Source organism: Pantoea sp. JZ2, from assembly GCF_035191405.1.
Taxonomy (GTDB): Bacteria; Pseudomonadota; Gammaproteobacteria; order Enterobacterales; family Enterobacteriaceae; genus Pantoea; species Pantoea stewartii.
The window spans coordinates 800,785-858,455 of sequence record NZ_CP045247.1 but is presented as its reverse complement, the minus strand read 5'-3'; the positions used below and the strand labels follow the sequence as shown (position 1 = coordinate 858,455).

The following is a 57,671-nucleotide window of genomic DNA, read 5'->3' as shown; positions in this document are numbered from 1 at the left end:
CCAGCATCGGGCGCATTGGGGGGGAAGAGTTCACGATTATGCTGCCGGATACGTTCCTTGGGGAAGCGGTGATTGTCGCCGGGGCGATTCTCGCCTCACTGAACGCGTCTCCCCTGGATGCGTTGCCCGAGCGGCTGGTCACCGCCAGCCTGGGCGTGAGTTGGGGCGCGGCGGGCTACCACTTCGAAGCGCTTTATACGCATGCCGACGCCGCACTCTATGATGCTAAAAAGCACGGACGTAACCGGGTATTTTTCCGCTAGCGGGCCGGACGCTGGGCAACCTCAACGGGCGGCGGCGTGGTGGGCGGCAGGAAAATATGATCGAGAAGCTGCCGCATTACCGGCGCGGCCAGCACGCCTTCGCTGCCCCCATTTTCCAGGATCAACGCCACAGCCACCTTAGGATCGTTAAAGGGGGCGAAGGCGGTATAAAACGTATGATCGCGCAGCCGCACCGGGATCATTTTGGCATTGTAGGTCTGATTTTGTTTCAGGCTGAATACCTGCGACGTTCCACTCTTGGCCGCAATGCCATAAGGCGCGGTGTGGAAATACTTGTAGCCTGTGCCGTTCGGCGCGTTAGCCATGCCAAACATCGCGTGACGCACCAGCGACCAGTAAGGGGAATGCGGATCGCCAATCTGCGCCTGCGGCAGTTTCGGCTGGTAAAGCTGCACGTGGTTGCCAAGCTGCGATTTCTCCAGCAGGTGCGGGGCAATGACTCTGCCATTGTTAATCAGCGCCACCAGCGCCTTTACCATCTGAATCGGCGTGGCAATCCAGTAGCCCTGACCAATGCCGACTGACACCGTATCGCCCTGATACCAGGGTTTCTTATGCACTTTCATCTTCCAGTCACGGCTGGGCAGCAGTCCGTTGTACTCTTCATTCAGATCGATGCCGGTGGACTGACCGTAGCCAAATTTACTGAGCATGGTGTGAATACGATCGATGCCCATCATAAACGCCACCTGATAGAAGAAGGTATCCGCCGACTCTTCGATCGCTTTAGTGACATCCAGCGTACCGTGACCGCTTTTTTTCCAGTCGCGATAGCGGCGGTCAGTACCGGGTAATGTCCAGGTGGGCCCGCCAAAAAAGGTGGTCTGTGGCGTAATGACGTGCGTGAGCAGCGCCGACATCGCCATATAGGGTTTTACCGTTGAGGCCGGCGGATACAGGCCCTGCGTGACACGGTTGATCAGCGGTAAATTTTTATCCTGCAGCAGCTTTTTGTACGCCTGATAGCTGATGCCCTTTACGAACGGATTGGGATCGTAGCTGGGGCTGGAAACCATCGCCAGCACCGAGCCGTCATGGGGATCTTCGACCAGCAACGCGGCGCGCTGCCCGACCAGCAGGCTTTCCGCGTACTGTTGCAGATGCAGATCCAGCGTCAGCGTAATGTTCTTTCCCGCCACCGGCGGCACTTCTTTCAGCACCCGGACAATGCGCCCGTGGTTATCCACTTCCACTTCCTGATAGCCGGGTTTGCCGTGCAGCAGGGATTCGTAATAGCCCTCAATCCCCTGCTTACCGATGTTATGGTCGGCAGCATAGTTTTCAGCGATGCCCTCTGCGTTCAGCCGCTTGTAGTCATTATCGTTGATTTTGGAAACATAGCCGATCACATGCGCGAGATCGGCCCCATAGGGATATTCCCGGTCCTGATAGGTATCGATGCTGACGCCGGTAAAACGGAACTGGTTAACCGAAAAACGCGCCACCTCTTCGTCTGTGAGTTCCTCTTTGAGAATGACGGGCTTATAGCGGCTGGTCTGATGCAGATCGTGCTGAAAGCGCTCGATATCTTCCGGGGTCAGATCAACCAGTGGCGTCAGTTCTTGCAACAGCGCCTTCATGTCCTCCACTTTGTACGGGGTAACCGTGATGTCATACCAGGTCACGTTGCGCACCAGCGGGATCCCGTTGCGGTCAAAGATCAGTCCGCGCGTGGGCGCAATGGGGATCATTTTGATGTCATTCTCGTTCGAGCGCGTCTGATAATAGCTGTGGTCGCGGACCTGCAGGCGATACAGGTTAAAACCCAGGATGCTAAAGCACAGGCAAACCAGTACAAACGCCATAGCGGCACGGCGGACAAACAACTTCTCTTCAGCGTCGAAATCACGGAAATTCATCAGGCAGGTATTTTCTGTATGGCGTGTTGTTATTAATTGTTCGGCTTCATGATAGTGACATCAGCCCGTCGTGCCAGCGCGAAGATGCACAAGCCTGATGAAAAGTGTGTCATTTAGTGAGAATGTTGCGAAATGGAAAACGGGAGAGGATCATCCGGCCGCAGATGCGCAGCCGGATAAAGGGGCCGATCAGCCACCGTGGGGATTAATCACCCAGCAGCACCGACTCCAGCGCGATTTTAATCATGTCATTAAAGGTGGTCTGGCGTTCTGCGGCCGTGGTCTGCTCGTGGGTACGGATATGGTCAGACACGGTACAGATGGTCAGCGCTTTCGCGCCAAATTCAGCGGCTACGCCGTAGATGCCTGCGGCTTCCATTTCCACACCCAGAATGCCGTACTTCTCCATCACGTCGAACATCTGCGGATCGGGCGTATAGAACAGATCGGCCGAGAAGATGTTACCGACGCGCGCCTCGACGCCCAGGTTTTTGGCCGCATCCACCGCGTTGCGCACCATGTCGAAGTCCGCGATAGCGGCAAAGTCATGGTCTTTGAAGCGCGTACGGTTCACTTTGGAATCGGTGGATGCCCCCATGCCGATCACGATGTCACGCAGTTTCACATCGGGACGCACCGCACCGCAGGAGCCCACGCGGATGATTTTCTTCACACCGAACTCGGTGATCAGTTCTTTCGCATAGATGGAGCAGGACGGAATGCCCATGCCGTGGCCCATAACAGAGATTTTGCGGCCTTTATAGGTGCCGGTGTAACCCAGCATGCCGCGCACGTTGTTGACCTCAACGGCATCGTCCAGAAAGGTTTCTGCGATGTGTTTCGCACGCAGCGGATCGCCCGGCATCAGTACGACGTCAGCGAAATCACCCATTTCTGCGTTAATGTGAGGAGTTGCCATGATTCTCTATCCTTTTTAAAAATTTCGCTGTTTTTACAGCATGTTCTTGCCGTAGTCCATGGGGGACAGGTCAAAATAGTGTGCAATCGTCTGGCCGATATCCGCGAAGGTATCGCGGTAACCCAGCGATCCCGGCTCGACTTTCGGGCCGTAAATTAAGATCGGAATATGCTCGCGCGTATGTTCCGTGCCTTGCCAGGTCGGATCGCAACCGTGGTCGGCGGTGAGGATCAAAATATCATCCTCTTTGACCAGCTCCATCAACTCTGGCAAGCGGCGATCGAACAGCTCCAGCCCGCCTGCATAACCTGCCACATCGCGACGATGGCCCCAGGTAGAGTCGAAGTCTACGAAGTTGGTAAACACAATCGCCTGATCCGGCGCGGTTTTCATTTCCTGGATGGTGGCATCAAACAGCGCATCCAGTCCGGTGGCTTTGACTTTTTTGGTGATGCCCTGCTCCGCATAGATGTCGGCAATTTTACCTACCGAAATCACATGACCGCCCTTCTCATCCACCAGCTTCTTCAGCATGGTAGGCGATGGCGGCTCCACGGCCAGATCGTGACGGTTACCGGTGCGCTCAAAGCTGCCGGCTTTGTCACCCACGAACGGGCGGGCAATCACGCGGCCAATGTTATAACCGCCTTCCGTCAGCTCCTCGCGCGCAATTTCACACAGTGCATACAGGCGATCTAAGCCGAAGGTTTCTTCATGGCAGGCAATCTGAAACACGGAATCCGCCGAGGTGTAAAAAATCGGCTTGCCCGAAGCCATGTGTTCTTCACCCAACTGGTCGAGAATGACCGTACCGGATGAGTGACAGTTACCGAGATAACCCGGCAACTCGGCCTGCTCAACCAGTTTATCCAGCAGCTCCTGCGGAAAGCTGTTCTCTTTATTGCTGAAGTAGCCCCAGTCGAACAGAACAGGCACACCGGCGATTTCCCAGTGGCCTGACGGCGTATCTTTACCGGATGAGCGTTCGCTGGCGTAAGCGTAAGCGCCTTTTATCTCAGCGTCAGGGTCCAGTCCCGGCGGGAAACGCCCAGTAGAAAGCTCGGCCGCTTTGCCCAGACCTAACGCGGTCATATTCGGTAAGTGCAGCGGTCCTTTACGGCCCTGGTCCGCTTTACCGTTAAAACAGGCTTCTGCGATATGACCTAACGTATCGGAACCTGCATCGCCGAATTTGTCGGCATCTTTGCTGGCGCCGATTCCAAAGGAATCCAGCACCATAATAAAAGCACGTTTCATGCCAGTCTCCTGCGCTAACGCGCGCGACAAGTCAAAAAAAAGCGATCAGATCAGTATACCCGAATCGTCTCCGGTATACAGTCTGTTATCCGCGTTATCCCGCTTCAGTCACACGGCGATAAACCACCGGTGTGGTCGCCGGGGCGCTGTCCCCCAGAGTGATGGCCGCTTTGACAGCGGCGGCGGCCTGCTGCCAGTGCGCTTCGCTGCTGGCATGAATAACCGCCAGCGGGCGTGAAGCGTCCACCCGCTCGCCCAGCGTGATCATGTCGCTTAAGCCCACGCTGTAATCAATGGCGTCGCTGGCGCGCTGACGTCCACCGCCCATCGCAACCACCGCCATGCCTAACGCGCGGGTATCCATCTGCGTGACGTAACCTGCGCCATCGGCATAAACCGCTTTGCTCATCACAGGGGCTGTGAGGTAGCTGTCGTAGCGCTCAACGAAATCGGTTGGGCCACGTTGTGCTGCCACCATGCGGGCAAATACCTCTGCGGCTTTGCCGTTATCCAGCACGGCGAGAAGTTGTTCACGGGCGTCGGTTTCGTTAGCCGCCAGTTTGCCGGAAATCAGCATTTCGCTGCACAGGGCCAGCGTCACGTCCAGCAGGCGCGGATTGCGCTGCTCACCCGTCAGGAAGCGCACGGCTTCGCGCACTTCCAGGGCATTGCCCGCCGAAGAAGCCAGGACCTGATTCATATCTGTTAGCAGCGCCGTGGTACGGCAGCCCGCGCCATTCGCCACGCCCACAATGGCCTGCGCCAGACTCTCAGAGGCTTCCCAGGTCGGCATAAAGGCGCCGGATCCGACTTTGACATCCATCACCAGCGCATCCAGGCCTTCGGCCAGTTTTTTCGCCAGGATCGAAGCGGTAATCAGCGGAATGGAATCCACGGTGGCGGTGATATCGCGGGTCGCGTAAAAACGTTTATCCGCCGGTGCCAGCGAGTTAGTTTGCCCGATGATGGCCACACCAACCTGCTTGATGGTCTGGCGGAAATGGTCATCGCTGGGGAAAATGTCAAAACCGGGAATCGCCTCCAGCTTATCCAGCGTACCGCCGGTATGGCCCAGTCCGCGTCCGGAGATCATCGGGATATAGCCGCCACAGGCCGCCACCATGGGTCCGAGCATCAGCGAGGTCACATCGCCCACGCCGCCCGTGGAGTGCTTGTCGACCACCGGCCCGTTCAGATTCAGTGAAGCCCAGTTCAGGACGGTGCCGGAATCCCGCATCGCCATGGTCAGCGCAACGCGCTCCGGCAGTGACATATCGTGGAAATAGATGGTCATTGCCAGTGCGGCAATTTGCCCTTCGGACACGCTGTTATCGCGCACCCCGTTGATGAAGAAACGAATTTCGTCTTCAGTCAGCGCCTGGCCGTCACGTTTTTTTCGAATGATTTCTTGTGCGAGGTACAATGTCGCCCCCTTACGTCAGGGAAAGAGGAGAAGAGGCGGCCGTGAGCCGCCCGGATGAATCAGTAACCCGACTTGCTGGTGTCGCTGCTGTGCCCAAGCGTGTTGAGCAGATTTGCCAGCAGGCTGGAGGCACCAAAACGGAAATGGCGGGCATCGGCCCAGTCGGCACCCAGCGTGTCATCCGCCAGTTGCAGATAGACAGCGGCATCTTCAGCGGTGCGAACGCCGCCTGCCGGTTTGAAGCCAACCTGCATTTTCACACCTTTGTCGCGGATGACGCTCATCATGATCTGCGCCACTTCCGGCGTGGCGTTGACCGGCACTTTACCGGTTGAGGTTTTGATAAAGTCAGCCCCGGCATCAATCGCAATTTCAGAGGCCTGACGAATCAGCGCTTCCTGCTTCAGTTCGCCGGTTTCGATAATAACCTTCAGTAAAACGCCGGCTTCCGCACAGGCGGTTTTGCAGGCCTTGACCAGATCAAAGCCGACCTGCGCATTGCCTGCCATCAGCGCGCGATAAGGGAAAACCACATCCACTTCATCAGCGCCGTAAGCGATGGCGGCACGGGTTTCGGCCAGCGCAATCTCAATATCGTCATTGCCATGAGGGAAGTTGGTTACGGTGGCAATGCGCACGTCAGGCGTGCCCTGCTCACGCAGCGTTTTACGCGCAACGGGAATGAAACGCGGATAAATACAGATGGCAGCGGTGTTACCCACCGGAGATTTCGCCTGATGACAGAGCGCGATCACTTTCTCGTCGGTGTCATCCTCGTTCAGCGTGGTTAAATCCATCAGTTTCAGGGCGCGCAGGGCCTGCTGTTTAATATCGGTCATGGTGATCTCCAGAACATCGGGTAAACGTTCGCCCACCCTTGAATGTGATAATATTAACAATGATAACGACCATTTTGTGTGCACCAAATCACATAAAAGTATGAAACGGCTGCAAACACTCAGCGAAAATTTAGATTATATGCAAGGTATGGCGCAAGGAAGCCAGTATAATTCAGCCACAGGGATGTTACTATTATAACATTTCACCAGGACACGATGTGACGGCGGGGATTATGCAAGCGAAAACAGCGCATGACTGTTGTGCCATAACGCGTCGGCGATTTCGGCGGGCGGCTCGTCACGCAGTTCACACAACACCTGCCAGACTAAAACGGCGCGCTCGGGTCGGTTTGGCTGGCCCTGGTAGCCGTTCAGCGGCATATCAGGCGCATCGGTTTCCAGCAGCAGCGACGAGAGCGGTAAACGGGCAATCGTCTGCCGGGTTTTACTGGCGCGGGGATACGTAATCGTGCCGCCTACGCCAATCGCATAGCCGAGCTTAATAAACGCCTGCGCCTGCTGCAGGCTACCGGCAAAACCGTGTACGACGCCGCGCCGTGGCACAGCCTGCCGACGCAGATGCAGTGCCAGCTGATCGTGCGTGCGGCGCGAATGCAGGATCACCGGCAGATCGTAACGTTTCGCCAGCTTCAGTTGCGCATCCAGGAAACAGGTTTGCTTATCAAACTGCGGATCGTCCCGATACAGATCCAGGCCGATCTCACCGAGGGCCACCAGCTTTGGGGGCCGCTGTTGTAACAGGCTTTCAAGCTGAGCGAGGTGCTGCTCCTCGTGCTGCTCCGTCACAATCGGATGCAGGCCGAGTGCGGCATATAATGCGCGGTGCTGCCGGGCTAACTGACAAACAAGGTCAAAGCGCCCTGCCTCGACCGACGGCACAATAATTTTTTCTACGCCCGCGTCCGCAGCCTGGCGCAGACTGACGTCGGCCGCGTCCACAAACGGCGGAAAATCAAAGTGACAGTGGGTATCAACGAACCTCATGTCAGCGGACCCTCGCCATAAGTGCCATCGTTGCCGGTCAGCGGGATGACCGGAGCGATATCCCCCGGCTCATTTGCCACCGGCGCAGAAGGGACCACAATATCCAGCCCTGTGTGGGGCTCGGCATCGCTCAGCCATTGCCCCAGCGTGGCAATAAAGTAGCGACCACAGCGGCGCCCCAGATGGTAATCCTGATTCAACGCGGCAATACGACTGCCCAGTGCGTTACTGGCTAACACGCGCGGCGGGAAGATTTCGATGATACGTAAATCACCCGGCGGCTTTTCAATAAACTGCTGGGTTTCGCGATAGGTCTGCTCGTGATGGTGCAGAATCTTGATCATTGGCTGCAGCGCCCCGCCGCTGAACCAGCGTTCCATACGGGTCACCCAACGGGGCACATCGAACATCTGCGACGGCACGGTACGGATGACCACAATGGTATCGGCCCCGCGTTTTGCCGCTTCGCGCACGGGAATCGCATCGCTGACGCCGCCATCCAGATAGCTTATGCCCTCCAGATCCACGCCCAAACGGTAAAAGCCCGGAATGGCGCTGGAAGCCTTAATAATATCCAGCCAGTTACTGGCTGTGGGGGCAAAGTAACTGGGGGCATAATCATCACTGCGACAGGCGCACATGTAAAATTGCCGCCCCGAAGCAAACAAGGTTTCTGCGCTGGTCATGGCCAGTGGAAATTCGCTGCGGGTGATATCAATTAACCAGTCGAGATCGATAAGATTACCGCCGCGCAGGAAACGCACGGGGTCAAAGAACAGCTTACTGGTGGTATAGCGGGTAATCACCCGACGTGCATAGCCCGGCTGGCCGCAGATATAAGCGGAAAGGTTCTGCGCACCAGCAGAAGAGCCTAACAGCAACTGAAAGGGATTGAATTTTGCCCGCTGGAACTCATCCAGAACGCCTGCTGTGAAAATGCCGCGCTGGCCGCCGCCCTCGCACACTAAGGCAATTTTGTTGGCTTTAAACGGTGTGAGTGCAAGGGGTTCAATGGCCCCGAGCGTCACGGGAATACGTATACCCAATGTACCGACCTCAGAGTGGGATCCCGAAATACGAATGAAGAGAATGCAGGGAGTTAATTGTGGGTCGATACTAGCACGGAGAACCAGCCAGAGTGTCCATTAATTGTGCTATTAGCGTTGCGCTTTTTAACACTTCGTTGCGAATATGAAGCATCCTTTGCTTCACACTACCTTTCGCGACAAATAACTGGTCTCCGTTTAACGCTGACTATGCCAGCGTTAACCTGTCTGGGTCATCGCTATAGCTTTTTACGGCCAGTAAACAAGCTGATGAGGAACAGAATAATACCCACCACGAACACGACTTTCGCTGCCCATGCTGCGGTACCGGCCAGGCCACCAAAACCTAATGCAGCGGCGATCAGTGCAATCACCAGAAAAATAATGCCCCAACGAAACATAAGCCTCTCCTTAACCATTTTTAATATTGAACTGCTTGTTTCATCCCAGGATGGGTATTCTTATTTGTGCGGCCCGGACAGAGGCCGCACGGAGTCATGTTAAGACTTGACCTTCAGGTCGTTTTTAACACTTTTTACGCCTTCGATAGCTTTCGCGATGCTCTCGGCACGATCGGACTGCGCCTGGTTCGCCACTTCACCTGAGAGCTGTACCACACCGTCGGTGGTTTCAACTTTCACGTTACGTGAAGGAACCTTGTCATCTGCTAATAGCTTAGCTTTAATTTCGCTGGTTGTGGCAGCGTCACCGGCATAACCTTTCATGGACTGCTTTTTCACGTCTTTTACGTGCAGCTTGTCACTAACGGATTTCACGCCTTCCACTTTCTTCACCACGGCCACGGCTTTTTCCGCCTGGTCTTGTGAAGTCACGAAACCGCTCAGCGTCACAACGCCGTTGTGGGTTTTGACCGAAATATCGGTGCTCTTAATCGAGTCGTCATCCACCAGCGCCGCTTTCGCTTTCGCGGTCACCGCGCTGTCGTCCATAAAGCCACCGACTTTCTTCATTGAGCTGTCGATTTTCGCGCCCGCGCTGTCAGCGGTTTGTGACGCTTTCTGAGACGCGGACTCTTCTGCAAAGACGTTTCCGCTTAACAGTGCGGTACCTACCATTGCAGCCATTAATGTTTTAGTAAGCTTAGTTGTGTGCATCGATATCATCCTTCTATCTGTTAATTCGCCCCAGACTGTGGGCGCAAGAGCAGCAAACAACGCTACTGCGGCACAGGACGCATGGAGAAATAAGTCTCTTTAACCGTCCGATGAAATAAGGATAGTCGGGATTTGGCACTTTGCTCGGGTAACTGGTTGATCGTGCGTCAAAAGCGAGGAAAAAGCGTGTTTTAGGAGGGTTCTGTATCGTGGGAAACCGGGCCATTCCCAGGGAGAATGGCCCGGAAAACGCGATTAGTGCTCGCGGGTTTTGCGGAAAATGACGTCAGGATAGCGCTCCTGAGTGATGTTCAGGTTCACCATTGTTGGGGCGATATAGGTCAGATTATCGCCGCCATCCAGCGCGAGGTTGACCTCGTTTTTACGCTGGAAATCTTCAAATTTTTTGGCGTCTTTGCATTCAACCCAGCGCGCCGTCGACACGTTAATCGCCTCATAGATGGCTTCGACGTTGTATTCGCTCTTCAGGCGCGCCACCACCACGTCAAACTGCAGCACACCGACCGCACCGACAATCAGGTCGTTGTTATGCACCGGGCGGAACACCTGCACTGCCCCCTCTTCCGACAGCTGGACTAATCCTTTCAGCAGCTGTTTCTGCTTAAGCGGATCGCGCAGGCGGATACGGCGAAACAGTTCGGGGGCGAAGTTCGGAATCCCGGTAAACTTCATGTTTTCACCCTGCGTAAAGGTGTCGCCGATCTGAATGGTGCCGTGGTTATGCAGGCCGATAATGTCGCCCGGATAGGCTTCTTCCACATGCGAACGGTCGCCCGCCATAAAGGTCAACGCATCCGAAATCACTACATCTTTGCCGGTACGGACCTGACGCAGCTTCATGCCTTTTTCATAACGCCCCGACACGACGCGCATAAAGGCCACGCGGTCACGGTGTTTCGGGTCCATGTTGGCCTGAATTTTAAACACAAAGCCCGTGAATTTCTCTTCTTTGGCTTCAACGGTGCGGGTATCGGTCTGGCGCGGCATAGGGCGCGGCGCCCACGCCACCAGGCCATCCAGCATATGATCTACGCCGAAGTTACCCAGTGCGGTTCCGAAGAACACCGGCGACAGCTGACCGCTGAGAAACGCGTCCAGTTCAAACTCGTGTGATGCGCCCTGCACCAGCTCCAGCTCGTCACGCAGTTGCGAGGCCAGCTCTTCCCCGACAGCCGCATCGAGGTCAGGGTTGTTCAGGCCCTTAACGATGCGGACTTCCTGAATCGTGTGACCTTTACCGGTCTGATACAGGTAGGTTTCGTCCTTGTAGAGATGGTAAACGCCTTTAAACAGCTTGCCGCAGCCAATCGGCCAGGTGATGGGCGCGCAGGCAATTTTTAGCTCACTTTCCACTTCATCCAGCAACTCCATCGGATCGCGGATATCACGGTCAAGTTTGTTCATAAAGGTCAGGATCGGCGTATCGCGCAGACGGGTTACTTCCATCAGCTTACGGGTACGATCCTCGACGCCTTTCGCCGCATCGATCACCATCAGGCAGCAGTCGACCGCCGTCAGCGTACGATAGGTATCCTCGGAGAAGTCTTCGTGCCCCGGTGTATCCAGCAGGTTTACCAGGCTGTCACGATAGGGAAACTGCATAACGGAGGTAGTAATCGAAATACCACGCTGCTTTTCCATCTCCATCCAGTCGGATTTTGCGTGCTGGTTAGAGCCACGGCCTTTTACCGTACCGGCGGTCTGGATAGCCTGTCCGAACAGCAGAACTTTTTCGGTGATGGTGGTTTTACCGGCATCCGGGTGCGAGATAATCGCGAAGGTGCGGCGGCGTGCCACCTCTTCTAAAAAGGGATTAGACATGAGTGAATTCTTCTCAACGTAGCCACGCACTCTCAGGCGCGGCAGATAAATCACGGTGGCCGGCAGAATTTTACCGGCGAGTAAACGGTGCCAGATGCGACTTTCTGTCGTCGCGGGATGAGCGCAAAGTTACATTGGCGTGATTCCGGTTACCTGGTCAACTTTAAGGCGGCATAGCATACAATATTTTGCGCTATTGGCCTACAGCGGACGGAAGAGAAAGTCGCGCCACCGGCAAACAGCGGGTCACTGTGCAGCAGATGGCTACTGGTGAAGTCAACGCGGGGGAAATGACACCGGGTTTTCTCCCGTCTTTACGGTATTCATCCCGCCGCCTCGCCAGCGGGTTAATCCACCAGCTCAATGCCCAGACTTTCCAGCAGGCAAACCGCCTCCAGCCGCGAAAAGCGGGCTTTTTCGACTGTGTTGTTAAAGATGTTGATGGCGTAATGCCAGGATTCCGTCAGATCGGCCCCGCGCAGCACGGTGTGATGAAACAGGCTGCTCGTCATGTCACACTCGGTCAGCGCGGCACCCGTTAAATCGCACTCTCTGAAATCCACCTCGATCAGTTTGCATCCTTCCATTTTCACGCCGTGTAGCCGCAGACCAAAAAACGATCCGCTGGTCAGGATACACGTTGAAAAGTGCAATTCATGGTCCAGGTAAAAATCAGGCCACCAGGCTTTCGTCCAGTCCATGCCGGTCAGCTTGCAGTCGTTAAAGTGAACGCCAAAGAAGCGGGTGCCGGACGGATCGACCAGACTGAGGTTACAGTGCGTAAAGACGCAGTTAATGAATTTACAGGCTGAAAAGCGCGCCGAGGTAAAGTTAACGTGCGTAAATTCACAGTCTTCAAAATGCGCCTGCGTGAGCACCCGTTCGCTGAGATCGCAGGTGGTAAAACACGCATCATAGTATTCAGTGTTGCTTTCCAAAGATTGCATTTTTACGCCATCCTCTTTCGTGCGAAGACACAGGCCCCGCTCCGCATAGTAAACCCCGGCCAGGCACACCAGTGTAATGCTGCTCATGCTTCCTGACGCGATTATGGCCTTACCTTATCACCGGGACGGGAAAAAGCGGTTTCCGGACAGTAGCAGAACGCCGCAGAACGCGGTCCACTGACGGATCCGGGCCGACTGGATAAACCGCCTTCACGCCCGCGCGTCCGGCACAACCTGGCTCAGACACAGGCAGAAAAGCAGACCACAATGATAATCGCTCGCATTCAAGAGTTGAAATAATTCTTTTTAAATCAATCAGATAAAATGGTGTTTTTTTAACAAAACGCTTCACATTTCTTATTAGCCTGATGCATAATTCATCACTTATCACCTGTCTATTTACAATGAAATAAGGACGCGGCCATGCTGACTGCTGAAATGACTGGGCGTTTAAACGACCAGCTGAACCTGGAATTTTTCTCCGCGAATCTCTATTTACAGATGAGTGCGTGGTGCAGCGATAAAGGCTATGAGGGCGCAGCGTCCTTCCTGAAAATGCACTCACGTGAAGAAATGGAACACATGCAGCGCCTGTTTAACTACCTGAGCGATACCGGTGCGATGCCGGTGCTGGGTACCATCGCAGCCCCGCCTGTTGCCTACAATTCACTGAACGAAGTGCTGATTCAGGCGCTGGATCATGAAAAGCTGATCACCAGTAAGATTAACGAGCTGGCCCATGCGGCAATGACCACCCAGGACTATTCGACCTTCAACTTCCTGCAATGGTACGTTGCGGAACAGCATGAAGAAGAAAAGCTGTTTAAAACCGTACTGGACAAACTGGCGATGGTCGGTGAAGGCGGCAATGGCCTGTTCCTGGTAGATAAAGACCTGGGACGCATGAGCACTGAAACGCACTCAGCCTGAATACAAACCGGCCCACGCAGGTGGGCCGGTGGTTATTGTGACAAACCCTACCGGTCTGACACGTTACGGCTTATGCCAGCCGATAGCATGACGTCATTTCACCGTTGATCCACAACGTACGTTTCTCACCCGGCGGTAAGATAACCGTCATTTCCCGCCATGCTGGCAGATAATCCCCGCGCTTCTCGACCGTCAGATCCAGCCGCGACGCGCTACTGGTTAACGTCCAGCTCAGCCAGAGTGCATTGCCCTGGCGCCAGCCGTGCGACTCGCCGTCATCGTCAAACAGCTCACCGTGGGTCGTGGCGTTGCCCGGCGCAGGCCATACCTGCAGTTCACGCACGTTGTCACGTTGCGCATCGGTGGTGGTTTCACACTGGCCAAGCGGAAGCGCGGCACCTGCGCGCACCAGCAGCGGCAGGCGATCCAGCGGTGCATCCAGCGTAACTGTTTGTCCGCCCGCCAGCCAGTTGCCGTTATGCCAGTCATACCAGCCGTGTGGATTCTCGGGCAGATATACGGATCGGGTACGCGCGCCCTGCTCCACAACGCTGGCGACCAGCAGGTCGCGTCCCAGCATAAAGTCATCGCACTCATCATAGGTCCGTGCATCGTTCTCATGGTCCAGGAAAGTCGGACGCAGCATCGGTTCATCGTGCGCGCTGGCCTGCCATGCCAGCGTATACAGATACGGCATCAGCCGGTAACGCAGGCGAATCGCCTCGCGGATCATTGGCGTGGCTTCCGGATACATCCACGGCTCATTCACGGTGTGATCGTCATTCCATGAGTGAATGGTAAAACGCGGATGCATAACACCATTCTGAACCCAGCGCACAAACAGCTCCGGATCCGGTTTATCCCCGGCAAAGCCGCCGACATCGTGCCCCACGTTAAACAATCCTGACAGGCTCATCCCCAGTCCCATGCGGATGTTGTAGCGCAGGGTCTGCCAGTTGGTCCGGTTATCCCCGCTCCAGGTCTGCACATAGCGTTGCATACCGGCACAACCCGAACGGGAAATCAGGTACGGGCGTTTTTCCGGGGCAAAACGCTGTTGGGCTTCCAGCGAGGCGCGCATCATCAGCAACGGCATGACCGGACGAATATGCTTAATGGCAATCGGCTGGCCGAAGCCATGACAGCGCGCTTCGCCGTCCCAGACTTCATATTCATTGTTGTCGTTCCAGGTCGCGTCGATGCCTTTTTTCAGCAACTGCTCCGTGACGTTTTCCTGCCACCACGCCACCGTTTTGGGATGGGTGAAATCCAGATGCGAACCTTCGTCGTCCCAGAACACGGAGCGTTCTGGCTGATCCTGCTCAGAATCACGGATAAACAGTCCCTGAGCCGCCACCTCGTCATAGCGCGGATGATCCTGTAACAGACAGGGTTTGATATTGGCTGCCAGCTTCATCCCTGCATCATGGAACGCGGCGGTCATCGCCTCGGGATTGGGCACTTTGTCGTAGTTCCAGTTAAAGACATAGCGCTTGTTATTAATCGAGGTATAACCGGATGACAGCTGAAACGAATCACAGGGGATCTCATGCTCACGGCACAGCTGGATGAAGGAGAGCAGCTGGTGTTGCGCATCCGGCGCATCGGTGTAGTGCATGGTGGATCCGCTGTAGCCCAGGCTCCATTTCGGCTGAAAGAGCGTTCGGCCCGTCAGGCGCACAAACGCCTTGGTCACATCCAGCAGCGTCGGCCCCAGCATCATGTAGTAATCCAGATCGCCCGCCTCTGCACGATAGCGGCGATAAGGCAGATGGTAATTATCCAGCTCATTGCCCAGATCGAGCCAGCTACTGGAAAGATTATCGTAGAACAGGCCAAAACTGACGCCGTCGCGCTGGGTCAGCGTGAAGGGAATATGTTTATAGAGCGGATCGGTGCTGGCCGCGTTATAGCCCATCGCATCCAGATTACGCATCTCATAGCGGCGATTAACCCGGTTAAGATCCCCGCTCTTTTCGCCCAGGCCATACACCCGATCCTGCGGCTGACGGCGCTGGTAATGTTCAACGCCATCGCCATGCATGTTCAGCAGATAAGCCCCGGTATGACGATCGGCCGCCAGCGGCTGCCACTCGGTACCATCGAAATGCTCCCAGCTAAGGTACAACGGCGAATGCACCGTCACGCGCAGCCGGTCGGTGGCCAGGCGAACAAACTGCGCCCCCTGTTCAAAGGTGAATGCGGGCAACGAAAAGCCTTCCAGCGATTCCCGATCGCGCCCCTGCCAGGGCACGTCATCCTGAGGCGCAATGCTCCAGGTCCGGTTTAATGCCAGCTCCCCGTCGCGTTTTAATAACACGCGCATCAGCCCGCTTTCCAATACGTAAATACGTAAAAAGTGACGCTGCTCGGTTTTCAGTTCGACGAAGTGCGCTGCCTGCTGATGGAGCGTCCATGTCTTAAGCGTTTTCATCAGGTTACCCTCAATTTTTAGCAATATTCTGGCGGCGTTCGGCGATAAACATCACCAGGAAAACCGCGCCAATCAGGTCAAAGAAACCCATGGCAATAAACAGGGGATTGAAGCCAATCGTGTCGGCGGTGACGCCGATAATCAGCGAGAAGATAAAGCTGGCGATCCAGGCGCAGGATCCGCGCATGCCGTTGACTGTCGCCATCTGGCGGCGATCAAAACGCTCTACCACCAGCGCACTCAACATGCAGGAGATCACCTGATGACCGAAGCCACCAATGGAGATCAGCGCGATGGCCAGATAGGGATCTTTAACCAGCGTCATTAACGCCAGCGAGATCATCAGCACCGCACCGGTGATCGAACTGGCGACGATCGAGTTCACCCGGGTGCAGCCAAACCAGCGCACATAGATTTTGGTCAGATAACCACTGGCCACGCTGCCAATATCTGCCGCCAGGAAGGGCAGCCAGGCAAACATCACGATCTGTTTCAGATCCATGCCGCGCTCATTGGCGAGGTAGAGCGGCACCCAGAAGCTCAGCACGGCCCAGGCGGGTTCGGCTAAAAAGGCCGGAATGGCAATGCCATAGAATTTCTTTTCTTTGCCGATGACTTTCAGCGCGGTAAAGAACGGTAACTTTTCACCGATGACTTCCTTGTCCTGCGTAATAAAATCCCGCTCTTCATCCGACAAACGAGGATGGCGTTCCGGTGAGTGATAACCCCACCACCAGAGCGCGACCCAGATAAGGCCAAGGCCGCCGGTCAGCAGGAACGCGCCCTGCCAGCCAAAGGAGATATGGGCGACATAGATGATGGGCGGTGCCAGCATCGCGCCAATAGAGAACCCCACGCCCGCCCAGCCTGCCGCAACCGGACGTTCCTTTTTCGGAAACCATTCGCCGATGGCCTTGGCGTTGGCCGGCGTCGCCGCCGCTTCGGAGGCACCCATCACAAAGCGCAGCAGCGCCAGATGCAGCCAGCTTCCCGCCCCGGCGTGCAGCAGGCAGGTGATCGACCAGATGACGGCGCAAATCAGAAAGCCCATCTTCAGACCGATGACATCGATTAACCAACCGCACACGGGCTGAAACAACGTGTAGGCCAGCTGGAAGGCGGCAACGACCCAGGAATATTGCTCGGTGCTCATATTCAGGGTGTTTTTCAGTTCAGGGGCCAGAATGCCCAGGGAGTTTCGGGTGATGTAGTTCACCGTCACGCCAAGCAGAAACATGCCCAGCATCCACCAGCGCAGATTTTTTATGATCCGCAGCGGGCGCGATGCGCTGCGGGCAGAGGTTGAGTCGAGACTCATGATGACGCTCCTGTAGCCAGTGATTATCACGTTGCCGTGAACAAACTTCTCTCTGCCCCGACCTTAAAAAAGCGCAAAACGTGGGTACAGCCAATTTTTTGCAACTCTTTTCATGGCAAGCTTGCAGCACAACAAAAATGTCCGTTCACACCAGAAAGGACACGATTCAGCACTTTATGAAAAATTTTTCATTTGCAGACTTGAGGGCGATCACAGAATGAAACAAAGCTTAAAAGTGAGCGAAATTGCCGCCCTGAGCGGTGTGTCGGTGAGCACGGTTTCACGCGTTCTGGCCGGCAAAGCCAACATTCGCCCTGCCACGCGCGACAAGGTACTGCGTATTGCCCAACAGCAAGGTGTGCTGGATAACCTGCACCATGGCCGGCTGCTGCTTAATGACCTGATCGTGTTTGCGCCGCCGCGTGCCTTCGATATCCGTACGGATATTTTCTATTACAAGGTGATCCAAGGGATCAGCGAAGCCGTGAAACCGCACGATGTCCGGGTGCGCTACTGCCCGCTGGAAGAAGTCGACAGCGATGCGGCACTGTTTATCGATAAGATGCAGCAGACCGAAGCTGCGCTGGTGATTGGTATTGATGATGAACATATCCATCAGCTGGCCGCTGAAATGCACAAGCCCTGCGTGCTGATTAATGCCCGCGACCGCCGGATGCGCCTGCCGTCGGTCTCCCCCGATCATCATTTGATTGGCGAGTTCTCAGCACGCTATCTGTTTGAACAGGGCCACCGGCAAATCCTGTCGCTGCACTGCCTGCGGCGCTACACGATGGAGCAGCGGCTACAGGGCGTCCGTGATGCCTGGCATGCCATGAATCTGCGCTTCGACAGTCGTCAGCATCTGCTAACGCTGAACAGCTTTAGCAGCAATGACGCCCGCGACCGGCTGAGCGACTACCTGCGCCATTGCCCTCAGGCGCAGCGGCCCACGGCCATTCTGGCCAGCGGCGATTATATTGCCGCCGGGGCGGTTCAGGCGTTACAGCAGGCGGGCCTGCGGGTGCCGGAGGATGTGTCGGTGATGAGCATGGATGGTTTTAACCTGGCGACCGTTCAGGAGATTCCCTTAACCTCGGTACAGGTGCCACGCGATGAGCTGGGCGAAGCCGCGGTGAGAATTCTTCAGTCGCTCCGGTTAGATCCGGATCTTCCTCCGGGTAACCTGCTGCTGAACGGCAAACTGGTGGTGCGCGATTCGGTACGCCGCATCCGGGATAATCCGGGCCATGCGCCGGTCCAGCAGTACGGGCTTTACAGTTGAAGCCGTTTGCTAAAGCGTCAGACAAAACTCTCCCAGCGGGATGACAGCGTGAAGTGACGCTGCCAGCACAGGGTGCTACCCGCACGGGCCATCAACTGCTGACACTGTTCGGGTGCGACAAAGGCGGGGATCACCTGCTCGGCTCCGCAGTGTTTTATCAGGGCCAGTTGATCGTCCAGCGGCGGATGAATGTTCCAGGGCAGCCACTGCGCCAGCCCGTTTTGCAGCATCTCAAAGGCTCGTGTCCCGCGGGCGACGTGGCTACTAAAAATCAGGGTAAACTCAGGGCAGTGGCTCAGCGTGGCCGCCAGACCGCTGTCGGCGACCGCATCGGCAGCCACGATTACGCTGTCAGGTTGCCAGCGTGCCGGTGTCGGCTCGCGCAGCAGCGGCAGTAACGCCAGCGCCGTGGCGGCCGGTAACGTTTTTTGCGCCAGTAACTGGGAGACTTCCTCGCGCACCTGCGGACACAGCCTGACCGGTAATCCCTGGCTGCGCAGTCGCAGGGCCATCTCTGGCCCTCTGCCATGTAACGGTGCCGTGACCACCGCCCCGTGTCGGGCCGCCTGCACCAGCGCGTCGACCTGTTGATGCAGACGCTGATGACGGTCGCCGTAGGACGCATCGGTAATCAGCCAGCGCGCCCGTGGTGGGCGGTCAAACGGTAACAATAATGACTCGCGGCTCCAGTCACCCATATAGGTGATGCCGCCAGCGACAGGCAGATGAAGCCACACGGATCCTGGTGAATGTCCGCTCCGGCCGGTAAACAGATTCAGTGGCCCTACGGCGCACTGGCCCTGTAAAGGCAGCGCATGTCGGCAGCGCGCAGGCACCGGACCGTCGCCCAACTGCTGCCAGGTGATGTCCGTCGCGTAAACCGGTGGCGAGCCCAGTTGCTGCCAGCTGTCCAGCGCCCCGGTATGATCGCGATGAGAATGGGTCAGGCAGATCGCATCAACCTGACCGATGGCGGCCAGATCGGGTCTGACGCCCGGCTCCGGCCCGGCACCCAGATCCCACAGCAGACGATAGCCCTGAATCTCCAGCAGGAACGCCGCGGGCAATTTGCCGCCCACCCCGCTTACAACGGTCAGGCTTGCCATGGCAATGTACCCTGTGGCAGACGGCGCGTTAAGCGCGTCGCCAGCAGCATTAACGTCAGAACCACCAGTATCATCAGGCAACCCACCGCCGCCGCCAGCGGCGCAGATCCGCCTTCATCAAGAAAGATAATCGTGGGACCGAGGGTTTGCGTTTCCGATGTCACCAGCAGAACCGATACCTGAATTTCGTTTAACGCGGTAAGAAACACCAACAGACCGCCTGCCAGTGCGGAGGGTGCGGCCAGCGGCAGTAAGATATCGCGCATACGGCGCATCAGTCCTGCGCCACACAGACGGGCGGCTTCATCAAGCGCAGGTTCGATTTGCGCGAAGCCAGCCAGCACAGGCCGCAACACCAGCGCCAGAAAGTTGGACAGATAGGCGGCCAGAATGATCCAGACCGTGCCATAAATCGACACGTCCAGCAGCGGAAGCGGCGGCAGAAAAAACAGGATTGCCGCCACGCCGGTGACAATACCGGGCAGCGCATAGGTCAGCTCGCTGGCGAACCACAGGCCGCGAACCAGCCGGGTACGCTGCCAGCTCAGAAAAAAAGCCAGAAACAGCGCCATGGCGGTCAGGATCAGCGTCGCCAGCCCGGTCAGCCACAGGCTGGTTGCAAAAGCATGGCGGATGGCGGGATAGCCCCACAGCGCCTGAAAAAAGTTTTCCAGCGTCAGGGTTTGCCACGTCAGAGCCTGTCCAAAACCCCGCGTCAACGCGCTGGTCAGCAACGCACTGACGGGCAGGATAAGCGTTGCGACCATCCACAGCCAGGCCAGAATTTCTGTCGGCAAACGTGCGCCCTGTAGCGGTTGTCGCCACGCCTGCGGGGATCCACTGACGCGGACATCGCGCCGTCCGCCCAGCCAGCCGCTCAGCAACATGCCCGACAGGCTAATCAGCGCCATCAGCAACGAATAGACAGCCGTGTCCGGCAACGCACCCGGACCTGTCGCGTTAAGCTGTTGATAGACCAGGGTGATAAGCGTGGGCAGGCGAGCCGGAATGCCCAGCATGGCCTGAATACCAAAATTGCCGACGGCCGAGACAAAGGCCAGCGCGGCGCCGGCAAACAGGGCCGGACGCGCCAGCGGCAAAATGATGGTGCGAAGAATCTGCCCATGTGACGCGCCACTGATACGCGCCGCTTCCACCAGTTCGGCGGGTAAACGCCGCAGACCGGCCCGTACCGTCAGAAACACCAGCGGCGCGCTGTGCAGGCCCAGCAGCAGTACGATGCCGCCCCATGAAAAGAGCGGCTGATCGCCCGGCGCGAACCAGGGTAAACCCAGTAACTGAAACAGTGAGGCCAGCAGGCTACCCGGTGCCAGCGCCTGCAGCCAGGCCAGCGCGGTCACCTGGGGCGGAATCATCAAGGGCAGAATAAACGCAAAAACCCAGGCTGCTTTGGCGCGCATATCGCTGAGCGCGACCAGCCAGGCAGCGAGCGTGCCCAGCAGCAGCGACAACAGTGTGGCACAAAGCCCGATACTCAAGGTATTGAGCGTTGCACTGAGGACCCGCCGACTGACCAGCAACTGCGTTAGCCGCGTCAGATCGGGGACGCCCTGCGGCGCTACCGCCGTCCAGATAAGCCGGGCAAAAGGCGCCACCGACAGCAGCCCAATCATCAACACCAGCACGCCCAGCACCCACGGCTCGGCGCGAAAACGCCCGCGTGTAAGATGCCAGCAGCGAGGCTGACTGTCGTGACTCAGCACGCTCATGCTCAGCCTCCGAACAGTGCGGTAAACTGCGCCCGCACCTGCGCATCATCCGCAACCGCCTTTTCCACGTCCGGCGTCAGCAGTTTGATCTGCGCAACCGGAACAAAGCCTTCCGGCGCGGCTACGCGATCGTCAACCGGCCGGTTGCCCTGATCGGCCACCAGTTTCTGGCCCTGCTCTGACAGTAAAAAATTCACAAAGGCTTTCGCAGCGGGCAGGTTGTGGACGGATTTCATAATGGCAACCGGTTCGGTGACGTAAGACACGCCCTCTTTGGGATACACCAGATCGATCGGCGATCCTTGCTTTTTCGCCCGGATAATATCGGCATCGGTGATCACGCCATATTTATCCATCCCGCTCGCCACGGCTTTCAGTGCTGGCCCGTTGCCTCCCTGCGGCGCAATGCCCAGCGCCGCCAGCTGTTTATAGAAGTTCCAGCCGATGCCAGGCGTGGCGATGTCGGTATGCAGTTTGTACAAGGCCGCCCCGGAATAGAGCGGACTCGGCATCGCGATTTGCCCTTTGTTATCGGCGTTGAGCAATGCGTTCCAGCTGTTGACCGGTTTGGCCCGTTGCGTGTTGTAGGCAATGACCGTGGCAATGATCTTGGTGCCAAAAAAGGTCTTGTCACGATCGTAGAAGGACGGCTTCAGGTGTCCAACGGGTGCGTCCTGATAGGCATAGAGCTGCTGCTCTTTCTTCAGCGCGCCGAGATTAATGGCATCCGCAACCAGCAGCACATCAGGCTTGACTCTGCCGCTCATCATTTCCGTATGCAGCACGTTCATTAACTGCGTGGTGCCGTTGCGCGTCCACTCTACCTGAATATCGGGATAGGCCGCTTTGAACGCATCCATCGTTTGCTGTGCAATTTCCGGTGCCTGTGAGGTGTACACCACCAGTTTACCGGTGGGCTGGTCTGCCGCCTGCGCCAGCGCTGAGCCTGCCAGCAATACGGTAAACAGCAGCGAGGTCACCGAAGTGAAAATAGCCTTTTTCATACTGTCTGAAGTCCTTTATGCGGGGAGAATCCAGCCGTCAGTCACGATAATGCCGACGGTATCGTCAACCGTAAGCGCAGAAACGTCGTCGAGGGCCAGGGTGAAAGACACATCAGGCGCTGCCGAGGGGGACAGATGGACGTCGTAATGACCGCCACGGTAGACCAGACGTGTGATCTGCGCGGCAAAATGCCCGGTTTCGCCCTGGGCCAGGCGGAAACTGGCGCGATGGAAACTGGCTTTGCCATAAGGTAAGGCTGTCTGCTGCGCGGCACAACGCAGCCGTAGTCGCGTACCGCAGAGCATGACCGATGCCACGCCCTGCCCCAGGGGTTCAATATCCTGTACCGGTAGCACACGTCCTTCATCGATAAAGGTGGCGACCATCTCGTTGGCCGGTTCGCGCCACAAGGTTTGTGGCGAGGCAAACTGCATCACCTGACCACCCTCCATCACCACAATACGATCGGCCAGTGCCATGGCCTCACGCTGATCGTGGGTGATGTAAATCAGCGTCGCGCCGCTGTGACGATGAAAACGGCGAAATTCGTCTTCCATCGCCGCGCGCAGATGTACGTCAAGGTTAGCCAGGGGTTCATCAAGCAGCACCAGCCGTGGCCTGGCCACCAGACAACGCGCCAGCGCCACGCGCTGACGCTGGCCCCCGGAGAGATCGGCCGGGTGCCGATCGGCAAACGCCAGCAGATCGACCAGCGTCAAGGCCTGCCGGATGCGATCCGCCCGTTCAGTTCGGTTTACGCCGGTGACTTTCAGGCTGTAGCCCACGTTTTCGGCCACCGTCATGTGCGGCCACAGCGCGTAGTTTTGAAACACCACGCCAAGATCGCGACGTTCCGGAGGCAGGTGAAAATCCGAAGCAGCAAACACGGTGTCGTCCACCCGAATCTCGCCGCGATCCAGGGTTTCGAATCCGGCGATCAGGCGTAGCAAGGTTGTCTTGCCGCAGCCGGACGGACCCAGCACGGCGACAAATTCGCCCTGCTGGATCTTAAGCGTTACGTCATGGATAACCGGCTGCGCCGCGAAGGCCTTATGCAGCCCGGTGAGAGAGAGTGCGGCCATATCTACTGTGCCTTTGCCATAAACGTCCTGCGTTAAACGTTACGACACGTTGATGACAGCACCGTGACATCCCGCTACTTCGGCAGATGCACCGCCACGTAACGTTCGTAGCGCGACGGCTTGATTTTGGTGAGATCCGCCAGCACCAGTCCATCGATACAGTTGTTAAAATCGGGATCGCTACCGAAATCAATAAACTGCACGCCGCCCGGCTCGTACACTTCACAGTACTGTTTGTACAGGGTCGGAATCGCGGCGCCAAGGTTACTGAGCAGTTGTTTCAGCCGCTGCAGATCCTCTTTGTAATCATTACCGCTGAACTGTGCCAACACGTCAGGCAGCGAGGCCGGATACGGGCAGCGTGAGGTGGCCAGCGGAAAATCTGTCGGGAAGTAGATGCGGTAGAACGCCACCAGCAAATCACGCGCCGCCAGCGGCATGGTGCCTGAAATCGAGACCGGCCCGAACAGATAGCGTACTTCGGGATATTTGGCGACATAGGCACCAATGCCGAGCCAGAGGTAATCCAGTCCACGTTTGCCCCAATAGGCTGGCTGAATAAAGCTACGGCCCAGCTCGATGCCCTGGCGCAGGATCGGGATCATCCGTTCATCGTAATGGAACAGGCTGTGGCTGTAGAGACCTTCCATTCCGCGCCGTTCCAGCTGTTCGCCACCCGGAATAAACCGGTAGGCACCGACGATTTCCAGTTCGGCGTCATCCCACAGAATCAGGTGATAATAGTCATCATCGTAGCTGTCCAGGTCACGACGACGTCCGCTGCCCTCGCCCACGGCGCGAAACGCAATTTCACGCAACCGGCCCAGCTCGCGCAGGATTGGCACCCAGGTTGCGCCGTTGCGTCTCCACAGATAGATCTGCTTACCGTCGGTGGTCGTTCCCAGCAGCTCGCTTTGCAGTAGCGCTTTCTTCAGTTCAGCGCGGTCTTCCGCCAGGGCGATAGCGGATTCGGTCTGGAACAGCCCCTTTTTCCCCTGCCCCAGGCGATAGACATGTTTACGCACACGTTTTGCCAGCTCTTTGCCTGGCGTATGACCGTCGTGCCAGTGCGCGAACGGAATCTGTGCCCCAATGCGCAGTTTGATGCGCATGCCGCGCTGTTTAAACATTTCACGCACCAGCATCAGCATCGCCACCGGTGGGGCGACTTTGGCGGTGGTGTAAAACAGGGAGCTGTTACGCCCTTCAACGTGCACCGGTACCAGCGGTGCGCGGGCTTTCGCGGCAAGGCGCAGGAAGCTGTGATGCCATTCACGGTCGCGAACGCCCGCGCTGGTGAGACGGGAAACTTCCCCGGCAGGGAAAATAATCAGTACGCCCTGATTATTGAGGTGCTGCTGCATGTGTTGCAGCTGCTGGCGGCTGGTACGGTTACCGATGTTGTCGACAGGCAACATCAGACTGTTGAGCGGCTCCAGTAACATAATCAACCGGTTTGCCACGATTTTGACATCACGGCGCACCTGAGAGATCGCATGCAGGAGTGCCATGCCATCAATCGTGCCCAGCGGATGGTTCGCCACCACCACGACCGGGCCGCGCGGCGGAATTTGTTCCAGATCGCGCTCGCTGAGTTCGCAGCGTACATCAAGGTGTTCCAGTACCTGCTCCACCATATCCAGCCCTTTCAGGTGCGGATAGCGCGCGGCAAAGCGCTGGAATTCATCTTCACGCAACACCCACTTCAGCATCCGTTTCTGCCAGTTGGCAGGACGCTGGTTAGGCCAGAAACTCTCAATAACCTGATCGACTGAAAACATAGTTAACCTTTCGTGCCTGTCCCAGAGATACAGCGAAAGTAAGTCGCGATGTTTGCACTTTTATGAATCGGGACAAATCGAAGGGCAAAATTGTCAGCACAGTCTGCTGAGAACGCATGTAAATACGAATTTTATTTACTAAAAACAGCATGTTAATAAAGACAATTTCGCCAGAGCGAAACGCGGCGTAAAGGGGGAAAAGTCGGCTATGACGTGGCAGTCACTTGCCCTTGCCGGGAGAAACAAGGGGCGGTTGCGCGGCGTAAAAAACGGCAGCGCAACCGTGCAGCGGCGGGGCAGCGGGTCCCTGCCTTACTGCTGGTGCATGATGGTGGCAACGGGATTCCAGATCTCCGTCATCGCCCCGGCTTTGCCTGTGAAGGGATCGCGTGTTGGCAGGGGCACTTTTTTCACTTTTTCCTGCGACAGTTTGAGCAGGCCGATTTCGTCGCGCAGAATCTCGGGCTTCAGGCCCTCGGGATACGCGCCCACGGCCACGAAGTCTTCGCTGGCCGACACCTGACGGTGCCCAACGCCCGCAGGAATCAGGACGGCATCGCCCGCCCGCAGGGTAATCATACGGCCGCTGTCCCCACCAAACAGCACTTCAGCCCAGCCTTCCGCCACACCCAGCAGCTCATGCGTGTTGGGATGATAATGCATGTAGGGGAAGATCTGATCGCGCCAGTCCGAAGGCCAGCCATTTTTTTCAAACGTCGTCTCAAACCAGCGCGCGATGTCCTCTTCCTCTTCAGGCACAACGCGCGGCCAGATGATGAGCGGCAACGGATTATTGGGCACGCCAGCAGACGGGCTGGCGAACATCAAATGTTGCGGGTTATTCGATGCACCGGCTGAAAATGTCCCTGCGGCGAAAGACATCAGCAACATCAGACTGGAAGTTTGGGCAGTCATACAATGTCTCCTTTTTTCTATAGTGTGACAAAGGTCGCAGGTGATGTAATGTGCGCCATGCATCACAATTTACACAATCATCCAAACTCGCTAACCAAAGCCAAATTAATTGTTAACAATTCCACCTTAAGTCGGTAAGGCTTTGTATCGTGGTAGGATTAATCTGTAAAACGCGCAACACAATGCGCCCGTCGCTGAGCTGGCCGGGAAAACCTGCCAGAGCAACCGGCCATGCAGCCTGTTTATATCAGGAAGGGATGAGCGAAAACAGGCTGACCGCGCAGCCTTCTTCTGTCAGATGAGACGGGATTATTCGCCCGTGCTGGCGCTGGACTGTCAGGGCCTGTGGGGGAAAATCCGCCTGCAGGCCCTGAATCAGTACACAATACCGGGTGGGTTAATCGTGGAATGGGTGATCGCCTCATCCTGCTCACCCCAGCGTTGCAAAACCTGCTGATATTGTCCGCCTGCAATCGTGCCATCGAGTGCAGTTTGCAGCGCCGCCGCCAGGCCATTACCCTTTTTTGTGGTGACGGCAACCCAGGCGCGAAACGGCCCCTGGCCCACCAGTTTCGTCTGGCCCCGTGAGGCGACTTTCCAGGCCGCCACAGAATGTGGACCAAACATCACATCGGCCCGCCCTGATAGCAGATACAGCGTGGCTGAAGCATCATCGGTCAGATAGATCGGCGTAACCGGCGGCAAGCCCTTCGCCCGATTCTGTGCGTCCCAGTTCAGCAGTATGCGTTCCTGATTGGTCCCCGAGGCCACGATGATACGTTTGCCTGCCACGTCCGCCGGTGAGGTGATCGCGCGGAGGGGACTGTCAGCTTTGACCGAAAAGGCATGGTTATCGGCACGATAGGTCGCGAAATCAAATTTCTGCTTTCGCTCTTCGGTTACTGCGATGTTAAACATGGCTACGTCATAGCGGCCTGCGCGAATGCCCAGGGGCCAGTCCTCCCAGGAGGCCGGCACCAGTTTCAGTTTGAGTCCCAGGCTGTCTGCCAGCAGGCGGGCAATGTCCGGATCGCTGCCAATGCGCGTCACGTTATCCGACGCCAGCAGCGCCAGCGGCGGTGAGTGGATAGCCGAGGTGGCGACGGTCAAGGTGCCCGGCTCCACAAACGGAAAATTCGCCGGGATTTTTCTCACCGCTTCCGGGTTCACGGGCGCATGAATGGGCTGTTCATTCTGGGAGGCATCCCGTCTTTCTTCGGCGCATACCGCACCGCTCACCAACACCGCTAACAGCGTCAGAGACGCGTATTTCATATCGGCTCCTTATAATACGCGTGCCAGAAAGCGGCGGGTGCGTTCATGACGTGGATGGTTTAGCACCTGGGCACTGCTGCCCTGCTCCACAATTTTCCCGTCCACCATAAACACCACGTTGTCGGCAACTTCACGGGCAAAGCCAACCTCGTGCGTCACGATAACCAGGGTGGTGCCGGAGCGGGCCAGTTTTTTAATCACATCCAGCACCTCGCCTACCAGTTCAGGATCCAGCGCGGAAGTAGGCTCATCAAACAACATGACACGGGGTTGCAGCATCAGGGCCCGGGCAATCGCAATGCGTTGTTGCTGACCGCCCGACAGATGACGCGGCCAGGCATCCGCTTTATGGCGCAGGCCGACCGTCTCCAGTAGCTCGCCAGCCCGGATGATCGCCTCACGTTTTGAGAGCTGCCGGTGCGCTATCGGCGCTTCGATTAAATTTTCCAGCACCGTGAGATGAGGAAACAAATTGAAGTTCTGAAAAACATAGCCAACGTTGACGCGCTGGCGCAGTATCGCTCGCGCCTTCAGTTCATAGAGTGTATTTCCCCGACGCTGATAACCGATGTACTCACCGTCGATCTGAATAAAGCCTTCGTCCACGCGCTCCAGATGGTTGATGGTGCGCAGCAGGGTCGACTTTCCTGAACCGGATGGCCCCAGAATCACCGTCACAGAACCGGGTTCAAGTTCCAGCGAGACGTCGTCCAGCGCCTTGAGCTTGCCGAAACGTTTGCTGACCCCGGTAATGCTGATGGCCCCGGTACGATGCGCTACGCGGTAATCAATGGCTTCGGACATGGCTGATCTCCTCAACAGGATTGAGCGGTGTGACGCGGCTGCGCCATTGTCGCCAGCGCGACGGTTGGGGTTCACGGCTGACGCTACGCGCCAGCCAGCGTTCGACGCTGTGCTGAATCAGTGACAGAACGGTGGTGATAATCAGATACCAGGCCGCACCGACCATGAGTAAGGGGATCACCTCCTGGTTGCGGTTGTAGATCATCTGAATGGTGTAAAACAGTTCCGGCATCGCCAGCACATAGACCATTGCCGTGCCCTTCGCGAGGCTGATAATTTCGTTAAAGGCCGTGGGAATAATGGCGCGTAGGGCCTGGGGCAGAATAATGCGGAAGGTGCGCCGCGTGGCAGACAGCCCGAGTGCGGAAGCCGCTTCCACCTGACCGTGATCAACGCCCAGAAAACCACCCCGGATGATCTCTGCACTGTAGGCCGCCTGGACCAGGGTCAGGCCAATGACGGCCGCCGGAAACTGCCCCAGCACGTTAATCGTCTGAAAATGGCCCCAGGACAGCGTGGTAAAAGGCACGCCTATGGACAGCGTGTCGTAGAGATAAGAGAAGTTATAGAGAATGATCAGCACCACGATAAGCGGCAGCGATCGAAACAGCCAGATGTATCCCCACGCCAGGCTGCTTAGCAGCCAGGACGACGACAGCCGCGCCAGCGCCAGTAGCCCGCCTAAAAGCAGGCTGAATACCGTGCCCAACAGCGTTAGCAGCAGCGTTTGCCCCAGACCATGCAGAATGACGGGATCAAAGAACCAGCGGGCAAACACGCCCCATTCCCAGCGTGGATTAAACGCGACCGACTGCACCACGCCTGCCAGGATAAACAGCGCGACCACCGCGCCCAGCGTGCGGGCAGGATAACGGGCAGGCACGACATGTAAATGTTGATGAGGGTTCATACTGACTCCTTAACTTGCCTGCGCAACGCTGTGCACGCCGATCACTTTGATAAACCGTAAGCGGCCATCGTGCGGTGGCTGCCCGTAACGCTCCAGATCGCCACTCAGATCGAACTGCGGCTCATAGCCGTGGCCGGTATATAAGCGAACGGCCTCGGGCTGCCGGAAACCGGTAGTCAGAAACAGCCGTTGATAACCGGCGCGCAGGGCCCGTCGCTCCAGCTCTTTCAGCACCACCAGGGCTAACCCCTGTCGCCGGAGATCGCCACGCGTCCAGATTCGCTTCAGCTCTGCCGTCTGCGCGTCGTAAGGTTTGTACGCCCCCATCGCGATAATCTCCTTGTCGCGCTCCAGCACGATGAATAAGCCGTGCGGCGGCAGATACCATTCGGTTTTTTCCTGCTCCTTGTGGCGGCTGAAGTAATCGCCATAGCGGGCCGCATATTCACCAAATAAGCCGGTGAGAATGGGCTCTAACTCTGGTGCATCAGGTGACAGTTCACGGAATTGCTGTTGACTCATCGTGTGCGCCTCAGTCACCCAGACCGGGTGGATTAATTTCGGAATGGTCGATGCGTTCAACGCCTTCGCCCCAGCGATCCAGTACCTTCTGGTAAGCGCCATTTTGAATGACGCCGTTCAGCGCCGTACTGACAGGTTGCGCTAAGCCGCTGCCTTTCTTCACCGTCACGGCAATATGCGCCGCCTTGGGCCAGCCGCCATCCACACTGCCGACCAGACGAGTCTTACCGTTGAGCGCGGCTTTCCAGGCGCCAATCACGTTAGGGCCAAAATAGGCATCTGCACGTCCGGCCTGCAGCGCCAGCGTCTGTGCCGCATCGTCTTTGGTATAAATGGGTGTAAAGGGTTTAAGCCCTTTAGCCTGATTTTGTTTGTCCCAGGCCAGTAAAATGGCCTCCTGATTGGTCCCGGAACCGACAATGATGCGCAGCCCGGCGATATCGTCGGCTTGAGTGAGTGATTTAATCGGGCTGCTGGTTTTTACGTAGAACCCCAGCGAATCTTTGCGGTAGGTAGCAAAATCAAATTTCGCTTTGCGCGCCTTCGTCACGGTGATGTTGGTAATGGCGGCATCATATTTTCCGGACGCCACGCCCAGCGGCCAGTCCTCCCACGAGGTGGGCACCACGTTGAGCTTTAACCCCAGGCTGTCTGCGACCAGTCGCGCGATATCGACTTCGCTCCCCAACAGCGTGGTATTGTCGTCCGAGAAAACGGTGAGCGGCGGCGAGTTCAGGGCCGCCACCGCCACCGCGAACGAACCGGGCACAGCAAAGTGATAACCGGCGGGCAACTGTGCGATGGCCTGCGCATTCTTTACGGTATGGACAGGCGTTTTATTGGCTTCAAGACTGACGCGCTGCCCATTTACCGCGACGCTGGTGCTTTCCGCATGGCTGGTAGCGCTGGCCGTCAGCAGCATCAGCGCCATCAGGATTTTTTTCTGCATAGCAAAGGTCCTTATTGCAAAGTGAACTGATTGACCGGCTTGGGCAAGGCGAAGCTGTCACGCAGTGTGCGCCCCGGATACTCACGTCTTGTCAGGCCACGCGCCTGCAAAACAGGCACCACTTCATCAACAAAGCGCTCAAACGTACCCGGCGTACCGCCATTGATGATAAAACCGTCTGCAGCCTCGCTCTCAAACCATGCCTGCAGGCCGTCGGCAACCTGCGCTGGCGTGCCATGAAACAGCGGCCGTGGCGTGGCGGCTTCCAGTGCCGCCTGGCGCAGTGAATGTCCCTGTTCACGGGCTTTGCGTTTAATTTCGTCGGTGGTGCTGCGGAAACTGTTTTGGCCAATGTCGCCAACGTCGGGGAACGGCGCATCGAGTGGATACTGGGAGAAGTCATGATGATCGAAGAAGCGGCCGAGATAATTCAGCGCATCATCAATCGAGACCAGCGCAGCGGTAGTTTGATACTGCTGCTCCACATCCTCTGCATCGCGACCCACAATGACGCTGACGCCCTGAAAGATATGCAAATCGTCCGGTTGCCGTCCGTTTTTCACCAGCTGCTGCTTCACATCCCGGTAAAAGGCCTGGGCTTCTTCCCGCGTCGGCTGGTGCGTAAAGATGGCATCGGCATGTCGCGCCGCCAGCTTTTTACCGTCGTCAGACGCGCCGGCCTGGAAAATGACAGGCCGTCCCTGCGGCGTGCGTGAAATATTGAGCGGCCCCTGTACCTGAAAGAAATCGCCGTGATGATGCAGTGTGTGTAGTTTGGCGGGATCGAAGAACTGGCCACTCTCTTTGTTGCGAACGAAGGCATCCTCTTCCCATGAATCCCACAGCCCTTTCACTACCTGAAGGTATTCGTCGGCAATGCGGTAACGCAAAGCGTGTTCCGGGTGCTGCTGGCGGGAAAAGTTTTTTGCCGACCCTTCGAGTGGCGAGGTGACGACGTTCCAGCCCGCGCGGCCACCGCTCAGATGATCCAGGCTGGCAAACTGGCGCGCCACGGTAAAAGGTTCGCTATAGGAAGTGGAGACCGTGCCCACCAGCCCTAAATGTTCCGTAACGCCGGCCAGCGCCGAGAGCAGCGTTAAAGGTTCAAAACGGTTCAGGAAGTGAGGAATCGATTTTTCATTGATAAACAGACCATCGGCGACAAACAGAAAGTCCAGTTTGCCCTGCTCGGCTTTACGCGCGATTTTTTTGGCATAGTCGAAGCTGATGCTGGCATCCGCCTGAGCGGCCGGGTGGCGCCAGGCGGACATGTTACCCGAGGTACCGTGCAACAGGGTACCCAGTCTAAGCTGTCTTGTGGTCATGATTACTCTCTTTTTTCTGCGTCACAATGCCAGGCGGTTGTCCGCGACAAGCCGCACAGGTCGTCAGGAAGTGGAACTTAATTCAGGGCGGGTTCACGACATCGGTCATGAAGATGGCGCAGGGCCTGCTGCGCGAGTTGAGCAAAATAGTGGGCAGCGGGCGCGATCGACGCTTCATCGGGTGTAAAACCGGCATGGTGCAGACCAAAGTCGCTGCCGCTGCCGATGCTGACAAAGGCACCGGGCACCTGCTGCAGGTAGAAGGCAAAGTCTTCTCCCCCCAGATGCAGGTCAGCCGTCTGTACCCGATAGCCGACATCGTGCGCTACTTCGCTGGTAAACTGCGCCCACTGCGCATCATTGTTCAGCACAGGCGGTCCGGCGTGCCAGCTCAGACTGGCCTGCGCGCCGCTGGCCCGGGCGATGTGCTCCACCAGCGTGCGCACACGGTCTTCCAGTTCGGCACGGCGTTGCAGGTCGTGGGTGCGGGCAGTGCCGCCAAATTCCACAGAACCCGGCAATACATTCCAGGTTTTGCCGCCATCAATGCGGGTCACGCTGAGCACCAGGCTGTCGAGTGTATTGAAGCTGCGACTGGTCAGCGTCTGAAGAGCCTGAATAATCTGGCTGGCCACCACAATGGCATCCACGCCCTGCTCAGGATGCGCCGCGTGCGCGCCTTTGCCGGTAACCTGAATGACGAACTTGTCTGCATTGGCATAAAACGCACCGCTGCGCGTGGCAAAGGTGCCGCTCGGCAGGCCCGGCTCGTTATGCATGCCAAAAATTGCCTGAACGCCCTCCAGCACGCCGGCCTCAATAAACTGTCTGGCACCGCGTGCGATCTCTTCGGCGGGCTGAAATAAAATACGTACCCGTCCTGGTAGTTGATGCGCCCTTGTCTGCAGCTCAAGGGCTGCGCCCAGCATGACGGCAGTATGGAGATCGTGACCGCAGGCATGCATGACGCCGGGCTGACGGGAATGAAAACTGACGCCGCTGGCTTCATGGATTGGCAACGCGTCAATATCGGCACGCAGTGCGATCAGATTTTCACCCTGGCCGATTTCCGCCACCACGCCGGTTGCCAGTGGGTAATCCAGTAAGCGAACCCCGGCGGCCTGGAGCCACTGGCGAAGGCGCGCGGTGGTGGCAAATTCCTGACCGGAAAGTTCGGGCCAGGTATGCAGTTCACGTCGCCATTCAATTAGCTGTGCTTCGTTCAGACTCATCATGACCTCGGCGATTCAGGCAGCGACCCATTGATGGGTTGCCAGTAATTCCAGAGACCGGTATCGGGCGCGCGCATCGGCAACCGGCGTGTCGATAACGAATTCATCAATGCTGAAGTTCTGATGCAGCGCGTCAAGCTGCGCGTGAACCTGTGAGGCCGTGCCTTTCAGCAGCGAGGGCGTGCGCGGCTCAATCAGGTAGTCCGTGAATCCACCCTGACGGACATAACGTTCAGCCTGTTCCAGACTGGCAACATTGACGCCCGGCCCGTCTTTAACCTGGACATGGAACTGTTTGAGCCCCGCGACCAGCAGATCGGCATGGGCGGGAGAATCCGCCACCACAACCTGTACCGCCACCAGTGCCCGCTTGCCGCGGGTCAGATGTGAATAGGTCTTCAGTGCACGCTCAAGTAACGGGCGATCGCCATTGATGTGAGCGGCAAAGACAAACTGCCAGCCCAGCTCTGCCGCCAGCTGTGCGCTCTGTTCACTGCCACCCAACAAAAAACGCTGCGCCGGGCGCGCCGGTATCGGCGTGGCGCGTAACGTTTCGTCCTTATCCTCTTGCGCCGCGCCGGGCGCCAGCCAGTGTGCTAACTGGCGCAGCTGTTCCGCAAAGCTGCCTTTTTCATCCTGATGCACACCGCGCTGCAGCGCCCGGGTGGAAAGCGGCAGGCCGCCCGGTGCTTTGCCAATACCCAGATCGATACGTCCGGGGGCCAGCGAGGCCAGTACATTGAAATTTTCTGCCACTTTGTAAGGGCTGTAGTGCTGCAGCATCACGCCACCCGATCCCAGCCGGATGCGCGTCGTTTGTGCCGCAATCCAGGCGATTAACACTTCGGGCGACGGACTCGCCAGCTGTTCAATGTTGTGATGCTCAGCCAGCCAGAAACGGTGATAGCCCCATTTCTCGGCCTGTTGCGCCAGCCGCAGCGTACGTTGCAGGGCCGCGCCGGGCGATTCCCCTTCCGCCACGGGCGCTTTATCTAACAGACTTAACTGATATGCCATTCACCTGCCCTCGCTTATTTCCTTTGAAAGCTAGTGTGGCGATAACGTTATATTTCGTAAAACAACAATTATGAGAATATGAAGTTAAAAAACGGCAATAGAATTTAAAAGAATAAAAAGAAGGCAGAGAATAACGTTATTTCCGCCTCCCTGTTTAGACGACCTGTGGAAATAAACCCGGCAACATATCTCAGGCATTTGCGTATTTTCACTAAGCTTTGCGCTATTCCTTATTTTATCTGACAGACAGAACGTTTAATGATGAAACCATTGTAAAAACACCGCGTTTCAAGAGGAAGATAAGGATGAACAACATCATTGGCCTGATACGGGAAAACGTTCTGAAGCCGGGTGGGTTTTCAAAAAAAAGACTGTCGGCTATCCCCCCTGTCCCGCCAGACCACGCATCTAATCAGACGTATTCTGACAGCGGTTCATGCCTGAATAATATTCCTGCGCCTGAGACGCGTGAAAAGAACAACGCGCAGCAAGCTTTTATTCAAACGCCATTATCGCGGAACGACAGTGCCCTTACGGTATTACCGGATTATCGCTGGCAGCCCAATCATATTTAAAGACAACGCGGCCCCTTTTGCTGACCGGGTCTCAGTCTGTGTTATCAGGAGAATCATGACTTCTTTAACGGAAAAACTGGTGCAGTGGCGGCGTGAACTGCATCAGCATCCCGAGCTCTCTCATCAGGAGTTTGCGACCACGGAACGTCTTACCCGTTGGTTACAGCAGGCGGATATTCGTCTGTTGCCCCTGCCGTTAACGACAGGTGTGGTGGTGGAGATTGGTCAGGGCGAGCCGCTGATTGCTTTTCGCGCCGACATTGACGCCCTTCCCATTGACGAGGCGGTGAACGTGCCCTGGAAATCTCAGCGGCCCGGCGTCATGCACGCCTGCGGACATGATATTCATACGTCAGTCATGCTTGGCGTTGCGCATCAGCTGAAACAGCAGGAAGCCGCCCTGCCTGGCCGGGTACGCATTCTTTTTCAACCCGCAGAAGAAACGTTCGACGGCGCCAGACAGCTGATTGATGCCGGTGCACTGACGGGCGTACAGGCTATTTTTGGTCTGCATAACGCGCCGGATTTGCCGCTGGGTACGCTGCGCACCCGCCCCGGCGCGTTTTACGCCAATGTTGACCGCTTCACCATTCGGGTGCTGGGTAAAGGTGCGCATGCCGCCCGACCGCAGGAAGGCATTGATGCCATCGTGATCGCCAGTCATATCGTTTCGGCACTGCAAACGCTACCGGCTCGCGTCTTTAGCGCGCTGGACACGGTGGTATTAAGCGTCACCCGCTTTACCGCCGGCAATACCTGGAATGTGCTGCCAGAGCAGGTGGAACTGGAAGGTACGGTACGTACGCACAATGCGACCATACGTGAGCACATGCCTGAACGCATGACCGCGCTGATTCAGGGCATCGCGTCGGGCTTTGGCGCGCGCGCTGAACTGGCGTGGATAACGGGACCGCCTGCGCTGCTGAATACCCCGGAATGGGCCGACTTTGCCCTGCAACAGGCTGCCCAAAGCGGTTATCGTGCCGAACGGGCTGAAATACCGCTGATGGGAGGTGAGGATTTTGCCTTTTACCTGCAGCAGGTGCCGGGGGCATTTGTCAGCATTGGCAGTGCCAGTGAATCGGGGCTTCATCATCCGGCCTTTAATCCTGACGAAGCGCTGATGGGACCGGCTGTCGACTATTTTAGTCAGTTGGCTCCGCACGCCCTACGCCGGATTGCGGCGCGCAAGGAGGCATTGGCGCAACTGTTATAGAAAAACGGGCGTAATCTGTGTCTGAACAAGTTGACTGTTATCTGTTCTAATCGCTATCAGTTGAAAGTGAGGGGAACGATGGACGCCATTAAACAGATCTTAATCGACGAAATTAATACGCTAAACCGTGAAGGACGCCGCGATAATTTGCCGCGTTTCAGCTTCTCGTTTTTAAAAACCCATCCCGGACTGTGGGCAGTGATGTACCTGTGCTATGGCCTGTGCGTCGCGCTGATTTTTTCCACGGATATGCTGGGCTGGCCCGCGTTCTGGTTTGCGACGGCATTTGTGCTGGTGATGAGCTTTCTGATGTTGCTGGACATCAATCCTAAATACCGTTTTGAGGATATTGATGCTCTGGATCTGCGGGTTTGCTACAACGGCGAATGGTATTACGTGGAGCCCGTCCCTGAACAGGCGGTCTCCCGCATCCTGTCACTGCCGGATGCGCCAGAGCGTGTGAAAAGCGGCATTACCCGTTTGCTGAAGCAGAAAGGTGAAGTGGACTTTTACGATGTGTATTACCTGACCTGGGGACATCGTCAGGCCGCTCAGGTTTAATCCTGCGCCATCTCTGCCATTAACCTGCCCAGCGTGACCACCGCCGCCACGGCCCGCGTATCCCACGGCCAGGCGGTGTTAAGCCGAAAACAGTGACTGAACTGTTCGCCTGCGGCAAACATCTGTCCCGGTGCAATACTGATCCCTTCTGCCAGCGCACGCTGATACAGCTGTGTGGTATTAATACTGTCTGGCAACGTCACCCATAAAAAATAGCCCCCCGCCGCGTCACTGACCGTTGACTGCGCAGGCAGCACCTTTATCAGGGCCTGGCGCGCCAGTTGCTGACGCTTAGCCAGACTTTGCCGCAGCCGTTTCAGGTGATTATCGTAACGTCGGGTCGCCAGGAAATCGGCTAACGCCAACTGCATCGGCGCGCTGGTCGAGAGTGTGCTCATCAGTTGCAGGCGCTGAATTCGCTGCGCATGCCGCCCGGCCGCGACCCAACCGACACGGAACCCCGCCACCAGCGATTTCGAAAAGGAACCGCAGTGCAGCACATTCCCCTGGCTGTCCCAGGCTTTAGCGGGCAACGGCGGTGTGCTGTTGTCGTCCCATAGCTCTGCGTAGACATCATCTTCAATCAATGGCACCTGATAGCGTTCCAGCAGGGCAACCAGTTGCGCTTTACGCGCCGGCGTTAAGGTCACGCCGAGGGGATTTTGCAGCGTGGTCATTAACCAACAGGCTTTAACCGGCCAGCGCTGAAGCGCGTCTTCAAGCTGTTGCAGGTCGATGCCGTGCTGGGTATCGCTCGGGATCGCCAGCGCCTTGAGCTTAAGGCGCTCAATGGCCTGCAGGGCACCATAAAAACTGGGCTGTTCGATCACCACATAGTCACCCGGTTCGGTGAGCGATTGCAGGCTGAGGTTCAGGGCTTCCAGTGCGCCGCTGGTTATCACGATTTCGTCGGGCGACAAGGTGATGCCCTGGCGGGCATAGCGCTGAGCCAGGAGCTGGCGCAATGTCGCGTTGCCCGGCGGCAGGTTATGCAGCGCATCCGTGGGCGTGAGCTGATGCGAGACATTTGCCAGCGAACGCATCAGCGGACGTTGCGGGAACAGCGCCGGATCGGGAAAAGCTGAGCCAAACGGCACAATAGCGGGATCGCGCGAGGCCTGTAACACATCGAACACGAAGTCATTAATATCGACCCGTTCGCTGATGGCAACGCTGAGCGGCGCGGCGGCAAGGGCACGGGGCGCGACGTAATAGCCTGACTGCGGACGCGAAACGATCCAGCCCTGACTTTCCAGCAGTTCGTAGGCGTGCAGCACCGTCATCAGGCTCAGCCCCTGACGCGCGACCTGCTGGCGCAGCGACGGGAGCCGGGTACCCGGCGGCCAGATACCGGCTTCTATTTGCTGCTGAATGTCATCCATTAATCGCTGATATTTCGCCACGGCCTGTCGCTCCTGATGCAGAGGCGTCACTTTAGCATGTTGATCAGCGCTAACAAAAATCCCTGGCGGGCCTTACACTTCCAGTGCGGCAGGCTCAGTAGCGTGCGGGCCGACAAACTCCTTCAGCTCATCGATCCGATCGGGTGGCAGCGGTTTGCCAAGCAAATAGCCCTGCAGCGTATTACAGCCAAGCTGGGTCAGAAACGCTTGCTGTTCCGACGTTTCCACGCCCTCTGCCACGACCTTTAACTGCAATGACTGCGCCAGCGCCACAATGGCCGACACAATGGTTGCATCTTCAGAATGATGCTCCAGTTCGTTGACGAAGGCGCGGTCAATTTTCAGCTCACTTGCAGGCAGGCGTTTAAGATACAACAGGCTGGAATAGCCGGTACCAAAATCATCAATCGAGGCTTTCACGCCCAACTGCGTCAGTTCGGTCAGAATCCGCACGCTTTCATCGGGATTACGCATGGCGGTGGTTTCGGTCACCTCCAGCGTCAACAGCTTCGCCGGAATCTGGTGTGTCGCCAGTGCCAGCTTAACGGTGTCGATCAGATTGCTTTGCTCAAACTGCAGCGCCGACAGGTTGACCGCGACTGACCACGTCTGATGGCCCTGCAGGTGCCACTGATGCAGCTGGCGACAGGCTTCGTTAATGACCCATCCCCCAATATTCACAATCATGCCGGTTTTTTCCGCTATCGGCAGAAAGCGATCCGGCGACAGCAGGCCATGCTGGGGATGCTGCCAGCGCAGTAGCGCTTCGAAGCCCAGAATCGGGCCGTGCGGTGCGCAGTATTTTGGTTGATAAAACAGGCGCAGTTCATCATTGTCCAGCGCATGCCAGAGGTCGTTGTTCAACTGTAACTGGCTCTGTGCCAGCAGATTCATAGAAGGCTGGAAAAAGGTGTAACCGTTTCGGCCATTGTTTTTGGTGTGGTACATCGCGGCATCGGCATTAAACATCAGCTCGCGCTCATCCTCGCCATCACCGGGATAGACAACAATGCCAATGCTCAGTGAGACCACCAGATCGTAACGCGAAATGGGGAACGGGCGGTCAACGGCCTTAACCAGCTGATCGGCGACCGCCGCCGCATCATTCGGCTCGGTAATTTCAATCAGCAGTACAAACTCGTCGCCGCCCAGACGTGCCAGCGTGTAGTAGCCTTTCATCTGGTCACTCATTCTTTTGGTGACGCTGATCAACAGGCTGTCACCGATGTGGTGACCAAAGGCATCGTTTACGGCCTTGAAGCCATCAAGGTCCATAAACATCAGCGCAAACTGCGTGCTTTCACGATTCGCTTTATTGATGGCCTGCTCAAGGCGATCTTCGAGCAGAATACGGTTTGGCAACCGGGTCAGGTTGTCGTGCAGCGCCAGTTGTGCCAGCTCACGGTTGGCTTCAGCCAGCGAGCTGGCCAGGATCGAGGTGCGCGCCTGCATACGGGCATCCAGCATGGAAACCAGCAGCGTAATCCCCAGTATGGCGAGGGTTACTACCGTGACGACAATCGCCAGCCAGTTGCTGTTGACGCCGGATGACATCGTGTGGCTCCCCATCGGGAACTCCGCCGCCATCATGCCGGTATAGTGCATGCCGGCAATCGCGGCCCCCATTACGATAGAGGCACACAGCCGCAAGGCGGCAATTCGCCCCTGTGGGCCTTCGCGCAGTTTAAAAGCCAGCCACAGTGCGACCACCGAGGCCACAAGGGCAACAATGACTGAAGCCGCGACCCAGCCCCAGTTCCAGCGAATACCCGGTGAAAGCATCAGCGCGGCCATGCCGGTGTAGTGCATCGCGACAATGCCGCAGCCCAGGACAATCGCGCCGCCCAGCAAGCGGAACAGCGGCAGGTTGCCCTGGCAAACCAGCCACAAGGCGAAGATGGATGCGCACACCGCAATGCCGGCGGACAGCGCCGTCAGCGAGGCGTCGTAACTCATCATCATGTTCAGGTCCATGGACAGCATGCCAATGAAGTGCATGGCCCAAATCCCTATCCCCATGGCAAAGCCACCGCCAAAGAGCCACGCCAGGGCCACTTTACCGGTTGAGGTCGCAACCCGTCCCGCCATATCCAGCGCGGTGAATGAAGCCAGCATCGCCACTAAGACCGAAATGACGACAATGAATGAGTTGTATGAGGCCACTAACATAGTGATTTCCGAATAGCGCCGAACACGCCGCTGTTAAAGAGATGATGAAAAGGAATTTTCGCCTTGTTACCCTTTTATCGGCGCGGGAAACGACTAAATTAGGCTTTTTTAATAGCGCTTTCCGATACCTGCAAGCGTCCGGCTCAATCAATTCTTTTAGCTGGCATATGAGCCGCCGTTTTGCTGCCTGACCACAACGTTATGCCTGCACTGACGACCTTTACCGCACGGGCAGACAGCAGCTATTCAAAGATAGCGCATCTGCCGCTTTTCAGCCTCACATCCCGCATGCGCTTCTTTCTCATACCAAACTGACGGAGACATAACAGCGACACCACAGACAGGCAAAACAGTTCTGCGGCTCTGCGTCTTCAGCCCGTGATCGCCTGTCGATTCGCCGTTGCGGCAGGCAATGTAACAAAATAATAAAAAATTTATCGATGAGTTTCGCCACTTTGCCTGCGCTGATGTATATTAAAAAAAACTAATATAAATCAGCACCCCTTTTTTCTGGGGCGCTGGAGAGAGTGACGGCAGGTTGCTGTTATCTGGCGATTTAATGTTATTTTTTCGAGGTTTTTGCATTATACCATCAGGTGAAAAAGCACTGACCCTAAATAATCAGTAAGGAATGGTTATGAAATTCAAGCTTTTTCTGTTAGCTGCCGGTGTTGCTACCACCCTGCCGTCCGCGACGTTTGCTGCCACTACCACGGGTGCAATTAACGCTACGCTAACATTAACCACGGGATGTCTGGTGAACGGCCAATCGGCCACCTCTGGCGTCAACTTCGGTTCGTTGAACTTCGGTAGCAGCGCAGCCACCTTTGGTACGTTGAACGCTACGCTGGTCGGCGCGGCGGGTAACGGCATCTATGTGCGCTGTACGACCGGCCAAACGTTTAACGTTCAGGTGACCAGCAGTAACGCAGCACCGGGAACCGTCTACGGTACCGTTTCTTCTGCGCCACGCTACCTGGTGCTGGGCGCCGATAATACTCAAGGCATCGCTTATACCCTCTACAGCGATGCGTCCTTTACGACCGCCATCGCCAACAACACGAATATTGCGCCCAGCGGGACGACCGATCCGACCCTCGGCACCAATTACGCGATCTATGGACGTGTGGTAGGCGGCGGATTTAATCCGGTGATCCCGGCCGGGACTTATACCGACACGATTAACGTTGCCGTGAACTATTAAGTGCCTGTATTGGCGTAGATGCAGATGACGGTAAGACGGTCACCTGTTTCGTTCACCGCTGGCGGGTTGCTGCTGATCGTGTGTATGAATGGGTGGAGCATTACGACCAGCTCCACAACATTCCAGGTTTCAGCATCAATCGTGGCAGGTTGCGTGATCTCCGGCACCAATACGGGGATCTTCGGCACGCTCAATTTTGGCACCCAGTCGGGGCTGGCCAGTAGCAGCGTCAGCGCCAGCTATGTACAAAGTTCCACGATTAACCTGGCCTGCACGCCGGGTACGACGCTGAGCATGACCATCAACGGCGGCAGCAATTACACCACGGCCCGTAACCTGAAGCTGGCGAACAATACCAACACGATTCCTTATTACCTCTACAGCAATGCTGCACACACCACGCCGATTCCGGTGAACACAGCCGTGCCATTGAGTTACAGCAACGCGAACAACATTACGTTACCTATTTACGGCTTGCTGCAATTACCCGGTCCGACAAGCGCCGGGGTTTATTCTGACACCCTCAGCGTCACGCTGACCTGGTGATGAAAAAGGAGCTTTACCATGCCATCCCTGCGTGCCCTGTTTTTTCTGTTCGCTTTTCTGGTGTTGCCTCAGGCTCAGGGTGCAAATTCCGTAATGATTTGGCCCATCGATCCGGCCATCGATCCGGAAGATAAGGCTAGTGAACTGTGGCTGGAAAACCGAGGCAATACTACCACGCTGATGCAGGTGCGCATTTTTGCCTGGCAGCAAACGAACAACCAGGAGCAGTATCAGACCCAGCAGCAGATTGTTGCCAGTCCCCCGTTAGTGCGCATTGAACCGGGGCAAAAGCAACTGGTCCGTCTGATTAAACAGATCCCGCCTGCCGCAGGACAGGAGATGGCCTATCGCGTTGTGCTGGATGAAATCCCCACGCCACGTGCCGTTGGCGATAATCAGGCCGGGCTCAATTTTCAGATGCGCTATTCGGTGCCGCTCTTTGTCTATGGCAACGGTCTGGTGCGCGACAATGCAAAACCCGCCCTGAGCTGGCGTCAGGTGAATGCGGGCGGTAAGCGCTACCTGGAACTGACGAATCGCGGTAACGGCCATGCCCGACTCAGCAATGTCACCATTGGTGGCCAGCGGCTCGGCAACGGCCTCTATGGTTATGTGCTGGCGAACAGCACACAGCGCTTTCCGCTCAGATCAGCCGTCAGCGGTGAACTGCGCGCAGAGACCAACACTGGACAGTGGCGCAGCGCCGCGGCGCAGTAAATCGCAATGAAGCCGTATTCCCCGCATCCCGTTGCGCTCGCCATTGCGAGTCTGTGTTGTCTGGTGCCCACGTTTGTGTGGGCAGAAACGTTTACGTCGCTTCCCCCGCCGCCGCCCGTTGACAACGGGGCCACGGGCCAACGCTATATGCTGGAGTTGGTGGTGAATCAGCTGTCACGTGGCGATATTGTGCCCGTGGAGCAACAAAACGGCCACTTCCTGGTGCGGGCAGGCGACTTACAACGCGCGGGAATCCCGGCGGAGAAGATTCAGGGGCAACAGCAGGTCGATGTGAATCAGCTCGCCGGGGTCAACGTGGAGTACGACGATCGCCGTCAGCGCTTGTTGCTGACCGTGCCGCCCGGCTGGCTGCCTGAACAGACCATTGGTGAGGAAAGGAACGGGTCGCGCTTCCCCGGACGTGTGAGTACCGGGGCGCTGTTCAATTACGATCTCTATGCCACGCGCACCGATGTGGCAGGCACGCGTCTGGCCGCCTTTAATGAGCTGCGCGTGTTTGGTCCCGCCGGGCACTTCTCCAGCAATGGCGTTTTACAGCAGCAGCTGGAAGGACAGAATCGCTACCAGAATGACGGCTACATTCGCTACGACACCTGGTGGAGCAATGAAGATGAAAACGCCATCCTGAGCTGGCGGGTTGGGGACCTGACTACCGATGCGCTGTCATGGAGCAGCAGCGTGCGGCTTGGCGGCATCCAGATTGCACGCGACTTTAGCGTGCGACCGGATCTGATCACCTATCCCTTGCCTGCCTTTTTTGGCCAGGCGGCGGTGCCGTCAACGGTGGATCTGTTTGTCAATGGCTACCGCTCTACTCAGGCGAATGTCCAGCCTGGCCCCTGGTCGCTCACTAACGTGCCTTTCGTTAACGGTGCCGGTGACGCCGTGATTACAACAACGGATGCGGTGGGTCGTCAGGTCGTCACGACGCTGCCGTTCTATGTGTCCAGTAACTTGCTCAAGCCAGGCCTGTCTGACTACGCCTTTTCAGCCGGTGCGCTTCGGCAAAATTACGGCATCAAAAACGCCGATTATGGTGCGGCCGCGATGAGCGGCTCGTGGCGCTATGGCCTGACAGACTGGCTCACACTGGAAACCCATGGTGAAGGGAGCCGCGATTTGGCCATGGGCGGCGCAGGTGCCCTGTTTAAAGTCGGCAGTTGGGGCGTGATCAACGGAGCCGCCGCACAGAGCCACCTGGACAGCGAGTCGGGCAATCAGTACAGCTGGGGTTATCAATACAACACCAGCCGTTTCAGCCTGGGCACTCAGCATACGGTGCGCAGCGCGGGCTTTGGCAACCTGGCGTTGGTGAGTAGCCAGAGCAATGCCCTCTATGCAGATAACCGCTACAGCCTGGCACGGCGCACAGCGCAGTACACCGCCAGCGTGTCGCTCAATCGCTATGGCAGTCTGGGCGCGGCCTGGATCGACATTGCCAGCGGCGATAACCAGCGTACCCGCCTGTGGAACCTCTCCTGGAGTAAAAATTTGTGGGGCAATGCCAGCCTGTATGTCTCCGCCAGCCGCGACAGAGAGCAGGGAGAATGGAGCGGCGCAGTCTCGCTGGTGATTCCGTTTGGTGAAAACAGTAATGCTTCCCTGAGCGTCGAACGCGATCAACAGGGTCAACAAAGCCAGCGGGCGTATTTATCCCGCGCCATGCCCAGCGATGGCGGATTCGCCTGGGATGCCTCCTGGGCGAACCAGGGCGGCAACAGTGGCGACTATCGCCAGGGCAGTCTGCGTTACCGCAATAACAAGATCGATACCTCTGCCGGCTTCTACGGCGATGACGACAACCTCACCCAGTGGGCCGATGTGTCCGGCTCGGTGGTGTTAATGGACAGCCAGGTGTTTGCCGCTAACACCATTAACGATGCGTTTGTGGTGGTGAAAACCCATTACCCTGACGTGAATGTGCGCTATGAAAATCAGTCGATGGGACGCACTGACCGTCAGGGCTACCTGCTGGTGCCGTCGATCAGCAGCTACTATCCCGCTAAATACGACATCGATACGCTCGATCTGCCCGCCGATATGACGGTGCCCAACGTCGAGCAGCGCTTTGCCGTTAAACGGCAAAGTGGGTTTTTGCTGAACTTCCCGGTCGAGCGGTTGCGCGCCGCCAGCGTGATACTGCATGACGCTCAGGATAAGCCGCTGCCCGTGTCCAGCCAGGTGATTCGGCCGGGACGGGCTACGGGCTATGTGGGTTGGGACGGTATTGTCTGGATGGAAGAACTGGGTGCCACCAATCCCATCCGCGTGATCGCCCCTGATGGTCGCGCCTGCGAAACGATCCTGACGTTGCCTGGCGGTCAGCCGCAGGCACTCAAAACGTATGGCCCGCTTACCTGCCCGTTGCCGCCGCTCCCCAGAGGCGCATCCGTGCCTAATCCCGATAACGCCACTGCCGGAATCACCCCATGAAAACGCTAATGTTGCTGCTTTGCCTGCTGCTGTTACCCTCGCTGAGTTACGCCGCCTGTGCCCTGCCCGCCTCCAGCGCCAGCTTTGGCAGTGTGACCACCTTTGTGGCTAACACCACGGTCAGTAGCACCTCGACCAATGCTGACGTCAACTGCGGGGCCGGCAGTGCGCTGTCGCTGCTGAGCAATAACCAGATCACCTTTCAGCTGACCAGCGCCAGCAACGCCAATGGGACGCGCGGCATCCTCAAACGGAGCGGCGATACCGGCAGCGACAACATTCCGGTGCGGTTATGTACCGACAGCGCCTGTGCCAGTGAGCTCACCATTGGCGGACCTGCGTTTGTCTACAACTCCGCCACCTTAATCAACCTGGCGGGATTGCTGGGTAGTCTCAACTTTGCCATTCCGGTCTATTTGCGCACCCTCACCGGACAAACCGTGGCCGCCGGGACCTACACGGTGACGCTGAATATGACGGTCACCTACAACATCTGTACCAGCGTTTCGGCTGTTGGCCTGTGTCTCACACCGCAAACCGGCAGCGGCGTCATTCCCATTACTGTTACCGTGGTGCTCAGCAACGACTGTACCGCCATCACCGCGCCCAATATCAGCTTTGGCAGCGCACCGCTGGTCGCCAGTTTTGGCAGCGTGTCACAAACCATCAATGTCCTGTGCAGTAAAGGCAGCACCTATACAGTGGGGTTAAGCAACGGCAATAACGCGGTAAGCAGCGTACGTAATATGGCGAGTGGGACGAACCGACTGAGTTACGAGATTTATAAAGGAACGACCAGTAATCGCTGGGGACCGAGTGGCACGGAACGGGTAAGCAGCTCGGCGGCGGATACCGTCAGTACCGATGGGCTGACGCGCAGCTACAACTACACTGCGCGTGTCCTCACCACCCAAAATACGCCGCCTGCAGGGAATTATACCGACAGCGTCGTGGTGGATATCGCGTTTTAGAGCGGCGCGCTGACGGGGGTTCCGCTATGGCGGGCGCGATACTGTTTCACCATGCGGCCAATCAGTAATGTCCCGATCAATCCACAAATGGCCGCAAAGGTCAGCCACGCGCCGGGCATCGCCTTATCGCCGCTGGCGTGGATCAGATAGCTGGAAACGGCGGGCGTGAAGCCACCGAACAGCGCCGTGGCCAGGCTGTAAGCCAGCGAGAAACCGGCGGCACGCACCTCGGCGGGCATAATTTCTGCCAGATAAACCACCATCGCGCCGTTGTAGCTGGCGTACAGGAAGGAGAGCCAGAGCTCCGCCGCCAGCAGGTGGCCGAAGCTCGGCGCGCCAACCATCCAGTGCAGCACAGGCCAGGCGGTGGCAATCATCAATACCGTAAACGTCAGCAGCAGCGGGCGACGACCTACGCGGTCAGACAGCGCGCCCATCACCGGGAGCCAGAACAGGTTGGAAATCCCCACAAACAGCGTCACCATAAAGGCCTGTTTGTCACTCATCATTAATACGGTCTTGCCGAAGGTTGGCGTGAACGCGGTGATCATGTAAAACATCACCGTGGTGGTCACCACCATCAGCATACCGGCCAGCACCAGTGCCCAGTTGCTGGCGACGGAACGCATAATGTCGGTCATTGATGGATGGTGTTTACGCTGACTAAAGGCTTCGGTCTCTTCCAGCATGCGACGAATATAGAACAGGAAAGGGACGATCAGGCAACCCACGACAAACGGAATACGCCAGCCCCATTCGGTCACCTCATCATGTGAGAGCAGATGATTCAGCCCCAGCCCCAGCAGAGCCGCGAAGATCACCGCGATTTGCTGGCTACCGGACTGCCAGCTGACAAAGAACCCTTAACGCCCCTTCGGTGCCACTTCGGCCAGATAAACCGAAACGCCGCCCAGTTCTACCCCGGCAGAAAAACCCTGCAATAAGCGACCAAGTAAAATGAGTATCGGTGCGGCGGCACCCAGGGTGGCATAACCCGGGACCAGTGCGATAGTCAGCGTGCCTAACGCCATCAGCCCAAGCGTTAACAGCAGTCCTTTACGACGGCCATGATGGTCAATGTACGCTCCCAGAATAATCGCCCCCAGAGGACGCATCAGAAAGCCGGCACCGAAGGTCATCAGTGTCAGCATTAACGAGGAGAAGGGATCGTCTCCGGGGAAAAAGGTTTTGGAAATGGCCGTGGCGTAGTAGCCAAACACCATAAAATCGTACATTTCAAGGAAGTTACCGCTGGTAACATTGAAAATGGTTCTGGCCGCACCTTTTGGCGGCTTTTGTAAAGTTTCACTTTGGCTCATAACTGCTTCCTTGGTTTTTTATCCCTTTTAGCCTGCCAGAGGTGAGATTAATGTGACCTCCATCACCATTGCACTTTACAAACTCTCTGGTTTAAGTAACAAGAAATTAACAGAAGGGTTACAGCAGCATAACTGCCTGCTCGGCGCAGGATTTGCCAGACAAGATGTGGCAAAAATTCAGGCATAAAAAAAGCGCGTCGGGCTGAACGCGCTGTCTTACAAAACAAGGGATAAACGGATGAAGGAGAAACAGGCGAAACGCACTCAATGCAAGGCTGTGCAGGACGGGTTTAGCCTGCGCACATCAACGACGCGTTATTTTTTTACCGTTTCCATCCCCATCAGGCCGATCTTGAGATAACCCGCCGTGCGCAGTTCATCCATCACGCTCATCAGAGTTTCATAATCGACCGATTTGTCGGCCTGGAAGAAAATGGTGGTATCTTTGTTGCCTTGCGTCTGCTGCATCAACACGTTGATAAGCGCGTCCTTGTTCACCTGATCGTTACCTACGTAAAGCTGCTTATCGGCTTTAATCGAGAGATAGACCGGTTTTTCCGGACGCGGTTGCGGCGCACTGGTGGACGCGGGCAGATTCACACGCACATCCACCGTTGCCAGGGGCGCAGCCACCATAAAGATAATCAGCAGTACCAGCATCACGTCGATAAACGGCGTGACGTTGATTTCATGCATTTCACCATCGGTTTCTGAGCTGTCGTTAAATCGCATTGCCATAACGCTTACCCCAGACGCAGTTTTTGCGCGGCGGCAGGACGGCTGACCTCAGGCTGAGCCAGGTTTCCCAGGTCGATATCGCGGCTTTGCAGCAGCATGACCTGTGCGGCAACGTCGCCTAAGGAGGCTTTGTAATTAGCGATCATACGGGCAAACACGTTATAAATCACAACCGCCGGAATCGCCGCGACTAAACCAATGGCCGTCGCCAGCAGCGCTTCGGCGATACCCGGTGCCACGACCGCCAGGTTAGTCGTCTGGGTTTTGGCAATACCGATAAAGCTGTTCATGATGCCCCAGACGGTACCAAACAGGCCGACGAAGGGGGCCACCGAGCCAATCGTGGCCAGGAAGCCATTCCCGCGCCCCGCATGACGGCAGAATGCCGCAACCCGACGCTCAAGACGAAACGCAGTGCGTTCTTTAATGCCGCCGGTTTCTTCCACGCCTGCGGACAGTTCCAGCTCGTTTTGCGCATCATGTAACAGCACCGCGCTGTGGCTGGCCGCATGGAAGCTCTGGGCCGCGCGCGCGGCATCATTGAGACTGCGGGCTTCGCCTAATGCCAGCTGTTCACGCTTCAGGCGACGTCTGGCGGCGCTCAGCTCAGCGTACTTCCCGAAGAAAATGGCCCAGGTCACGACTGAGGCCAGTAACAGACCGATCATGACAACCTTCACCACAATATCGGCATGCTGATACATGCCCCACACGGAAAGGTCCGCTTGCATTAAATCACTGGCTACCACGCTGCTTCTCCAACTTCATATACAGGATGCGGAATAAGGGCAAATGATAGCAAAAATCAATCGAATTGATAGTGGTTCTCATTAGTATTTACAATCAAATAGCTGGACATCGCTGGAAGAAGGGATAACGCGTAGCCGTATCTGTTGCACCGTGTTGCCTGTATCCGGACAGTATGCAACGCAGCGATGAGGGCGGTCAGAAACTGCCTGGTCGATGGCTGATGCGCATGGAGAGTGAGTTGATCCGCAGCCCGCCCTGCTGAGCACGCTAACCGCAGACGCAGGGAAAGTGTTTTGTGGCGTTTAATAAGCCATCGGGCGTCATAATGGCGCGAGAAAAATAATTTTATCCGGTCCAGCATCAATCTGAATTTTCATTGTCAGATAAGCCAGCACGTAAAACATTGAGGCCGCCAGTCAGGGTTTGCCTGTTGTAAGTGGCCGTTGCGCAAACATAATGAAAACAGCCGATGAGTAACCTCTTTATCGCCAGCCTGATGACGTTTTTTCGTCGAATAAAGCAGCAGGGCCGCTGTGCTTCACATAACAGGATCGCTGCCTGCAATCGCCACGCTGATCGGCAATCCGTCCGGGCCCATCCGGAAGATGCGTCACTGAGTGCCGGCGCGCGCCGGTCCTCTTTGGTATCTGTACCAGGCGCTGAGGACTCGCCACAAATGCCGGGACGCCCTGCCTCTCACTGGCTGTCGCGCGTCTTCCTGCTTATCTCACTGCTGTTGCCGGGATCGGGCATGGTTTCACCCTGTTCAGGGGCGTGCTATGCCGCGACGAACACCTTGATTACGTTGCACTTCTTCAGACGCTGCTATGAATCGGGTAAGCCCTCATCCGGTATGGTGAAGTGTTTCAGTCGTCAGCTCCGCACGGTCGCGCTCATTCGCTTTATTCATGCTTCACGCAATGCGGCACCGCCGGGCAAACTGAAGCGTTTTCACTATGCGCATCACGCCGGTAAAAAGTCCGTCCGGCCGCCATTCCGTGCAGACAGCGGGGAAGCGCCAACACCGGTAAGTACGTCAACCTCCCCCCTGTTCCAGCCTGATACCTTACTGCGTCAGCGCCCTGCGCAACCGCTGCCGCCCTGCCTGAGTCAGGCAGACAACGCGGCACAGCAAAATCTGTTTGTGCCGCAACGGGACATGGACGCGGGCTTACTGCCCTGTCTGCATTGACCGCGGCTGGGCAGGTTAATGGATATCCCCCGGGCTGACGCCCCAGCGGGAGACGGTGCCGCTGTCCGCGCGCTGACGCTGCTGATAGCGTCCTTTCGCCGCAATCATTGCCACCGTCAGCAAGGCCGGAATCGCTAATACCGCGAAAATCGTGGTAACGCCCCACCCCAGCGCCAGCATTTCCGCGCCCGCCAGCGCACTCAGGATTGCGCCAACGCGCCCGACGCCGTGCATCCAGCTGGAACCGGTTGCCCGCGCCTCGGTGGGATAAAAGCTGGCCGACAGGGCATTCATTCCGGTGTTCGCGCCACCAATGCAAAAGCCTATCATCAGTGCGCAGCCGCCAAGCAACACCGGATGCGTCATCGACAGCCCCATACAAACAGTAAACAGTCCACCCGCACCGTAAATCAGCGATAAGGCACGATGCGATTCAATACGATCCATCAGCCAGCCCGAAAACAGAGAACCGCATGTGCCGCCAGCCTGGAACAGGGCCGTAATAACCGCTGCCTGAACCACGCTAAAACCGTTGTCTTTAATCAGCATCGGCAGCCAGCTGCCCAGGGTGTAAAACAGAAACAGTGCGGTGAAATAGGCGCCCCACAGCATCAGGCTGCCGAAGCGGTAGGTGTCATTGAGGACGACTTTAACAGGTTGCGCGTGAGCCCGACTGACCGGGGGCAACGCCAGCGTACACTGTTGCAGATCCAGATCCGGGGCCAGTTTCGCCAGGATACGGTGAATTTTTTGGCTGGCCGCGCGCCTGACCACCAGAAAGCAGACCGACTCCGGCAGCGCCCAAAGCAGTAACGGCACAAACAGAATCGGCAGGATGCCGCCCAGCAACAGCACAGCATGCCAGCCAAAGTGCGGCATCAGCCAGGAGGCGGCGAAACCGCCCAGTGCCGCGCCAAAAGTAAAGCCACAAAAAACGACGGTGATAAGAAAGGCGCGCCGTCTGGCCGGGGCAAACTCCGCCACCAGCGTCCCCACATTCGGCATCGCCGCGCCTAAACCCAGGCCGGTGAGAAAGCGAAACAGGACCATCTGTTCCATATTTTGCGAGAAGGCGGTGATCAGCGTCCACGCGCCAAAAAAGAACACGCTGTTAATGATGACCACTTTTCGGCCCAGCTTATCGGACAGCGGACCCGAGAGCATCGCCCCCAGCGCCAGTCCCACCAGCGCCGCGCTGATAATCAGCCCCAGTTCGCGATTCGTGATCCCCCAGTCTGCTTTTAATTCAGGGGCAATAAACCCCATGATGGCGATATCGAACCCATCAAGCGCGATGATGCAGAAGCCGAACAGCACCACCATCTTTTGCCACATCCCCAGCGGGCGGCTGTCGATTAACGCCCGAACATCAATTGCTTTGCTTTCCGCCACGGTGACTCTCCGGTGAAATAAGTAATGTGCAGTTACTATATGCAGGCGCTGCAGGGCAAGAAATGGCGATAATCGAAATTTTGTGCGTTTATCGCGCAACCTGCGCCCGTGCGGGCAGCTGAAATGCGTTAATGGCTTGTTAAAAATAAGGAATTTTCTGGAAAGTCTGTCTGGACTGTCCGGTGAGGATTGTGAGCATGATCGGCGTGATGCCAGCAAGGGGAAAGTGAGAAAACGCGGGATTGTGGTAACGGGGCCAGTCAGCCTGGCCCCTGTGGATTACCGCATGGCGGTCAGCCGTACCGGCGCGTTTGCCGCACCGAAGCCGTGATAGCGACGCCGCCGCTCCAGTAATTCAAAGAAAAAGCGCCCTTTTTCATAGGGTTCCGTATAGACGTGAAGCAGCTCTCCGCCCTGTTCATCGCGATCATACATCACGTCAAAGCGCTGTAACTGCGCCAGAAAATCCGGGTCGAGGTCAAAGCGCGCCAGCAGATCCTGATAATAGTTAGCGGGGATGCGCAAGGTTTTCAGGCCGCGTTCGCGGGCGGCTTTTACTGCGCTGAACAGATCGTCGCAACCAAACGCCACGTGCTGTAATCCCGCCCCCTGGTAGGTCGTCAACGCACGGGCGATCTGCGTTTCCCGGCTGACTGACATATTCAACGGCAGACGGATAGCATCATTCGGGCTGCGTAAAACGCGGCTGCGCACCAGCCCAAGCGGATCAGGCAGTTCCCATTCGGTATCCTGAACAAAGCCCGGTACGCTGCGCAGGAACATAATCCAGTTGTCGCGCGTTTCATCCGGCAACGCGATCGCCAGATGATCCAGGGTCTGCATCGCAGGCTGAGGCGCGCTGCGATGCGTTAAATTGAAATCACTGTGGTAACCGTCCTGACCGGCGGGCTCGTCTTCCACCAGATAAATCAGGCTGCCATCCGGCGCGCATAAAGCCGGTATCTGACGTTCATTCGGGCCGGTTTCGCCCTGCCAGATAGCGTAGCCATAATCCTGCGCCCGCTGAATCAGGTTCTCCACGCCGCGTACGCGCCAGGCCACTGCACAGAGGGAAATACCATGCTGATGGTAGTAACCGCTGGCCTGGCTGTCGGGCTGCGCATTCAGAATGACGTTGACCTTGCCGTTGCGATAAAGCGAAACCTGTTTCGAACGGTGCTCGCCCGCGTGCACCAGGCCAAGCTGCGTGAGCCACTGCCCTAACGCCAGCGCATCGTTATGGCTGACGGCAAATTCAATAAACTCCAGTGCCATCAGCGGCGGCTGAGGCGCTGAGTGAAATAATTCTTCTCCCACCAGCGAAGCCAGCGCGCTGGGCAGCAGCGGTTGCCTGACCAGCCAGTCGCGGGTTTGCTCCTCCAGCCACAACAGCGATCGGTAGCCGTCCTGCGCCGTCGGCACTACCGGTGAAGCGCGGAATCCGTCGTTAAAAATCTCCAGCGACCAGGCATCGCGATAGCCATGTGCTGACAGCTGCGTCATAAACTGCGTCAGATTCAGTTCCCCCTGGCCGGGGAAGCAGCGGAAGTGACGGCTCCAGGAAAGCACGTCCATTTTCAGCAGCGGCGCATCTGCCAGTTGCACGAACACTATTTTTTCGGGCGGCACGATGTCCAGGCCGTCAAGGCTGTCGCCGCGAGACAAAATATGAAAACTGTCGAGCACAATGCCAAAGGAGGGATGGTCCACCGCTTCCACGCGGGCCCAGGCATCACGCCACAGGCTGACATGTCGGCCCCAGGCCAGCGCCTCATAACCGAGGGTAATACCGTACTGCGCGGCCAGCTCCGCCAGCGCACGCAGATCGCTGACCTGGGTGTTGAAATCATCGCTGCAATCGGGTGACACATTACTGCATACCAGCATCCGCTGGCAGCCCAGTTGCGTCATCACCTCAAACTTGCGCGCCGCACGGGCCAGATTTTGTGCCAGCCTGTCACGTGGGCCGCCTTCGAAGTCACGGAAGGGCTGGAACAGCAAAATTTCCAGCCCCAGCTCTTCGCACAGCTGGCGAATCTCCACGGGTGAGCCGGGATAATAGACTAAATCGTTATCGAAAATTTCGACACCATCAAAGCCGGCGGCCGCGATTGCGCGCAGCTTTTCCGGCAGCGTGCCCGATACCGAGACCGTTGCGACAGAACGTTTCATTATTGCCTCCTGATAAACGGTCACAGGGTGACCTTAAAGCAGCCAGTCAGCAGCGAGGCGTTCTGCTAACGGAGATTGGCAATTGTTATGAACCAGATGGAACATTTCGTCAATGTGACAGGTCATGATTTTTGGTTATGAGCACAGCTACGTTTTTTCACTTTTCTTTTACAAGTTACGCTTCCTACACTCGTTCCTCTGTACGCGAAAAACAATAAGGATGCCTGGATGAAAAATGACTGGCCCGCCCGTGAACTGGTACACCGTGATTACCGCCATCACCCGCCGGCGCTTGCGCCGTTGTACAAAACCAGCATACTGCGCTCGCCGCGCAATGCGCTGATTTCGCTGCAAAATTCCTTATCGGAAATCACCGCACCGGTGTTCACCCGTCAGGAGCTGGGCCCCCGGGACAGCGATCTGATTCTTAATTATGCGAAGGACGGCCTGCCGATTGGCGAGCGCATCATTGTGCATGGCTACGTGCGCGATGCGTTTGGTCAGCCGGTGCGGAATGCCCTGGTTGAGGTATGGCAGGCCAATGCTGGCGGTCGCTATCGTCATAAAAAAGATCAGTATCTGGCCCCCATCGATCCGAATTTTGGCGGCTGTGGTCGCATGCTGACCGACGACAATGGCTACTACTGCTTTCGGACCATTAAGCCCGGCCCCTATCCCTGGCGTAACCAGGTCAGCGACTGGCGTCCAGCCCATATTCATTTTTCCCTTTCTGGCGAAGCCTTTGCTCAGCGCTTGATTACGCAGATGTATTTTGAGGGCGATCCGCTGGTAGGACGCTGTCCTATCCTGCAGTCGGTAGGCAGCGAAGAAGCCGTCCGCACCCTGATTGCAGAGCTGGATACGCATTCGGCGATTCCCCTGGACTGTCTGGCCTATCGCTTTGATCTGGTATTGCGGGGTCACCGCGCAACCTGGTTCGAAAACCGCACTCAGGGAGCCGCATCATGAAAAACTATCTGCCTGAAACAGCCTCACAAACTGCCGGCCCTTACGTGCACATTGGCCTGGCACCGCATGCTGCGGGCTTTGATATCTTTGAACATAATTTCAGCGAGGTGCTCACACAGCCGGAAACGCGCGGTGAGCGCATTACCGTTGAAGGCTGTGTTTACGATGGTTCTGGCACGCCGGTGCGCGATGTGCTGATTGAAGTGTGGCAGGCCAATGCCGCCGGGCGCTACCAGCATCCCGCTGACCAGCAGCACGACAAGCCGCTGGATTCGGCGTTTCGCGGCTGGGGGCGCACCTGCTCCGATTTTGACAGCGGCATCTGGCGTTTTGAAACCATCAAGCCCGGCAGCGTGACCGGCCGCGACGGACGTCCCATGGCGCCTCACCTCAACTTATGGATTGTGGCACGAGGTATCAATATCGGCCTGAACACCCGCCTCTATTTTGCCGATGAACAGGCGGCAAATGCCCGGGATCCGGTGCTGAATCTGATTGAGTGGGAGAAGCGGCGCAATACCCTGCTGGCACACCGTGAACAACGCGGCAGCGAAACGGTTTACCGTTTCGATATCGTTCTGCAGGGCGAAAACGAAACCGTGTTTTTTGATGTCTGACGCTTAACAAACTCGCTACATTGTCCTTGCCGCTACGGCGGCAAATTCTTACCATGAGCCATGGATAGTGTTTCCCGGTTCAGTCAGCGCGTGCGCCTGCGTCATCTTCACGCTTTTGTTGCCACCGCGCAGCAAGGGACGCTGGGCCGTGCCGCCCGCCAACTGGGTATTACTCAGCCCGCCTTATCGAAAACCCTCAGCGAACTGGAATACCTGACCGGTGAACAACTGCTGGTGCGCAGCCGCCAGGGAACAGCGCTGACCGCCAGCGGGACGCGCTTTCTGCATGACGCCATTCGCATCCTGGATGCACTTACGCTGGTCGATCAGGTCATGCGTCCGGACAGCGCGCCACATCTCGCGCCTCTGCATATCGGTGCCTTGCCGACCGCCATCGGCAGCGTGGTTGCGCCGGTGCTGGCCAGCCTGCAGCAGCACTATCCGGGCTGGCGTATACAGGTCACTACGCTTTCGAACGACGCGCTGCTGATGGCGATAAAGTCGGGGCAAATGACGCTGGGAATCGGACGGATGGCGGAACCGGTTCTGATGGACGGTCTGAACTTTGAACTGTTGTATCTGGAAACACTGCGTCTGGTCGTGGCCCCGCACCATCCCTTGCTGCATGCGGGCGTGACCCTGGCAGAAGCGCTCAGTTGGCCGTTGATCCTTTCGCCACGCGGCACCGTACCGCGTCAAAATGCGGAATCGCTGATGACCAGCCATGGGCTGACCCTGCCCGAAGGCGCGGTAGAAACCCTGTCAACGACGCTGGCGCGGCGGCTGACGCAAAACCACGGTTACGTCTGGCTGGTGCCCTACGGCGCGGTGCGCGACGACTTAACGAGTAATCAGCTTCGGGCTCTGCCGCTGCCGAACCAGGGCATGGCCGAAGCAGTGGGCATCCTGACCCGTCAGCAGCATACACCGCCCCCTGAACAACAACATCTGGTGGCGGCATTGCGTCAGCGGGTGCTGGATGTCCCGGTCTGACACCGCGATTTAACGGGCACTATCCCGCTCGTCGAAAATGCTTTGCGCCAGGTGGAAGGCCGCGTTCGCCGCAGGCAGGCCACAATACAGCGCGGCATGCATCAGCACCTCTTTGATCTCATCCCGACTGACCCCGTTGTTAAATGCGGCCCGCAGATGCATTTTCAGTTCGGCTTCACGGTTAAGCGCAATCAGCATACCGATGGTGATCAGGCTGCGCGTGTGGCGCGACAAACCGGGCCGGGTCCAGATCTCTCCCCAGGCGTAACGACTGATGAAGTGTTGAAATTCGTCGTTCAGAGGGGACAGATTCTCCAGGGTGCGGTCCACATGCGCGTCACCGAGTACCGCGCGGCGCACCGTCATTCCCTGCTGATAACGCTGCTGCTGCGTCAGTTGCGCGTCAATAAACGGCTGCAGGGCGCGATTAAATGCCAGCCACACCTCCACACTGGAGAGATGCGACGCAGGCAACACCACCAGCTGCGCGCCGTGGATGTGCGCCACCATGGCTTCTGCGTCGGCCACCGTCGTCACGGCATCGTCCCGCCCCGCAATGACCAGCACAGGAAGATGAATGGCCGCCAGTTCGTGACGTAAATCTGCGGCAGCCAGCGCATCGCAGCAGTCCGCATAACTTTCTGCATCACAGTCACGCAGTTGCGTGAGCAACGCCTGCACGGTGGCGGGTGCCCGTTCGCTGAACGCCGGCGTAAACCAGCGTGCGGCGGCCCCGTCAGCAATCGCCGCCATACCGTACTGACGCACCTGCGCTGCGCGCTGCTGCCAGGCCGCAGACTCACCGATCTTCGCGGCGCTGTTGGCGACCGTGAGCGTGATCAGGCGATGAGGATGGAAACGGGCCAGCCAGAGCCCGGTCAGCCCGCCCATCGAAATGCCGCAAAAATGCACCCTGTCGATAGCCAGCTTATCCAGCAGCGACAGCACCGCCCTCCCCAGCTGTTCCAGCGAACGGGTTTGTCCGTTCGGTGCCGAGGCACCGTGCCCCGGGACATCGTAACGCAGAATGCGATAATGACCGATCAGCGCATCGCGCTGGGGCTGCCACATGTCTGCCGCCGTTCCTAAGGAGTTGCTGAATAACACCACCGGAGCATCGTCTGGCCCCTCAAGGATGTAATGAAGTGTCATGATTCCCTCGCCGCCGCTAAAACCTGTTGAATAAAGCGCGCCGCACTGCCCGTGGCATTGGCCGGGTCGAGCAGCGCCTCCAGCGTTGAATGACTCAGGCGCGTTCTGACCGTTTCATCCGCGCTCAGTACGGACAACAAACTCTGCTGTGTGTCCAGCGCCCGGCGGCAGCACTGCTCAATATGATGGTGCGCCTGCTGGCGTCCCATCTCGTTCGCCAGCGCCAACGTGACCGCTTCCGCCATAATTAATCCCTGCGTCAGGCCAAGGTTACGTTGCATGGCATCTTCATGCACCTCCAGCCCGTCGATCAGTTCCGTGCTGTGGGCCAGCGCCGCGCCGCTTAATATGATCAGTTGCGGCAGGCTCTGCCACTCGGCCTGCCAGCCACCCAGCGCACGCTCGTGT

The 57,671-nt window shown here is 57.1% G+C and carries 50 protein-coding genes and 2 pseudogenes (2 of these 52 only partly in view); 15 read left to right on the top strand and 37 right to left on the bottom strand.

Annotation, left to right across the window (positions count from 1 at the left end; genetic code table 11):
* Nucleotides 1–263 carry the 3' end of a GGDEF domain-containing protein gene (locus GC087_RS04275; RefSeq protein ID WP_324029757.1) on the top strand. The gene continues 448 nt to the left of window position 1, outside the view, so only the last 263 of its 711 coding nucleotides appear in the window; its start codon lies off the left edge, out of view; it ends in the stop codon at nt 261–263.
* Here the strand turns inward: GC087_RS04275 and mrdA are convergent.
* The 11 genes from mrdA to GC087_RS04220 form a co-directional block, all read right to left on the bottom strand.
* Nucleotides 260–2,143 (bottom strand): peptidoglycan DD-transpeptidase MrdA2, encoded by a 1,884-nt coding sequence (gene mrdA / locus GC087_RS04270; RefSeq protein WP_039342248.1) that lies wholly within the window; start codon nt 2,141–2,143, stop codon nt 260–262. The genes GC087_RS04275 and mrdA overlap by 4 nt on opposite strands.
* A 205-nt stretch (nt 2,144–2,348) precedes the next feature.
* Nucleotides 2,349–3,062 carry a purine-nucleoside phosphorylase gene (gene deoD / locus GC087_RS04265; protein ID WP_324029756.1) on the bottom strand — a complete coding sequence of 238 codons (714 nt, stop codon included), beginning with the start codon at nt 3,060–3,062 and terminating at the stop codon, nt 2,349–2,351.
* 33 nt (nt 3,063–3,095) lie between these two features.
* On the bottom strand, nt 3,096–4,319 hold the full coding sequence (deoB, locus tag GC087_RS04260) for a phosphopentomutase (protein WP_324029755.1): 1,224 nt from the start codon (nt 4,317–4,319) through the stop codon (nt 3,096–3,098).
* A gap of 94 nt (nt 4,320–4,413) precedes the next feature.
* Nucleotides 4,414–5,742 (bottom strand): thymidine phosphorylase, encoded by a 1,329-nt coding sequence (gene deoA / locus GC087_RS04255; RefSeq protein ID WP_054687052.1) that lies wholly within the window; start codon nt 5,740–5,742, stop codon nt 4,414–4,416.
* 59 nt (nt 5,743–5,801) lie between these two features.
* A complete protein-coding gene (gene deoC, locus GC087_RS04250) occupies nt 5,802–6,581 on the bottom strand; it encodes a deoxyribose-phosphate aldolase (protein ID WP_006118239.1) in 780 nt (259 codons plus the stop codon).
* A 231-nt stretch (nt 6,582–6,812) separates the two neighbouring features.
* Nucleotides 6,813–7,586 (bottom strand): metal-dependent hydrolase, encoded by a 774-nt coding sequence (locus GC087_RS04245; protein WP_006118238.1) that lies wholly within the window; start codon nt 7,584–7,586, stop codon nt 6,813–6,815.
* Nucleotides 7,583–8,632: a patatin-like phospholipase family protein gene (locus GC087_RS04240; RefSeq protein ID WP_282498190.1), complete on the bottom strand. Its 1,050-nt coding sequence runs from the start codon at nt 8,630–8,632 to the stop codon at nt 7,583–7,585. The genes GC087_RS04245 and GC087_RS04240 overlap by 4 nt, the downstream gene beginning before the upstream one ends.
* 239 nt (nt 8,633–8,871) lie before the next feature.
* Nucleotides 8,872–9,033 carry a DUF1328 domain-containing protein gene (locus tag GC087_RS04235; RefSeq protein ID WP_003848537.1) on the bottom strand — a complete coding sequence of 54 codons (162 nt, stop codon included), beginning with the start codon at nt 9,031–9,033 and terminating at the stop codon, nt 8,872–8,874.
* A 99-nt stretch (nt 9,034–9,132) separates the two neighbouring features.
* Nucleotides 9,133–9,747: a molecular chaperone OsmY gene (gene osmY / locus GC087_RS04230; RefSeq protein ID WP_006117598.1), complete on the bottom strand. Its 615-nt coding sequence runs from the start codon at nt 9,745–9,747 to the stop codon at nt 9,133–9,135.
* A 255-nt stretch (nt 9,748–10,002) separates the two neighbouring features.
* On the bottom strand, nt 10,003–11,589 hold the full coding sequence (prfC, locus tag GC087_RS04225) for a peptide chain release factor 3 (RefSeq protein WP_039342235.1): 1,587 nt from the start codon (nt 11,587–11,589) through the stop codon (nt 10,003–10,005).
* 347 nt (nt 11,590–11,936) lie between these two features.
* Complete coding sequence (locus tag GC087_RS04220; protein ID WP_164483222.1) at nt 11,937–12,536, bottom strand: pentapeptide repeat-containing protein; 600 nt, start codon at nt 12,534–12,536, stop codon at nt 11,937–11,939.
* A gap of 423 nt (nt 12,537–12,959) precedes the next feature.
* Between GC087_RS04220 and ftnA the strand changes: the two genes are divergently transcribed.
* A complete protein-coding gene (gene ftnA, locus GC087_RS04215) occupies nt 12,960–13,466 on the top strand; it encodes a non-heme ferritin (RefSeq protein ID WP_006117595.1) in 507 nt (168 codons plus the stop codon).
* Between the two features lie 70 nt (nt 13,467–13,536).
* Here ftnA and GC087_RS04210 read toward each other — a convergent pair whose 3' ends face one another.
* On the bottom strand, nt 13,537–15,900 hold the full coding sequence (locus tag GC087_RS04210) for a glycoside hydrolase family 31 protein (RefSeq protein ID WP_058708817.1): 2,364 nt from the start codon (nt 15,898–15,900) through the stop codon (nt 13,537–13,539).
* Between the two features lie 10 nt (nt 15,901–15,910).
* The gene (locus GC087_RS04205; RefSeq protein ID WP_033739750.1) at nt 15,911–17,218 is read right to left on the bottom strand and encodes an MFS transporter; all 1,308 of its coding nucleotides are present in this window, start codon (nt 17,216–17,218) and stop codon (nt 15,911–15,913) included.
* Nucleotides 17,219–17,435: 217 nt separating this feature from the next.
* Here GC087_RS04205 and GC087_RS04200 point away from each other — a divergent pair, with 217 nt between their 5' ends.
* Complete coding sequence (locus GC087_RS04200; protein WP_039342364.1) at nt 17,436–18,500, top strand: LacI family DNA-binding transcriptional regulator; 1,065 nt, start codon at nt 17,436–17,438, stop codon at nt 18,498–18,500.
* A gap of 17 nt (nt 18,501–18,517) precedes the next feature.
* Here GC087_RS04200 and GC087_RS04195 read toward each other — a convergent pair whose 3' ends face one another.
* The 14 genes from GC087_RS04195 to GC087_RS04130 form a co-directional block, all read right to left on the bottom strand.
* Nucleotides 18,518–19,606: an MBL fold metallo-hydrolase gene (locus GC087_RS04195; RefSeq protein WP_324029754.1), complete on the bottom strand. Its 1,089-nt coding sequence runs from the start codon at nt 19,604–19,606 to the stop codon at nt 18,518–18,520.
* Nucleotides 19,594–21,336, bottom strand: coding sequence for an ABC transporter permease (locus GC087_RS04190; protein ID WP_324029752.1), 1,743 nt, complete (start codon nt 21,334–21,336; stop codon nt 19,594–19,596). The genes GC087_RS04195 and GC087_RS04190 overlap by 13 nt, the downstream gene beginning before the upstream one ends.
* Nucleotides 21,337–21,338: 2 nt before the next feature.
* Entirely contained in the window at nt 21,339–22,340 is a 1,002-nt protein-coding gene (locus GC087_RS04185; RefSeq protein ID WP_324029751.1) for an ABC transporter substrate-binding protein, read from the bottom strand.
* 15 nt (nt 22,341–22,355) lie between these two features.
* Entirely contained in the window at nt 22,356–23,423 is a 1,068-nt protein-coding gene (locus tag GC087_RS04180) for an ABC transporter ATP-binding protein (RefSeq protein WP_039342223.1), read from the bottom strand.
* A 74-nt stretch (nt 23,424–23,497) separates the two neighbouring features.
* Nucleotides 23,498–25,204: a bifunctional ornithine lipid synthase OlsF gene (locus tag GC087_RS04175; RefSeq protein ID WP_033739756.1), complete on the bottom strand. Its 1,707-nt coding sequence runs from the start codon at nt 25,202–25,204 to the stop codon at nt 23,498–23,500.
* Nucleotides 25,205–25,516: 312 nt separating this feature from the next.
* Complete coding sequence (locus GC087_RS04170; RefSeq protein ID WP_033739757.1) at nt 25,517–26,119, bottom strand: cupin domain-containing protein; 603 nt, start codon at nt 26,117–26,119, stop codon at nt 25,517–25,519.
* Nucleotides 26,120–26,494: 375 nt separating this feature from the next.
* Nucleotides 26,495–27,394, bottom strand: coding sequence for an ABC transporter substrate-binding protein (locus tag GC087_RS04165; RefSeq protein WP_324029748.1), 900 nt, complete (start codon nt 27,392–27,394; stop codon nt 26,495–26,497).
* A gap of 9 nt (nt 27,395–27,403) precedes the next feature.
* Entirely contained in the window at nt 27,404–28,198 is a 795-nt protein-coding gene (locus GC087_RS04160; RefSeq protein ID WP_033739758.1) for an amino acid ABC transporter ATP-binding protein, read from the bottom strand.
* Entirely contained in the window at nt 28,182–29,108 is a 927-nt protein-coding gene (locus GC087_RS04155; protein WP_033739759.1) for an amino acid ABC transporter permease, read from the bottom strand. Before GC087_RS04155 ends, GC087_RS04160 begins: the two co-directional genes overlap by 17 nt.
* A gap of 9 nt (nt 29,109–29,117) precedes the next feature.
* Entirely contained in the window at nt 29,118–29,630 is a 513-nt protein-coding gene (locus GC087_RS04150) for a GNAT family N-acetyltransferase (RefSeq protein WP_058702253.1), read from the bottom strand.
* A 10-nt stretch (nt 29,631–29,640) separates the two neighbouring features.
* Nucleotides 29,641–30,579, bottom strand: a complete 939-nt coding sequence (locus tag GC087_RS04145) for an ABC transporter substrate-binding protein (protein ID WP_324029745.1) — start codon at nt 30,577–30,579, stop codon at nt 29,641–29,643.
* Between the two features lie 11 nt (nt 30,580–30,590).
* The gene (locus tag GC087_RS04140; RefSeq protein ID WP_324029743.1) at nt 30,591–31,904 is read right to left on the bottom strand and encodes an LLM class flavin-dependent oxidoreductase; all 1,314 of its coding nucleotides are present in this window, start codon (nt 31,902–31,904) and stop codon (nt 30,591–30,593) included.
* 77 nt (nt 31,905–31,981) lie between these two features.
* The gene (locus GC087_RS04135) at nt 31,982–33,136 is read right to left on the bottom strand and encodes an amidohydrolase (RefSeq protein WP_324030577.1); all 1,155 of its coding nucleotides are present in this window, start codon (nt 33,134–33,136) and stop codon (nt 31,982–31,984) included.
* A 15-nt stretch (nt 33,137–33,151) separates the two neighbouring features.
* Nucleotides 33,152–34,153, bottom strand: a complete 1,002-nt coding sequence (locus GC087_RS04130; protein WP_324029741.1) for an LLM class flavin-dependent oxidoreductase — start codon at nt 34,151–34,153, stop codon at nt 33,152–33,154.
* 630 nt (nt 34,154–34,783) lie between these two features.
* Between GC087_RS04130 and GC087_RS04125 the strand changes: the two genes are divergently transcribed.
* Both GC087_RS04125 and GC087_RS04120 read left to right on the top strand, forming a co-directional pair.
* Nucleotides 34,784–35,944 carry an amidohydrolase gene (locus tag GC087_RS04125; protein WP_164482573.1) on the top strand — a complete coding sequence of 387 codons (1,161 nt, stop codon included), beginning with the start codon at nt 34,784–34,786 and terminating at the stop codon, nt 35,942–35,944.
* Nucleotides 35,945–36,022: 78 nt separating this feature from the next.
* Nucleotides 36,023–36,505: a YlaC family protein gene (locus tag GC087_RS04120; RefSeq protein WP_006118156.1), complete on the top strand. Its 483-nt coding sequence runs from the start codon at nt 36,023–36,025 to the stop codon at nt 36,503–36,505.
* Here GC087_RS04120 and GC087_RS04115 read toward each other — a convergent pair.
* Together GC087_RS04115 and GC087_RS04110 are read right to left on the bottom strand one after the other, a co-directional pair.
* Nucleotides 36,502–37,908, bottom strand: a complete 1,407-nt coding sequence (locus GC087_RS04115; RefSeq protein ID WP_324029739.1) for an aminotransferase-like domain-containing protein — start codon at nt 37,906–37,908, stop codon at nt 36,502–36,504. The two genes, GC087_RS04120 and GC087_RS04115, sit on opposite strands and share 4 nt — an antisense overlap.
* A gap of 72 nt (nt 37,909–37,980) precedes the next feature.
* Complete coding sequence (locus GC087_RS04110; RefSeq protein WP_324029737.1) at nt 37,981–40,077, bottom strand: putative bifunctional diguanylate cyclase/phosphodiesterase; 2,097 nt, start codon at nt 40,075–40,077, stop codon at nt 37,981–37,983.
* Between the two features lie 637 nt (nt 40,078–40,714).
* Between GC087_RS04110 and GC087_RS04105 the strand changes: the two genes are divergently transcribed.
* From GC087_RS04105 to GC087_RS04085, 5 genes are read left to right on the top strand one after another with little or no spacing between them, the layout of a single operon-like run.
* Complete coding sequence (locus tag GC087_RS04105; protein WP_006118158.1) at nt 40,715–41,281, top strand: spore coat protein U domain-containing protein; 567 nt, start codon at nt 40,715–40,717, stop codon at nt 41,279–41,281.
* A gap of 24 nt (nt 41,282–41,305) precedes the next feature.
* Nucleotides 41,306–41,827, top strand: a complete 522-nt coding sequence (locus GC087_RS04100) for a Csu type fimbrial protein (protein ID WP_006118159.1) — start codon at nt 41,306–41,308, stop codon at nt 41,825–41,827.
* 18 nt (nt 41,828–41,845) lie between these two features.
* Entirely contained in the window at nt 41,846–42,544 is a 699-nt protein-coding gene (locus tag GC087_RS04095) for a fimbrial biogenesis chaperone (RefSeq protein WP_006118160.1), read from the top strand.
* 6 nt (nt 42,545–42,550) lie between these two features.
* Entirely contained in the window at nt 42,551–44,998 is a 2,448-nt protein-coding gene (locus GC087_RS04090) for a fimbria/pilus outer membrane usher protein (protein WP_205950757.1), read from the top strand.
* Nucleotides 44,995–45,969 carry a Csu type fimbrial protein gene (locus GC087_RS04085; RefSeq protein WP_058702267.1) on the top strand — a complete coding sequence of 325 codons (975 nt, stop codon included), beginning with the start codon at nt 44,995–44,997 and terminating at the stop codon, nt 45,967–45,969. The genes GC087_RS04090 and GC087_RS04085 overlap by 4 nt, the downstream gene beginning before the upstream one ends.
* Here the strand turns inward: GC087_RS04085 and GC087_RS04080 are convergent.
* A pseudogene (locus GC087_RS04080) lies at nt 45,966–47,288 on the bottom strand (MFS transporter). The gene GC087_RS04085 and the pseudogene GC087_RS04080 overlap by 4 nt on opposite strands.
* 52 nt (nt 47,289–47,340) lie before the next feature.
* Between GC087_RS04080 and GC087_RS04075 the strand changes: the two are divergent.
* Nucleotides 47,341–47,475 (top strand): hypothetical protein, encoded by a 135-nt coding sequence (locus GC087_RS04075; RefSeq protein WP_255421309.1) that lies wholly within the window; start codon nt 47,341–47,343, stop codon nt 47,473–47,475.
* 128 nt (nt 47,476–47,603) lie between these two features.
* Here GC087_RS04075 and exbD read toward each other — a convergent pair whose 3' ends face one another.
* Together exbD and exbB are read right to left on the bottom strand one after the other, a co-directional pair.
* On the bottom strand, nt 47,604–48,026 hold the full coding sequence (gene exbD, locus GC087_RS04070) for a TonB system transport protein ExbD (RefSeq protein WP_006118163.1): 423 nt from the start codon (nt 48,024–48,026) through the stop codon (nt 47,604–47,606).
* A 5-nt stretch (nt 48,027–48,031) separates the two neighbouring features.
* Nucleotides 48,032–48,757 carry a tol-pal system-associated acyl-CoA thioesterase gene (gene exbB / locus GC087_RS04065; protein WP_172677633.1) on the bottom strand — a complete coding sequence of 242 codons (726 nt, stop codon included), beginning with the start codon at nt 48,755–48,757 and terminating at the stop codon, nt 48,032–48,034.
* A 695-nt stretch (nt 48,758–49,452) separates the two neighbouring features.
* Here exbB and GC087_RS04060 point away from each other — a divergent pair.
* Complete coding sequence (locus GC087_RS04060) at nt 49,453–49,968, top strand: hypothetical protein (protein ID WP_324029733.1); 516 nt, start codon at nt 49,453–49,455, stop codon at nt 49,966–49,968.
* Nucleotides 49,969–49,983: 15 nt separating this feature from the next.
* Here GC087_RS04060 and GC087_RS04055 read toward each other — a convergent pair whose 3' ends face one another.
* Both GC087_RS04055 and GC087_RS04050 read right to left on the bottom strand, forming a co-directional pair.
* A complete protein-coding gene (locus tag GC087_RS04055; RefSeq protein WP_039342179.1) occupies nt 49,984–51,360 on the bottom strand; it encodes an MFS transporter in 1,377 nt (458 codons plus the stop codon).
* 279 nt (nt 51,361–51,639) lie between these two features.
* Entirely contained in the window at nt 51,640–53,532 is a 1,893-nt protein-coding gene (locus GC087_RS04050) for a bifunctional sugar phosphate isomerase/epimerase/4-hydroxyphenylpyruvate dioxygenase family protein (RefSeq protein ID WP_324029731.1), read from the bottom strand.
* A gap of 228 nt (nt 53,533–53,760) precedes the next feature.
* Between GC087_RS04050 and pcaH the strand changes: the two genes are divergently transcribed.
* From pcaH to GC087_RS04035, 3 genes are read left to right on the top strand one after another with little or no spacing between them, the layout of a single operon-like run.
* A complete protein-coding gene (gene pcaH, locus GC087_RS04045) occupies nt 53,761–54,501 on the top strand; it encodes a protocatechuate 3,4-dioxygenase subunit beta (protein WP_033739780.1) in 741 nt (246 codons plus the stop codon).
* Complete coding sequence (gene pcaG, locus GC087_RS04040; protein WP_324029729.1) at nt 54,498–55,118, top strand: protocatechuate 3,4-dioxygenase subunit alpha; 621 nt, start codon at nt 54,498–54,500, stop codon at nt 55,116–55,118. The genes pcaH and pcaG overlap by 4 nt, the downstream gene beginning before the upstream one ends.
* 60 nt (nt 55,119–55,178) lie before the next feature.
* Nucleotides 55,179–56,111 (top strand): LysR substrate-binding domain-containing protein, encoded by a 933-nt coding sequence (locus GC087_RS04035; RefSeq protein WP_033739783.1) that lies wholly within the window; start codon nt 55,179–55,181, stop codon nt 56,109–56,111.
* Nucleotides 56,112–56,120: 9 nt separating this feature from the next.
* On the opposite strand, the gene pcaC is transcribed toward GC087_RS04035, so the two are convergent.
* From pcaC to GC087_RS04020, 3 genes and pseudogenes are all read right to left on the bottom strand, one after another.
* The gene (gene pcaC / locus GC087_RS04030; RefSeq protein ID WP_206536933.1) at nt 56,121–56,507 is read right to left on the bottom strand and encodes a 4-carboxymuconolactone decarboxylase; all 387 of its coding nucleotides are present in this window, start codon (nt 56,505–56,507) and stop codon (nt 56,121–56,123) included.
* A pseudogene (gene pcaD / locus GC087_RS04025) lies at nt 56,508–57,263 on the bottom strand (3-oxoadipate enol-lactonase); the annotation flags it as partial.
* A protein-coding gene (locus tag GC087_RS04020) for a 3-carboxy-cis,cis-muconate cycloisomerase (protein WP_033739785.1) crosses the window boundary here: on the bottom strand, nt 57,260–57,671 show its 3' portion. It continues 929 nt past the right edge of the window; only the last 412 of its 1,341 coding nucleotides appear in the window; its start codon lies off the right edge, out of view; its stop codon occupies nt 57,260–57,262. The gene GC087_RS04020 and the pseudogene pcaD, both read right to left, overlap by 4 nt.

What these genes read in the sequence shown, in the direction of transcription:
- GC087_RS04095 (WP_006118160.1), top strand. Translation starts at nt 41,846, where the DNA reads ATGCCATCCCTGCGTGCCCTGTTTTTTCTGTTCGCTTTTCTGGTGTTG.
- GC087_RS04060 (WP_324029733.1), top strand. Translation starts at nt 49,453, where the DNA reads ATGCCGGGACGCCCTGCCTCTCACTGGCTGTCGCGCGTCTTCCTGCTT.
- GC087_RS04200 (WP_039342364.1), top strand. Translation starts at nt 17,436, where the DNA reads ATGAAACAAAGCTTAAAAGTGAGCGAAATTGCCGCCCTGAGCGGTGTG.
- GC087_RS04150 (WP_058702253.1), bottom strand. Translation starts at nt 29,630, where the DNA reads ATGAGTCAACAGCAATTCCGTGAACTGTCACCTGATGCACCAGAGTTA.
- GC087_RS04110 (WP_324029737.1), bottom strand. Translation starts at nt 40,077, where the DNA reads ATGTTAGTGGCCTCATACAACTCATTCATTGTCGTCATTTCGGTCTTA.
- GC087_RS04120 (WP_006118156.1), top strand. Translation starts at nt 36,023, where the DNA reads ATGGACGCCATTAAACAGATCTTAATCGACGAAATTAATACGCTAAAC.
- ftnA (WP_006117595.1), top strand. Translation starts at nt 12,960, where the DNA reads ATGCTGACTGCTGAAATGACTGGGCGTTTAAACGACCAGCTGAACCTG.
- GC087_RS04050 (WP_324029731.1), bottom strand. Translation starts at nt 53,532, where the DNA reads ATGAAACGTTCTGTCGCAACGGTCTCGGTATCGGGCACGCTGCCGGAA.
- GC087_RS04145 (WP_324029745.1), bottom strand. Translation starts at nt 30,579, where the DNA reads ATGCAGAAAAAAATCCTGATGGCGCTGATGCTGCTGACGGCCAGCGCT.
- GC087_RS04245 (WP_006118238.1), bottom strand. Translation starts at nt 7,586, where the DNA reads ATGAGGTTCGTTGATACCCACTGTCACTTTGATTTTCCGCCGTTTGTG.
- deoC (WP_006118239.1), bottom strand. Translation starts at nt 6,581, where the DNA reads ATGACCGATATTAAACAGCAGGCCCTGCGCGCCCTGAAACTGATGGAT.
- GC087_RS04130 (WP_324029741.1), bottom strand. Translation starts at nt 34,153, where the DNA reads ATGGCATATCAGTTAAGTCTGTTAGATAAAGCGCCCGTGGCGGAAGGG.
- GC087_RS04185 (WP_324029751.1), bottom strand. Translation starts at nt 22,340, where the DNA reads ATGAAAAAGGCTATTTTCACTTCGGTGACCTCGCTGCTGTTTACCGTA.
- GC087_RS04190 (WP_324029752.1), bottom strand. Translation starts at nt 21,336, where the DNA reads ATGAGCGTGCTGAGTCACGACAGTCAGCCTCGCTGCTGGCATCTTACA.
- exbD (WP_006118163.1), bottom strand. Translation starts at nt 48,026, where the DNA reads ATGGCAATGCGATTTAACGACAGCTCAGAAACCGATGGTGAAATGCAT.
- GC087_RS04175 (WP_033739756.1), bottom strand. Translation starts at nt 25,204, where the DNA reads ATGTTTTCAGTCGATCAGGTTATTGAGAGTTTCTGGCCTAACCAGCGT.
- GC087_RS04155 (WP_033739759.1), bottom strand. Translation starts at nt 29,108, where the DNA reads ATGAACCCTCATCAACATTTACATGTCGTGCCTGCCCGTTATCCTGCC.
- prfC (WP_039342235.1), bottom strand. Translation starts at nt 11,589, where the DNA reads ATGTCTAATCCCTTTTTAGAAGAGGTGGCACGCCGCCGCACCTTCGCG.
- GC087_RS04180 (WP_039342223.1), bottom strand. Translation starts at nt 23,423, where the DNA reads ATGGCCGCACTCTCTCTCACCGGGCTGCATAAGGCCTTCGCGGCGCAG.
- osmY (WP_006117598.1), bottom strand. Translation starts at nt 9,747, where the DNA reads ATGCACACAACTAAGCTTACTAAAACATTAATGGCTGCAATGGTAGGT.
- deoD (WP_324029756.1), bottom strand. Translation starts at nt 3,062, where the DNA reads ATGGCAACTCCTCACATTAACGCAGAAATGGGTGATTTCGCTGACGTC.
- deoB (WP_324029755.1), bottom strand. Translation starts at nt 4,319, where the DNA reads ATGAAACGTGCTTTTATTATGGTGCTGGATTCCTTTGGAATCGGCGCC.
- GC087_RS04160 (WP_033739758.1), bottom strand. Translation starts at nt 28,198, where the DNA reads ATGTCCGAAGCCATTGATTACCGCGTAGCGCATCGTACCGGGGCCATC.
- GC087_RS04100 (WP_006118159.1), top strand. Translation starts at nt 41,306, where the DNA reads ATGACGGTAAGACGGTCACCTGTTTCGTTCACCGCTGGCGGGTTGCTG.
- GC087_RS04205 (WP_033739750.1), bottom strand. Translation starts at nt 17,218, where the DNA reads ATGAGTCTCGACTCAACCTCTGCCCGCAGCGCATCGCGCCCGCTGCGG.
- GC087_RS04135 (WP_324030577.1), bottom strand. Translation starts at nt 33,136, where the DNA reads ATGAGTCTGAACGAAGCACAGCTAATTGAATGGCGACGTGAACTGCAT.
- GC087_RS04085 (WP_058702267.1), top strand. Translation starts at nt 44,995, where the DNA reads ATGAAAACGCTAATGTTGCTGCTTTGCCTGCTGCTGTTACCCTCGCTG.
- GC087_RS04210 (WP_058708817.1), bottom strand. Translation starts at nt 15,900, where the DNA reads ATGAAAACGCTTAAGACATGGACGCTCCATCAGCAGGCAGCGCACTTC.
- GC087_RS04090 (WP_205950757.1), top strand. Translation starts at nt 42,551, where the DNA reads ATGAAGCCGTATTCCCCGCATCCCGTTGCGCTCGCCATTGCGAGTCTG.
- GC087_RS04105 (WP_006118158.1), top strand. Translation starts at nt 40,715, where the DNA reads ATGAAATTCAAGCTTTTTCTGTTAGCTGCCGGTGTTGCTACCACCCTG.
- mrdA (WP_039342248.1), bottom strand. Translation starts at nt 2,143, where the DNA reads ATGAATTTCCGTGATTTCGACGCTGAAGAGAAGTTGTTTGTCCGCCGT.
- pcaG (WP_324029729.1), top strand. Translation starts at nt 54,498, where the DNA reads ATGAAAAACTATCTGCCTGAAACAGCCTCACAAACTGCCGGCCCTTAC.
- GC087_RS04125 (WP_164482573.1), top strand. Translation starts at nt 34,784, where the DNA reads ATGACTTCTTTAACGGAAAAACTGGTGCAGTGGCGGCGTGAACTGCAT.
- exbB (WP_172677633.1), bottom strand. Translation starts at nt 48,757, where the DNA reads ATGCAAGCGGACCTTTCCGTGTGGGGCATGTATCAGCATGCCGATATT.
- GC087_RS04220 (WP_164483222.1), bottom strand. Translation starts at nt 12,536, where the DNA reads ATGCAATCTTTGGAAAGCAACACTGAATACTATGATGCGTGTTTTACC.
- GC087_RS04035 (WP_033739783.1), top strand. Translation starts at nt 55,179, where the DNA reads ATGGATAGTGTTTCCCGGTTCAGTCAGCGCGTGCGCCTGCGTCATCTT.
- GC087_RS04195 (WP_324029754.1), bottom strand. Translation starts at nt 19,606, where the DNA reads ATGGCAAGCCTGACCGTTGTAAGCGGGGTGGGCGGCAAATTGCCCGCG.
- GC087_RS04235 (WP_003848537.1), bottom strand. Translation starts at nt 9,033, where the DNA reads ATGTTTCGTTGGGGCATTATTTTTCTGGTGATTGCACTGATCGCCGCT.
- GC087_RS04165 (WP_324029748.1), bottom strand. Translation starts at nt 27,394, where the DNA reads ATGAAATACGCGTCTCTGACGCTGTTAGCGGTGTTGGTGAGCGGTGCG.
- GC087_RS04170 (WP_033739757.1), bottom strand. Translation starts at nt 26,119, where the DNA reads ATGACTGCCCAAACTTCCAGTCTGATGTTGCTGATGTCTTTCGCCGCA.
- GC087_RS04140 (WP_324029743.1), bottom strand. Translation starts at nt 31,904, where the DNA reads ATGACCACAAGACAGCTTAGACTGGGTACCCTGTTGCACGGTACCTCG.
- pcaH (WP_033739780.1), top strand. Translation starts at nt 53,761, where the DNA reads ATGAAAAATGACTGGCCCGCCCGTGAACTGGTACACCGTGATTACCGC.